The sequence below is a fragment of the Pseudomonas sp. PF05 genome, from assembly GCF_056521845.1.
This window is the reverse complement of sequence record NZ_JBWLPW010000004.1, coordinates 1-55,829: the sequence shown is the minus strand read 5'-3', so window position 1 is coordinate 55,829 and position 55,829 is coordinate 1. Positions and strand designations below refer to the sequence as shown.

General features: G+C 61.3%; 51 protein-coding genes, 4 tRNA genes, 1 pseudogene and 1 riboswitch (1 of these 57 running past the window's edge). Of the genes and pseudogenes, 39 read left to right on the top strand and 17 right to left on the bottom strand.

The window, feature by feature from the left end:
• On the bottom strand, window positions 1-1,506 hold the 5' portion of the coding sequence (locus tag AC09SL_RS09295; protein ID WP_058542572.1) for a response regulator. It extends 1,245 nt beyond the left edge of the window; the window shows 1,506 of its 2,751 coding nt (coding positions 1-1,506); its start codon is at window positions 1,504-1,506; its stop codon lies off the left edge, out of view.
• 664 nt (window positions 1,507-2,170) lie between these two features.
• On the opposite strand from AC09SL_RS09295, the gene cysM reads away from it, so the two are divergent.
• The 5 genes from cysM (at window position 2,171) to AC09SL_RS09270 (ending at window position 8,305) form a co-directional block, all read left to right on the top strand.
• Complete coding sequence (cysM, locus tag AC09SL_RS09290) at window positions 2,171-3,073, top strand: cysteine synthase CysM (protein ID WP_058542573.1); 903 nt, start codon at window positions 2,171-2,173, stop codon at window positions 3,071-3,073.
• Window positions 3,073-4,443: a 23S rRNA (uracil(1939)-C(5))-methyltransferase RlmD gene (gene rlmD, locus AC09SL_RS09285; RefSeq protein WP_058542574.1), complete on the top strand. Its 1,371-nt coding sequence runs from the start codon at window positions 3,073-3,075 to the stop codon at window positions 4,441-4,443. Before cysM ends, rlmD begins: the two co-directional genes overlap by 1 nt.
• Window positions 4,444-4,543: 100 nt before the next feature.
• A complete protein-coding gene (gene relA / locus AC09SL_RS09280; RefSeq protein WP_058542575.1) occupies window positions 4,544-6,790 on the top strand; it encodes a GTP diphosphokinase in 2,247 nt (748 codons plus the stop codon).
• A gap of 115 nt (window positions 6,791-6,905) precedes the next feature.
• Complete coding sequence (gene mazG, locus AC09SL_RS09275) at window positions 6,906-7,739, top strand: nucleoside triphosphate pyrophosphohydrolase (protein WP_058542576.1); 834 nt, start codon at window positions 6,906-6,908, stop codon at window positions 7,737-7,739.
• Window positions 7,740-7,765: 26 nt separating this feature from the next.
• Window positions 7,766-8,305, top strand: coding sequence for a DUF2058 domain-containing protein (locus tag AC09SL_RS09270; RefSeq protein ID WP_058542577.1), 540 nt, complete (start codon window positions 7,766-7,768; stop codon window positions 8,303-8,305).
• Window positions 8,306-8,426: 121 nt separating this feature from the next.
• Here AC09SL_RS09270 and AC09SL_RS09265 read toward each other — a convergent pair whose 3' ends face one another.
• The 4 genes from AC09SL_RS09265 to purM all read right to left on the bottom strand — a co-directional run bounded on the left by AC09SL_RS09265 (window position 8,427) and on the right by purM (window position 11,344).
• Window positions 8,427-8,621, bottom strand: a complete 195-nt coding sequence (locus AC09SL_RS09265) for a hypothetical protein (protein WP_058542578.1) — start codon at window positions 8,619-8,621, stop codon at window positions 8,427-8,429.
• A gap of 292 nt (window positions 8,622-8,913) precedes the next feature.
• Window positions 8,914-9,627, bottom strand: a complete 714-nt coding sequence (locus AC09SL_RS09260) for a DUF3108 domain-containing protein (protein WP_058542579.1) — start codon at window positions 9,625-9,627, stop codon at window positions 8,914-8,916.
• Between the two features lie 8 nt (window positions 9,628-9,635).
• Window positions 9,636-10,286 carry a phosphoribosylglycinamide formyltransferase gene (purN, locus tag AC09SL_RS09255; RefSeq protein ID WP_014339750.1) on the bottom strand — a complete coding sequence of 217 codons (651 nt, stop codon included), beginning with the start codon at window positions 10,284-10,286 and terminating at the stop codon, window positions 9,636-9,638.
• Window positions 10,286-11,344 carry a phosphoribosylformylglycinamidine cyclo-ligase gene (gene purM / locus AC09SL_RS09250; protein ID WP_058542580.1) on the bottom strand — a complete coding sequence of 353 codons (1,059 nt, stop codon included), beginning with the start codon at window positions 11,342-11,344 and terminating at the stop codon, window positions 10,286-10,288. Before purM ends, purN begins: the two co-directional genes overlap by 1 nt.
• A 365-nt stretch (window positions 11,345-11,709) precedes the next feature.
• On the opposite strand from purM, the gene AC09SL_RS09245 reads away from it, so the two are divergent.
• The 5 genes from AC09SL_RS09245 to AC09SL_RS09225 all read left to right on the top strand — a co-directional run bounded on the left by AC09SL_RS09245 (window position 11,710) and on the right by AC09SL_RS09225 (window position 16,286).
• Entirely contained in the window at window positions 11,710-12,768 is a 1,059-nt protein-coding gene (locus AC09SL_RS09245) for a DUF2066 domain-containing protein (protein ID WP_058542581.1), read from the top strand.
• 32 nt (window positions 12,769-12,800) lie between these two features.
• Window positions 12,801-13,874 carry an AI-2E family transporter gene (locus AC09SL_RS09240; protein ID WP_058542582.1) on the top strand — a complete coding sequence of 358 codons (1,074 nt, stop codon included), beginning with the start codon at window positions 12,801-12,803 and terminating at the stop codon, window positions 13,872-13,874.
• Between the two features lie 169 nt (window positions 13,875-14,043).
• On the top strand, window positions 14,044-14,748 hold the full coding sequence (gene hda / locus AC09SL_RS09235) for a DnaA regulatory inactivator Hda (RefSeq protein WP_003178999.1): 705 nt from the start codon (window positions 14,044-14,046) through the stop codon (window positions 14,746-14,748).
• A gap of 212 nt (window positions 14,749-14,960) precedes the next feature.
• The gene (locus AC09SL_RS09230) at window positions 14,961-15,587 is read left to right on the top strand and encodes a C40 family peptidase (RefSeq protein WP_058542583.1); all 627 of its coding nucleotides are present in this window, start codon (window positions 14,961-14,963) and stop codon (window positions 15,585-15,587) included.
• Between the two features lie 165 nt (window positions 15,588-15,752).
• Window positions 15,753-16,286, top strand: coding sequence for a C40 family peptidase (locus tag AC09SL_RS09225; RefSeq protein ID WP_058542584.1), 534 nt, complete (start codon window positions 15,753-15,755; stop codon window positions 16,284-16,286).
• Between the two features lie 145 nt (window positions 16,287-16,431).
• On the opposite strand, the gene AC09SL_RS09220 is transcribed toward AC09SL_RS09225, so the two are convergent.
• Window positions 16,432-17,742: a PQQ-dependent sugar dehydrogenase gene (locus AC09SL_RS09220; protein WP_058542585.1), complete on the bottom strand. Its 1,311-nt coding sequence runs from the start codon at window positions 17,740-17,742 to the stop codon at window positions 16,432-16,434.
• A gap of 137 nt (window positions 17,743-17,879) precedes the next feature.
• Entirely contained in the window at window positions 17,880-18,464 is a 585-nt protein-coding gene (locus tag AC09SL_RS09215) for a hypothetical protein (RefSeq protein ID WP_058542586.1), read from the bottom strand.
• A gap of 153 nt (window positions 18,465-18,617) precedes the next feature.
• Window positions 18,618-18,844, top strand: a riboswitch (cobalamin riboswitch).
• 80 nt (window positions 18,845-18,924) lie between these two features.
• On the opposite strand from AC09SL_RS09215, the gene cobO reads away from it, so the two are divergent.
• The 13 genes from cobO (at window position 18,925) to AC09SL_RS09150 (ending at window position 30,447) form a co-directional block, all read left to right on the top strand.
• Window positions 18,925-19,551, top strand: coding sequence for a cob(I)yrinic acid a,c-diamide adenosyltransferase (gene cobO / locus AC09SL_RS09210; RefSeq protein WP_189664816.1), 627 nt, complete (start codon window positions 18,925-18,927; stop codon window positions 19,549-19,551).
• Window positions 19,552-19,562: 11 nt separating this feature from the next.
• Complete coding sequence (locus AC09SL_RS09205; protein ID WP_064107105.1) at window positions 19,563-20,960, top strand: cobyrinic acid a,c-diamide synthase CobB; 1,398 nt, start codon at window positions 19,563-19,565, stop codon at window positions 20,958-20,960.
• A complete protein-coding gene (gene bluB / locus AC09SL_RS09200) occupies window positions 20,957-21,607 on the top strand; it encodes a 5,6-dimethylbenzimidazole synthase (protein WP_014339739.1) in 651 nt (216 codons plus the stop codon). Before AC09SL_RS09205 ends, bluB begins: the two co-directional genes overlap by 4 nt.
• A complete protein-coding gene (gene cbiB / locus AC09SL_RS09195; RefSeq protein WP_057448595.1) occupies window positions 21,604-22,512 on the top strand; it encodes an adenosylcobinamide-phosphate synthase CbiB in 909 nt (302 codons plus the stop codon). Before bluB ends, cbiB begins: the two co-directional genes overlap by 4 nt.
• Window positions 22,505-23,497, top strand: a complete 993-nt coding sequence (gene cobD, locus AC09SL_RS09190) for a threonine-phosphate decarboxylase CobD (protein WP_058543999.1) — start codon at window positions 22,505-22,507, stop codon at window positions 23,495-23,497. The genes cbiB and cobD overlap by 8 nt, the downstream gene beginning before the upstream one ends.
• On the top strand, window positions 23,494-24,945 hold the full coding sequence (locus tag AC09SL_RS09185) for a cobyric acid synthase (protein ID WP_058544000.1): 1,452 nt from the start codon (window positions 23,494-23,496) through the stop codon (window positions 24,943-24,945). The genes cobD and AC09SL_RS09185 overlap by 4 nt, the downstream gene beginning before the upstream one ends.
• 151 nt (window positions 24,946-25,096) lie before the next feature.
• Window positions 25,097-25,618 (top strand): bifunctional adenosylcobinamide kinase/adenosylcobinamide-phosphate guanylyltransferase, encoded by a 522-nt coding sequence (gene cobU / locus AC09SL_RS09180; protein WP_058544001.1) that lies wholly within the window; start codon window positions 25,097-25,099, stop codon window positions 25,616-25,618.
• Complete coding sequence (gene cobT / locus AC09SL_RS09175) at window positions 25,615-26,670, top strand: nicotinate-nucleotide--dimethylbenzimidazole phosphoribosyltransferase (protein WP_058544002.1); 1,056 nt, start codon at window positions 25,615-25,617, stop codon at window positions 26,668-26,670. Before cobU ends, cobT begins: the two co-directional genes overlap by 4 nt.
• Complete coding sequence (gene cobC, locus AC09SL_RS09170) at window positions 26,667-27,242, top strand: alpha-ribazole phosphatase family protein (protein ID WP_058544003.1); 576 nt, start codon at window positions 26,667-26,669, stop codon at window positions 27,240-27,242. The genes cobT and cobC overlap by 4 nt, the downstream gene beginning before the upstream one ends.
• Window positions 27,243-27,244: 2 nt before the next feature.
• Window positions 27,245-27,976 carry an adenosylcobinamide-GDP ribazoletransferase gene (locus tag AC09SL_RS09165; protein ID WP_058544004.1) on the top strand — a complete coding sequence of 244 codons (732 nt, stop codon included), beginning with the start codon at window positions 27,245-27,247 and terminating at the stop codon, window positions 27,974-27,976.
• Between the two features lie 72 nt (window positions 27,977-28,048).
• Window positions 28,049-28,453 (top strand): MarR family winged helix-turn-helix transcriptional regulator, encoded by a 405-nt coding sequence (locus tag AC09SL_RS09160; RefSeq protein ID WP_003204618.1) that lies wholly within the window; start codon window positions 28,049-28,051, stop codon window positions 28,451-28,453.
• A 52-nt stretch (window positions 28,454-28,505) separates the two neighbouring features.
• Window positions 28,506-29,714 (top strand): MFS transporter, encoded by a 1,209-nt coding sequence (locus tag AC09SL_RS09155; RefSeq protein ID WP_064107103.1) that lies wholly within the window; start codon window positions 28,506-28,508, stop codon window positions 29,712-29,714.
• Window positions 29,715-29,895: 181 nt separating this feature from the next.
• Window positions 29,896-30,447 (top strand): glutathione peroxidase, encoded by a 552-nt coding sequence (locus tag AC09SL_RS09150; protein WP_058544005.1) that lies wholly within the window; start codon window positions 29,896-29,898, stop codon window positions 30,445-30,447.
• A 93-nt stretch (window positions 30,448-30,540) separates the two neighbouring features.
• Here AC09SL_RS09150 and AC09SL_RS09145 read toward each other — a convergent pair whose 3' ends face one another.
• The 3 genes from AC09SL_RS09145 to AC09SL_RS09135 all read right to left on the bottom strand — a co-directional run bounded on the left by AC09SL_RS09145 (window position 30,541) and on the right by AC09SL_RS09135 (window position 32,946).
• Window positions 30,541-31,821 carry an OmpP1/FadL family transporter gene (locus tag AC09SL_RS09145; RefSeq protein ID WP_058544006.1) on the bottom strand — a complete coding sequence of 427 codons (1,281 nt, stop codon included), beginning with the start codon at window positions 31,819-31,821 and terminating at the stop codon, window positions 30,541-30,543.
• Window positions 31,822-31,965: 144 nt separating this feature from the next.
• Window positions 31,966-32,448: a hypothetical protein gene (locus tag AC09SL_RS09140; protein ID WP_058544007.1), complete on the bottom strand. Its 483-nt coding sequence runs from the start codon at window positions 32,446-32,448 to the stop codon at window positions 31,966-31,968.
• Window positions 32,449-32,721: 273 nt separating this feature from the next.
• Window positions 32,722-32,946 carry a hypothetical protein gene (locus tag AC09SL_RS09135; RefSeq protein ID WP_007898912.1) on the bottom strand — a complete coding sequence of 75 codons (225 nt, stop codon included), beginning with the start codon at window positions 32,944-32,946 and terminating at the stop codon, window positions 32,722-32,724.
• A gap of 955 nt (window positions 32,947-33,901) precedes the next feature.
• Between AC09SL_RS09135 and AC09SL_RS09130 the strand changes: the two genes are divergently transcribed.
• Window positions 33,902-34,225 carry an SEL1-like repeat protein gene (locus tag AC09SL_RS09130; protein WP_081264533.1) on the top strand — a complete coding sequence of 108 codons (324 nt, stop codon included), beginning with the start codon at window positions 33,902-33,904 and terminating at the stop codon, window positions 34,223-34,225.
• 188 nt (window positions 34,226-34,413) lie between these two features.
• A complete protein-coding gene (locus AC09SL_RS09125) occupies window positions 34,414-35,799 on the top strand; it encodes a DNA recombination protein RmuC (protein ID WP_175360967.1) in 1,386 nt (461 codons plus the stop codon).
• A 192-nt stretch (window positions 35,800-35,991) separates the two neighbouring features.
• Here AC09SL_RS09125 and AC09SL_RS09120 read toward each other — a convergent pair whose 3' ends face one another.
• Window positions 35,992-39,462, bottom strand: a complete 3,471-nt coding sequence (locus tag AC09SL_RS09120) for a hybrid sensor histidine kinase/response regulator (protein ID WP_058544009.1) — start codon at window positions 39,460-39,462, stop codon at window positions 35,992-35,994.
• Window positions 39,463-39,639: 177 nt separating this feature from the next.
• Window positions 39,640-40,179, bottom strand: a complete 540-nt coding sequence (locus tag AC09SL_RS09115) for a TetR/AcrR family transcriptional regulator (RefSeq protein ID WP_064107102.1) — start codon at window positions 40,177-40,179, stop codon at window positions 39,640-39,642.
• A gap of 103 nt (window positions 40,180-40,282) precedes the next feature.
• Between AC09SL_RS09115 and AC09SL_RS09110 the strand changes: the two genes are divergently transcribed.
• From AC09SL_RS09110 to AC09SL_RS09095, 4 genes are all read left to right on the top strand, one after another.
• Window positions 40,283-41,473, top strand: coding sequence for an MFS transporter (locus AC09SL_RS09110; protein ID WP_058544010.1), 1,191 nt, complete (start codon window positions 40,283-40,285; stop codon window positions 41,471-41,473).
• Window positions 41,474-41,540: 67 nt separating this feature from the next.
• On the top strand, window positions 41,541-41,852 hold the full coding sequence (locus tag AC09SL_RS09105; RefSeq protein WP_058544011.1) for a cupin domain-containing protein: 312 nt from the start codon (window positions 41,541-41,543) through the stop codon (window positions 41,850-41,852).
• 103 nt (window positions 41,853-41,955) lie between these two features.
• Window positions 41,956-43,104, top strand: a complete 1,149-nt coding sequence (locus tag AC09SL_RS09100; protein WP_058544012.1) for a TDT family transporter — start codon at window positions 41,956-41,958, stop codon at window positions 43,102-43,104.
• Between the two features lie 81 nt (window positions 43,105-43,185).
• Complete coding sequence (locus AC09SL_RS09095; RefSeq protein WP_058544013.1) at window positions 43,186-45,060, top strand: MFS transporter; 1,875 nt, start codon at window positions 43,186-43,188, stop codon at window positions 45,058-45,060.
• A 222-nt stretch (window positions 45,061-45,282) separates the two neighbouring features.
• On the opposite strand, the gene sugE is transcribed toward AC09SL_RS09095, so the two are convergent.
• The 3 genes from sugE to rdgC form a co-directional block, all read right to left on the bottom strand.
• Window positions 45,283-45,597, bottom strand: coding sequence for a quaternary ammonium compound efflux SMR transporter SugE (gene sugE, locus AC09SL_RS09090; protein WP_003204587.1), 315 nt, complete (start codon window positions 45,595-45,597; stop codon window positions 45,283-45,285).
• Between the two features lie 118 nt (window positions 45,598-45,715).
• On the bottom strand, window positions 45,716-46,681 hold the full coding sequence (locus AC09SL_RS09085; RefSeq protein ID WP_058544014.1) for a bile acid:sodium symporter family protein: 966 nt from the start codon (window positions 46,679-46,681) through the stop codon (window positions 45,716-45,718).
• 138 nt (window positions 46,682-46,819) lie between these two features.
• Complete coding sequence (gene rdgC / locus AC09SL_RS09080; protein ID WP_014339706.1) at window positions 46,820-47,740, bottom strand: recombination-associated protein RdgC; 921 nt, start codon at window positions 47,738-47,740, stop codon at window positions 46,820-46,822.
• A gap of 160 nt (window positions 47,741-47,900) precedes the next feature.
• Between rdgC and AC09SL_RS09075 the strand changes: the two genes are divergently transcribed.
• The 4 genes from AC09SL_RS09075 (at window position 47,901) to AC09SL_RS09060 (ending at window position 48,417) form a co-directional block, all read left to right on the top strand.
• Window positions 47,901-47,976: transfer RNA gene (locus AC09SL_RS09075), tRNA-Val, on the top strand.
• Window positions 47,977-47,995: 19 nt separating this feature from the next.
• Window positions 47,996-48,072, top strand: a tRNA-Asp gene (locus AC09SL_RS09070).
• A 175-nt stretch (window positions 48,073-48,247) separates the two neighbouring features.
• Window positions 48,248-48,323: transfer RNA gene (locus AC09SL_RS09065), tRNA-Val, on the top strand.
• 17 nt (window positions 48,324-48,340) lie between these two features.
• Window positions 48,341-48,417: transfer RNA gene (locus AC09SL_RS09060), tRNA-Asp, on the top strand.
• A 145-nt stretch (window positions 48,418-48,562) separates the two neighbouring features.
• Here AC09SL_RS09060 and AC09SL_RS09055 read toward each other — a convergent pair.
• On the bottom strand, window positions 48,563-49,699 hold the full coding sequence (locus tag AC09SL_RS09055; protein ID WP_058544015.1) for a catalase family protein: 1,137 nt from the start codon (window positions 49,697-49,699) through the stop codon (window positions 48,563-48,565).
• Window positions 49,700-49,730: 31 nt separating this feature from the next.
• Window positions 49,731-51,536 carry a di-heme-cytochrome C peroxidase gene (locus tag AC09SL_RS09050; RefSeq protein ID WP_058544016.1) on the bottom strand — a complete coding sequence of 602 codons (1,806 nt, stop codon included), beginning with the start codon at window positions 51,534-51,536 and terminating at the stop codon, window positions 49,731-49,733.
• A 269-nt stretch (window positions 51,537-51,805) separates the two neighbouring features.
• On the opposite strand from AC09SL_RS09050, the gene AC09SL_RS09045 reads away from it, so the two are divergent.
• From AC09SL_RS09045 to AC09SL_RS09020, 6 genes and pseudogenes are all read left to right on the top strand, one after another.
• Window positions 51,806-52,519 carry a BamJ family beta-barrel-assembly machinery protein gene (locus AC09SL_RS09045; protein ID WP_003204577.1) on the top strand — a complete coding sequence of 238 codons (714 nt, stop codon included), beginning with the start codon at window positions 51,806-51,808 and terminating at the stop codon, window positions 52,517-52,519.
• A 294-nt stretch (window positions 52,520-52,813) separates the two neighbouring features.
• The gene (locus AC09SL_RS09040; RefSeq protein WP_058544017.1) at window positions 52,814-53,269 is read left to right on the top strand and encodes a YkvA family protein; all 456 of its coding nucleotides are present in this window, start codon (window positions 52,814-52,816) and stop codon (window positions 53,267-53,269) included.
• A gap of 114 nt (window positions 53,270-53,383) precedes the next feature.
• Window positions 53,384-53,725, top strand: coding sequence for a helix-turn-helix domain-containing protein (locus AC09SL_RS09035; protein WP_003204574.1), 342 nt, complete (start codon window positions 53,384-53,386; stop codon window positions 53,723-53,725).
• Window positions 53,722-54,093 carry a hypothetical protein gene (locus AC09SL_RS09030; protein WP_058544018.1) on the top strand — a complete coding sequence of 124 codons (372 nt, stop codon included), beginning with the start codon at window positions 53,722-53,724 and terminating at the stop codon, window positions 54,091-54,093. The genes AC09SL_RS09035 and AC09SL_RS09030 overlap by 4 nt, the downstream gene beginning before the upstream one ends.
• Window positions 54,094-54,495: an SEL1-like repeat protein gene (locus tag AC09SL_RS09025; RefSeq protein ID WP_058544019.1), complete on the top strand. Its 402-nt coding sequence runs from the start codon at window positions 54,094-54,096 to the stop codon at window positions 54,493-54,495. It abuts the gene before it with no gap.
• A gap of 187 nt (window positions 54,496-54,682) precedes the next feature.
• Window positions 54,683-55,829, top strand: a pseudogene (locus AC09SL_RS09020) (type IV secretion protein Rhs); the annotation flags it as partial.

Sequence of the window (55,829 nt, the reverse complement as noted above, 5' to 3'; positions counted from 1 at the left end):
CGAGCCTTCGCCCGGTGTGCTGTCGACGCCGATCTCACCGCCCATCTGTTCCACCAGGCGCTTGGAAATCACCAGGCCCAACCCGGTACCCCCAGGTTGCCGCGACAGTGAGTTGTCGGCCTGACTGAACGCCTGGAACAGCGCTCGCACATCCTGGTTGGACAGGCCAATACCCGTGTCCTGGATGCTGATGCGCAACTGCACGCTATCTTCGTGCTCGTCTTCGAGCATGGCCCGGGCGACGATGGTGCCCTCGCGGGTGAACTTGATGGCGTTGCTCACCAGGTTGGTCAGGATCTGCTTGAGGCGCAGCGGATCGCCCACCAGCGACAACGGCGTGTCCCGGTAGACCAGGCTCACCAGTTCCAACTGTTTGGCGTGGGCGGCGGGGGCGAGGATGGTCAGGGTGTCCTGCAGCAGGTCCCGCAGATTGAACGGAATGCTGTCGAGCACCAGCTTGCCGGCCTCGATCTTCGAAAAGTCGAGGATCTCGTTGATGATCCCCAGCAGGCTGTCGGCGGATTTCTCGATAGTGCCCAGATAGTCGAGCTGGCGCGGGGTCAGTTCGCTTTTCTGCAACAGGTGGGTAAAGCCGAGGATGCCGTTGAGCGGTGTGCGGATTTCATGGCTCATGTTCGCCAGGAACTCGGATTTGATCCGGCTCGCTTCCAGGGCTTCCTTGCGGGCCAGGTCGAGCTCGATGTTCTGGATCTCGATGGTTTCCAGGTTCTGGCGTACGTCTTCGGTGGCCTGGTCGATACTGTGCTGCAGTTCTTCCTGGGCGTTCTGCAAGGTACTGGCCATGCGGTTGATGCCTGAGGCCAGTTCGTCCAGCTCCTGGCTGCCCAGCGGCGGCAGGCGGGTTTCCAGGTGACCGTCCTTGAGTTGCGCCACGGCCTGCTTGATCTGGCTCAGCGGGCGATTGATCGTGCGGCCCATGCGCAGGGCCAGCAACGCGGTCAGGCACAGGCCTGCGGCGATCAGCAGCAGGCTGGCGAACATGTTGCGATAGCCGCGCAGCAACATGCCGCTGTGGGACAACTCCAGCTCGACCCAGCCCAACAGGCGGTCGGATTCTTCGGGAATCAGTTCGCCCGCCAGGTTGCGGTGCTTGCCGAACACCGGCAGCAGGTAGCGCGTGGCGTCGTTGCCGGTGCGTTGCAGCAGATGCGTGCTGTTGCCCTCCGGCGCCCGGTTGAGCATGGTCGGGCCGGCGTGGGCCAGCGGTATGCGGTCGGGAGCGAGGAAGGTTACAGCGCGCACATCTGTCTCTTCGAGGGACTGAGTGGCGATGCGTTCCAGTATATCGGTGTCCTGGCGGCTCATGGCCGGGGCGACCAGCGGCGCAAGTTGTTCGGCGATCATTTCACCACGTTGCAACAACTGGGCGTGCAGGTCCGATTGCTGCATCCAGGTGAAATAGCCGCCAAGGACCAGCGCCATCAGGCTGGTCGGCAACAGGGTCAGCAACAGCACACGGCCTTTGATTCCCAGTTTCTTGAGCACACTTGTCTCCTGCATCCAGCGGTCTGATTGAGCATTGCGCGCATCCGGCACGCATTACCTGCGCAGTGTAGCGATTTGCGGGCGGGGGATCTTTGTAAAATAGGTCTTATAACTTGTCCCCGTTCGGATACGCTCCTGTCGTCTTGCAGTTGCTTTGGGACAGGTAACGCTCCATAGCTCATCGAACGTGGACCCTATTGCAAGGGAGCGTGCTCTCGCCGTGGCGCGAAACGGTCCCAAAAACGTAAGCGTTCCACGACCCCCCACCCAGTCAAAGCGTAGCCGGGCGCTGGGCTGCGGATCTCTTTGTTTCCACCAAGCGTTGACCATCGTTATTGCTTTGCATCCTGCTTGTACGTTTAGCGGTGCAACTGTAAAGAAACACGGTGCAAAAGCCAGATAGCCTGGGATGCTTGCCCTCCATGTAAAAGGAACGAGCCCACAAGCAGGCAGAAGGAATGCTGACAGACGGTGCTTACAGCAGGTATGTGTGCACGATCTGAGCTCTCGGCTCTGTAGGGAAAGGATTACTTCCACACAGCAGTGCCCCCGGCTTACGCCTCGCTTATTCCCATAAGCCATAACCCCCTTACTTTGCGTGATATGGCCTCGTCAGGTTTGCCGGTATGATAGGCGCCCCCGCAGCCCGGATTGCGAATACGCCATGACTTTGCAGTACCCAACCATCGCCGATTGCGTCGGCAACACTCCGCTGGTCCGCTTGCAGCGCTTGCCTGGCGTGACCACCAATACGCTTTTGCTCAAGCTCGAAGGGAATAACCCGGCGGGTTCGGTCAAGGATCGGCCGGCGCTGTCGATGATCACCCGTGGCGAATTGCGCGGGCAGATCCAGCCCGGCGATACGCTGATCGAGGCGACTTCCGGCAACACCGGTATTGCCTTGGCGATGGCGGCGGCGATCAAGGGCTACAAGATGATCCTGATCATGCCCGACAACTCCAGCGCCGAGCGCAAGGCGGCGATGACCGCCTACGGTGCCGAGTTGATCCTGGTGACCCAGGAGCAGGGCATGGAAGGCGCCCGGGACCTGGCCGAGCGCATGCAGGCCGAGGGTCGTGGCAAGGTGCTGGACCAGTTCGCCAACGGCGACAATCCCGAGGCCCACTACACCACCACCGGCCCTGAGATCTGGCGCCAGACCGATGGCACCATCACCCATTTCGTCAGCTCGATGGGCACCACCGGCACCATCATGGGCACCTCGCGCTACCTCAAAGAACAGAACCCGAACGTGCAGATCATCGGCCTGCAACCGATGGAAGGTTCGGCCATCCCGGGCATTCGTCGCTGGCCCGAGGAATATCTGCCGAAGATCTACCAGGCCGACCGCGTGGACCGCATCATCGATATGGCCCAGAGCGAAGCCGAGGACGTGACCCGTCGCCTGGCCCGCGAAGAAGGCATCTTCTGCGGCGTGTCCTCGGGCGGTGCCGTGGCGGGGATGCTGCGCCTGTCCAAGGAAGTTGAGAATGCGGTGATCGTCGCGATCATCTGCGACCGTGGCGACCGTTACCTGTCGACCGGCATTTTCGACGCGCCCAACTGATGGCCAAGCAAGAAAGAGGCTTGCGCTTCCAGCCCAGCGGCGGAAGCAGGGCCCCGCAAGTGCCCACCGGTAAAAAGCAGCGCTTGACCATCGAGCGTCTGGCCAATGATGGCCGGGGCATCGCCTTTGTTGACGGGCGCACCTGGTTTGTCATCGGTGCCCTGGCTGGCGAAGAAGTCGAGGCTCGGGTACTCGGTGCCCATGGCAAAGTGGTCGAGGCACGCACCGAGCGTGTGTTCCTGCCCAGTGACCTTCGTCGTGCGGCGCCGTGCAGCCATGCCGGTCGTTGCGGCGGTTGCAGCGTCCAGCATTTGCCCCATGACGAACAACTCGCCCTGAAACAGCGCATGCTCGCCGAACAGTTGTCGCGGGTGGCCGGAGTGGCGCCGCAGGAATGGGCCGCCCCCCTGAGCGGGCCGGAGTTCGGTTACCGGCGTCGCGCCCGGGTGGCGGTGCGTTGGGACCAGAAGGCGAAAAAACTCGAAGTGGGTTTTCGTGCCGTCGGCAGCCAGGACATCGTCGCTATCGGTGATTGCCCGGTGCTGGTACAGCCCTTGCAGCCGATCATGAGCCGCCTGCCGGACATGCTGCGTCGCTTGAGCAAACCCCAGGCGTTGGGACATGTGGAGTTGTTCGCCGGTTCGTCTCTTGCGGTATTGCTGCGGCACATGGCGCCGTTGTCCGACGCCGACCTGACGATCCTCAAGGACTTCTGCGCGTTTCATGAAGCCCAGTTGTGGTTGCATGGTGAAGGCGAGCCGCAACCGGTCGAGCCTGGGCAGGCCCTGGGGTTTCGCCTGGATGCCTGGGACCTTGAGCTGGCTTACCGGCCCGGGGATTTCATCCAGGTGAACGCCGGGGTCAACGAGGCAATGATCGCCCAAGCCTTGCAATGGCTGGCGCCGCAAGCCGAGGAGCGGGTGCTGGACCTGTTCTGCGGCCTGGGCAACTTTGCCTTGCCGCTGGCCAAAAGCGTGCGCCAGGTGGTGGCCGTCGAAGGCGTGCAGACCATGGTGGATCGTGCGGCGGCCAATGCCGTCAGCAACAATTTGAATAACACTGCCTTTTTTCAGGCCGATTTATCCCAGCCTCTGGCGGATGCCGAATGGATCGGCGAGGGCTTTTCTGCGGTACTCTTGGACCCACCCCGTGACGGTGCTTTCGAGGTGGTGCGCAAGCTGTCGTCCCTGGGTGCCAAACGATTGGTCTATGTATCGTGCAACCCGGCAACTTTGGCCCGGGATACGGTCGAACTGATCAAGCAGGGCTACCGGTTAAAACGTGCCGGGATTCTCGATATGTTTCCTCAAACGGCGCATGTCGAGGCCATGGCGTTATTTGAAGCGAGCCAGGATGGCTTGTCCGACTGACCCGTTCGTGCCAACCCGCCACAGCCCTGGGCGCAAACACGGGCATGAAGGTCAGCGAAGTTGACGCATTGAATCTGCGTCGTAGGGAAGGTAAGTAAAGATGGTACAGGTGAGAGCACACCAGCCGATCAACACCGACGGCAGTATCAATCTCGAGGCTTGGCTCGATCACGCGGTCAGTATCGATCCGGCACTGGATCGCGAAGCCTTGAAAGCCGCCTGCGAGTTCGCTCGCGAGGCGGAACAGCAACACAACGCAGCGAAGAACCTGTGGTCCGAAGGCACCTCGAGTTTCCAGACGGGCCTGGAGATCGCCGAAATTCTCGCTGACCTCAAGCTCGACCAGGATTCGCTGGTGGCGGCGGTGCTGTACCGCGGCGTGCGCGAAGGGCAGATCCAGCTACCGGTGGTCAGCCAGCGTTTCGGCACGGTGGTGGCCAAGTTGATCGACGGCGTGCTGCGCATGGCGGCCATCAGCGCCAGCCTCAGCCCGCGCCAGTCCATGGTGCTGGGCACCCAGGGCCAGGTGGAAAACCTGCGCAAGATGTTGGTGGCGATGGTCGACGACGTGCGCGTCGCGCTGATCAAGCTGGCCGAACGCACCTGCGCGATCCGCGCCGTGAAGTCTGCCGATGACGAAAAACGCAATCGCGTCGCCCGGGAGGTGTTCGACATCTACGCACCCCTGGCCCATCGTCTTGGCATCGGTCACATCAAGTGGGAGCTGGAGGACTTGTCCTTCCGCTACCTGGAGCCCGATCAATACAAGCAGATCGCCAAGTTGTTGCATGAACGGCGCCTGGATCGCGAACGTTTCATCACCGATGTGATGACCCAACTGCGGGAAGAATTGCAGGCCACCGGCGTGGTAGCCGACATCAGTGGCCGAGCCAAGCACATCTACTCGATCTGGCGAAAAATGCAGCGCAAGGGTCTGGAATTCAGCCAGATCTACGACGTTCGCGCCGTTCGCGTGCTGGTTCCGGAAATGCGCGACTGCTACACCGCGCTGGGGATCGTCCATACCTTGTGGCGGCACATTCCGAAGGAGTTCGACGACTACATCGCCAACCCCAAGGAAAACGGCTATCGCTCGCTGCACACCGCAGTGATCGGCCCCGAGGGCAAGGTACTGGAAGTGCAGATCCGCACCCATGCCATGCACGAGGAAGCCGAGCTGGGTGTGTGTGCCCACTGGAAATACAAGGGCACTGACGTCAAGTCCGGGTCCAACCACTACGAAGAGAAAATCTCCTGGCTGCGTCAGGTGCTCGAGTGGCATGAGGAACTGGGTGACATCGGCGGCCTGGCCGAACAGCTGCGGGTCGATATCGAGCCGGACCGGGTCTACATCTTCACCCCCGACGGCCACGCCATCGACCTGCCCAAGGGCGCGACGCCGCTGGACTTCGCCTACCGGGTCCACACCGAGATCGGTCACAACTGCCGTGGCGCCAAGATCAACGGGCGGATCGTGCCGCTCAACTACAGCCTGCAGACCGGTGAACAGGTTGAGATCATCACCAGCAAGCACGGCACGCCGAGCCGTGACTGGCTGAACCCGAACCTGGGCTACATCACCACTTCGCGGGCGCGGGCGAAAATCGTCCACTGGTTCAAGTTGCAGGCCCGCGACCAGAACGTCGCCGCCGGCAAGACCCTGCTCGAGCGCGAACTCGGTCGCCTGGGCCTGCCGCAGGTGGATTTCGACAAGCTGGCCGAAAAAGCCAACATGAAAACCGCCGAGGACATGTTCGCCGCCCTCGGTGCCGGCGATCTGCGCCTGGCGCAGTTGGTCAACCTCGCCCAGCAACTGGTGGAGCCGGAGCGGGGCAACGAGCAACTGGAGCTGATCCCGCGCAAGGCCACCGGCTACAAGCCGGGCAAGCGCGGCGATATCCAGATCCAGGGCGTGGGCAACCTGATGACCCAAATGGCGGGCTGCTGCCAGCCATTGCCAGGGGATGCGATCGTCGGCTACATCACCCAGGGCCGTGGCGTGAGCATTCACCGCCAGGATTGTGCCTCGGTGCTGCAACTGGCCGGTCGCGAGCCGGAGCGGATCATCCAGGTCAGCTGGGGGCCGGTGCCGGTGCTCACCTACCCGGTGGACATCGTCATCCGCGCTTACGACCGATCCGGTCTGCTGCGTGACGTGTCCCAGGTGTTGCTGAACGAGCGGATCAACGTGCTGGCGGTCAACACCCGCTCGAACAAGGAAGACAACACTGCACTGATGTCCCTGACCATCGAAATTCCGGGGCTGGATGCGCTGGGGCGGTTGCTGGGGCGGATTTCCCAGTTGCCGAACATCATCGAGACACGGCGCAACCGGACGCCGGGTTAAGCGCAGTCCGAAAATGTGAGAGCCTGTGGGAGCAAGCTTTGCTCCCACAGGCTCTCACCACCGGCTGCTCCTATTGGATTATTTCCCACAGGGTTATTTGTGATGGGATGGATTGATGTACAGCCTTGAAGACCTGCTCCATCTGATGAACCGCCTGCGGGACCCGCAGTACGGCTGCCCGTGGGACATCAAGCAAACCTACCGGACCATCGTCCCCCATACCCTGGAAGAAGCCTACGAAGTGGCCGATGCCATCGAGCGCGGCGACTTCGATCACTTGCAGGGCGAGTTGGGCGACTTGTTGTTTCAGGTGGTGTACTACAGCCAGTTGGCCCGGGAAGAAAATCGCTTCGAATTTGCCGGCGTGGTCGACAGCATCACCCGCAAGCTGATCCGTCGCCATCCCCATGTGTTCCCTACCGGTGATCTGTACGCGCCCGTGGATATCCCGCGCCTGAGCGAAGAACAGGTCAAGCAGCGCTGGGAGGAAATAAAAGCTGAGGAACGAGCTGAGAAAGCGTCGGCGCCCGAGCAATTGTCGTTGCTCGACGATGTACCGGGGGCACTGCCTGCGTTGTCCCGTTCGGCGAAGTTGCAAAAGCGTGCCGGCCAGGTCGGTTTCGACTGGCCTGGCCCGCTGCCGGTGCTCGACAAAGTCCGTGAGGAATTGGACGAAGTGCTCGAAGCCATGGCCGACAACGATCCGGAGGCCATCAGCGACGAGATCGGCGATCTGCTGTTCAGCGTGGTGAACCTGGCTCGTCACCTCAAGGTCGACCCGGAAACCGCACTGCGCGACGCCAACGGAAAATTCGAGCGGCGGTTCCGATTTATCGAACAGGCATTGCGCGACACCCATCGTCCCATGGAAGATTGCACCCTCGAAGAGTTGGACGCCTTGTGGGGCGAAGCCAAACGTCAGGAAAAGAATTTGCCCAGCTGTGGCTGAGGCCGTTGCCTAAGTGAGTAAGCACCATGAGCCTTTCCCTTCGCGACCAGTTGCTCAAAGCAGGGCTGGTCAACCAAAAGCAGGCCAAGCAGGTCGGCAAAGAGAAACAGAAGCAGCAACGCCTGGCCCATAAAGGCCAGATCGAACTGGATGACTCCCAGCAGCGTGCCGCCCAGGAGGCCATGGCCGAAAAGGTCAAGCGCGACCAGGAACTCAACCGTCAGCAGCAGGAAAAGGCCGAACAGAAGGCCCGGGCCGCGCAGATCAAGCAATTGATCGAAGTCTCGCGCCTTCCGAAGCTGACCACTGAGGACTATTACAACTTCGTCGACGACAAGAAGGTCAAGCGCATCTCGGTCAATACCCTGATGCGCAACAAGCTGAGCAGCGGCTCGCTGGCGATCGTCCACCATGCCGGCGGCTACGAAGTGATCCCGCGCGAGGCGGCCCTGAAGATCCAGGAACGCGACCCCCAACGCATAGTCCAGCTCAACACCCAGACCGAAGAAGTGGATGCTGATGATCCGTACGCGGCGTATCAGATTCCTGATGATTTGATGTGGTAAGCCGGACAGCAAGCTAAACACAAAACCTGGAGCATCTGCAGAGGTCTCCAGGGAAACTGTGGGAGTCTGTGGGAGCAAGCTTTGCTCCCACAGGGGCATAGGTCCATGGGGTTTCTGTTGTTCAGGACTCTGCGGTCTCACGCGAGCGCTGCCGTTCCTCACGCTCCAGCTCGGCCTTGTAGCTGTGGGCGTCCGTTTCGGAGTGGAACATCCCCACCAGCAAATCCTGTTGATGCACATCCCAGATCCGGATACCGGCGGCAATACCTTCGTGGGACATGTGGGCGTCGTCGCGTTCAGTTACTTTCACAGTCATCTTGCAAGCTCCAATCTCTGTTATCTGCAGCAAGGCGTGTGCAGGACTTTGTTATAGATTTTGGTAGCGTGCTAAGTAAACGCTTCGGCGCGTTAAGAAGTTTTCATGAAAGTCGCACGCTTCCTGCAGGCCAGGCAGTGCGCGGCATTCGGTCGCAGGGGGCTTTCATGAAGAAGATTTCATGTGGGACACAATGCTCATGATGAAGGCCAATACCTGTGGGAGCGGGTGGCCATGAAATCCAGGCAACAAAAAGCCCCGCATGTGCGGGGCTTTTTGTTATCGGCGTCGATCAGCTGCCTTTCACGGTCTTGCCGTTGACCGTACCGTCCAGGAGCATGATGTTGTACTCCTTGCCGTCGGTCTCGACCTGTTGCAGGCGCACCAGCAGGTAGTCCCAGTCCTTGGCGAACCAGAGCACGGTGATGCGCTTGCTTTGTGTCGGGTCGCGCACGCGCTCGACCTTGATGGCGTCGATCTGGCCGGCCTTGGTGTCGACCTTTTCAGAGCCCAGGACGCGGAAGTCATAAGTATCGACTTCGCCATCGTCCACGACCTGATAGCTCATGCTTTTCTTGCCGGCTGCCACGTCGTGCTGCAGGGCCAACTGGTAAGTGGATTTATCGACCATGCCACGGTTGAGCGGCAGCTTGACCGCGTCGCCGCGATCGGTGCCGGTAACCATCTTGGTGTTCCAGTCGAAGTCCAGGTCGGCCTTCTTGGCCTTGCCCAGGCCACCTCGTTCGAAGTGGTAGGACTGCGGCAGCAGGGTGTCCTTGTCCAGGGTCAGGGTGCTTTCTTCAGTCAGGCTGGCGATGATCATCGAAGCCTTGAAGCTCAGCTTCCAGGTGCCGTTGGCCTCCTTGGTCAGGTTGCGCTCGGCGGTGCCGCTCATGGGCAACTGTTTCCAGTCGGCTGTGTAGCTGGCGGAGAATGGTTGAAGTTCTGCAGCCTGTGCCAGGGGCAGGGCAAGCAGAGCGCAAGCGAAGAGCAGGGCGCGACGCATAAAATCTCCTAGTATCGAATCAAATGGCCGCTGGCGGCGAGCAACTGGCCGTCCAGTGAGGCACCGCGATCGTCGAGGGTCAGCCTTCCTTCGGCAAACCAACGCACGGCCATCGGGTAGATCTGGTGCTCGCGGGCATGGACCCGTTGCGCCAGACTTTGCGGCGTGTCGTGCAACTCTACCGGTATTACTGCCTGTACGACCAGTGGTCCGCCATCGAGTTCCTCGGTGACAAAGTGCACCGAGCAGCCATGCTCCGTGTCTCCGGCCTCCAGCGCCCGCTGGTGAGTGTGTAACCCTTTGTATTTGGGCAGCAGCGAGGGATGGATATTGAACAGGCGGCCCTGGTAGTGACGCACGAAGCCGGCGCTGAGGATGCGCATGAAGCCTGCGAGGACCACCAGTTGCGGATTGAAGGTGTCGATCTGTTCGATCAGCGCGGCGTCGAAGGCTTCGCGGCCTTCGAACGCCTTGTGATCCAGGACTCGGGTATCGATGCCCGCTTCCTTGGCGCGTTGCAGGCCGTAGGCATCGGCGCGGTTGGAAATCACCGCGCGGATACGGACCGGGCTGTCGCCGGTCCGTGTGCTGTCGATCAAGGCCTGCAAGTTGCTGCCGGTGCCGGACAGCAGCACCACCACGTCACAGGTTGCGGACATCAGTGCGCCTTAAGGTTTTTCAGCTCGACCTGTGCAGCGCCTTCGGCCGCGGTGGCGATCTGGCCGATGACCCAAGGCTGTTCGCCGGCTTCACGCAGTACGTTCAGGGCCGTCTCGACGTGCTCCTGGGCCACGCAGATGATCATGCCCACGCCGCAGTTCAGCACGCGATGCATTTCGGTTTCATCGACATTGCCTTTCTCTTGCAGCCAGTCGAACACCGCCGGGCGGGTCCAGCTCGCCACGTCGACCACTGCCTGGGCGCCTTTTGGCAGGACGCGCGGGATGTTGTCCAGCAGGCCACCACCGGTGATGTGGGCCATGGCCTTGACGGCGCCGGTGTCCTTGATCAGCTTGAGCAGCGGTTTGACGTAGATACGGGTCGGGGCCATCAGCAGGTCGGCCAGTGGCTTGCCGTCGAGCTGGGTGTTTTCGATGTCGGCACCCGAGACTTCGATGATCTTGCGGATCAGCGAGTAGCCGTTGGAGTGCGGGCCGGAGGACGGCAACGCGAGCAGGGCATCGCCGGCGGCGACTTTCGAGCCGTCGATGATCTCGGCCTTTTCCACGACGCCGACGCAGAAGCCGGCCAGGTCGTAGTCTTCGCCTTCGTACATGCCGGGCATTTCAGCGGTTTCGCCGCCGACCAGGGAGCAGCCGGACAGCTCACAGCCGGCGCCGATGCCGGTCACGACCTGGGCGGCAGTGTCGACGTTCAGTTTGCCGGTGGCGTAGTAGTCGAGGAAGAACAGGGGCTCGGCGCCGCAGACCACCAGGTCGTTCACGCACATGGCCACCAGGTCGATGCCGATGCTGTCGTGCTTGTTCAGGTTCAGGGCCAGGCGCAGCTTGGTGCCAACGCCGTCGGTGCCCGAGACCAGGACCGGTTGCTTGTAGCCGGCCGGGATCTCGCAGAGGGCGCCAAAACCGCCCAGGCCGCCCATGACTTCCGGACGCGCAGTGCGCTTGGCGACGCTCTTGATGCGTTCGACCAATGCTTCACCGGCGTCGATGTCTACACCGGCGTCCTTGTAGCTCAGGGAGGGTTGCTTGCTCATGATCCAGGCCTTTAGGGGGGATTTCTGGGTAACGACCGACCGCCGGGGCCATTGAATAACCGTTGTACGAATTATTCCAGGTGCCCAGCCATTGCCGGTCTGCGAAGGCGCGCGATTTTATCAGGCTTGAGGGGCAGCGGCCATCCTCGCGCCGACGGGCAGGGACATATCCACGGAAAAAAACCGATATTTCTTATATTGGTACTGCGTAGCGCGTCTGTATAAGGTGTAGCGGTAACCGGTTATGGTGATGACCGTGCGAAACTTCCACCGGGCGTGTGAATGTTTTGCCGGGTGCTGTGGTCACAGCCATGCTCAATCTTCTTCACACGGCCTGTTCCAGCCGTTATGTCCGGGAATCTTCCATGCGTTTGTTCAAATTCTTGTCCGTGAGCTGCTTGTCGCTGATCAGCCTGGCGAGCCATGCCGAAACCGTCAATGGTCTCTATCAGGTGCTCGAACCGGTCACCAGCCAAACACCGGAGGAGCGCAACCAGGCGACGCTGCGCGCCCTGGATACTCTGGTGCTGCGCCTGACCGGCGACGCCAAGGCTGCCCAGAATCCCGGGTTGGCGGCACTGCGCCAGGACCCGCAGCAGATCATTCTTCAATATGGCTACGACGCCGGCCCGCCGGAAAGCCTCAAGGTGGACTTCGACCCGACGAGCACCGACCGGGCACTGCGCTCGGCAGGGTTGTCGCTGTGGAGCGCCAATCGGCCATCGATCCTGGGCTGGTGGCTGAACGACTCGGTCGAGGGCTCCAGCCTGGTGGGCGATGGCCAGGCCAGCGCCACACCATTGCGGCGTGCCGCCCAGCATCGAGGCCTGGCATTGCACCTGCCACTGGCGGACTTGAGCGAGCAGATCGTTGCCACCGCGCCGAACCTGGAAGGCAGTGACCCGGCGCCTTTGCGCGATGCCTCGGAGCGCTACGCAACAGACGCCTTGCTGGCGGTCCATGCCAAGGAAGAAGGCGAGCAGTGGCACGGCACCTGGCGCCTGTGGCTGGGCGATCAGCGCGAGCAGGGCACTGCCCAGGGTGCCAATGCTGCGGCCCTGGCCGACGCGGTCATGCTTGCGGTGAGCCAGCGCCTGGCGCCGCGCTTCGTCACCAAGCCGGGCGTGGCCACCGAGCAACTGCTGGAAGTGCAGGGCATGAACCTGGAGCGTTACGCGGCGCTTGGACGCCTGCTCGAACCGTTCGGTGGGCAGTTGCAGCGGGTTGAAGGCGACCGGATCTTCTATCGGGTCAACGGCAGTGCCGAACAACTTAAGGCGCAGTTGGCCCTGGCGAAACTGCAGGAGATCCCGCCCGGCGAAGACGTTGCGCCATTGCCTGTGGCGCCGCCCGCCGCCGATGGCTCGGCCCCGGTTGCAGCACCTTTGCCGGCGCCGGCAGCCAATCTGCGGTTCCGCTGGTAGGTTTTCTTTCTTTATATAGCTAGGAGTGGTTCATGGGCGATACGCGGCGTTGGTTCTGGTTGGGCGGGGTGGCCCTGCTGATTGCGCTTATCTATTTGCTGCATCCGATCCTGGCGCCGTTCCTGGTTGCGCTGTTGTTGGCCTATCTGTTCGACCCGGTGGTGGATCGCCTGGAAAAACTCGGTCTGTCGCGGACCTGGGGCGTGGTGGCAGTGTTCGCGCTGGCCACGCTGATCGTAAGCGCGCTGCTGCTGGTGCTGATACCGATGCTCGCCAAGCAACTGGTGCGCCTGTACGAATTGGCGCCGCAGATGCTCGATTGGTTGCAGCACAGCGCGGTGCCGTGGGTGCAGTCGAAGCTGGGGTTGGCGGACGGTTTCTGGAGGTTCGACAAGGTCAAGGCGGCCATCAGCGAGCACATGGGCCAGACTTCTGACATCGTTGGCGTAGTCCTGAGCCAGGCCACGGCCTCGGGCCTGGCGTTGATCGGTTGGTTGGCGAACCTGGTGCTGATTCCCGTGGTGGCCTTCTATCTGCTGCGGGATTGGGACCTGATGATGGCGAAGATTCGCAGCCTGCTACCGCGTCATCGCGAAGAACGCATCATGACCCTGACCGGCGAATGCCACGAAGTGCTGGGTGCATTCGTGCGCGGGCAACTGCTGGTGATGGTGGCCCTGGGCTTCATCTATGCGGCAGGGCTGATGCTGGTGGGGCTGGAGTTGGGGCTGTTGATCGGCTTGATCGCCGGCCTGGCCGCCATCGTGCCGTACATGGGCTTTGTGATTGGGATTGGCGCGGCGTTGATCGCCGGGTTGTTCCAGTTCGGTGGCGACCTGTACCCGATGGTGGGCATCGTCGCGGTGTTCATGATCGGGCAGGCCCTGGAAGGCATGGTGCTGACGCCGCTGCTGGTGGGCGATCGCATTGGCCTGCATCCGGTGGCGGTGATCTTCGCGATCCTGGCGGGGGGCGAGTTGTTCGGCTTCACCGGGATCCTGCTGGCGCTACCGGTGGCGGCGGTGATCATGGTGCTGGTGCGCCATATGCACGATTTGTACAAGGATTCAGATATCTATAGCGGCGTTGAAGACCCTGATCTTTAGAGCGAATGGCGGGCGGAGTGTCAGGGAAACTGACGCTGCGTGCCCTTGCCGCTGCAAACCTTTGATTTTGCTCGTGGTCCGGCGCATTGTGCGGTCCGCGCCACGGGTATAAACTTTGCTCACTTTACACAGAGGCCACTAACGGTTCCCGAGGAACTGTTCAGTCAGCATGAAACCGATTCAGCTGCCCCTAGGTGTGCGTCTGCGTGATGACGCCACCTTTATCAACTACTACCCAGGCGCCAATGCCGCAGCACTCGGCTATGTCGAGCGGCTTTGCGAAGCCGACGCCGGCTGGACCGAAAGCCTGATCTATCTGTGGGGCAAGGACGGGGTAGGGCGCACGCATCTATTGCAGGCCGCGTGCCTGCGGTTCGAGCAATTGGGCGAACCGGCGGTGTACCTGCCGTTGGCCGAGTTGCTCGACCGCGGCGTCGAGATCCTCGACAACCTCGAACAGTACGAACTGGTCTGCCTGGACGATCTCCAGGCCGTGGCCGGCAAGGCTGACTGGGAAGAAGCGCTGTTCCATCTGTTCAATCGGTTGCGCGACAGCGGTCGGCGTCTGCTGATCGCCGCGTCGACGTCGCCGCGGGAGCTGCCGGTGAAGCTGGCGGACCTCAAGTCCCGTCTCACCCTGGCGCTGATTTTCCAGATGCGCCCGCTGTCCGATGAAGACAAACTCCGCGCCTTGCAGTTGCGCGCGTCCCGGCGTGGCCTGCACCTGACCGACGAAGTCGGGCATTTCATCCTCACCCGGGGTACCCGCAGCATGAGCGCATTGTTCGAGCTGCTTGAACGCCTCGACCAGGCCTCACTCCAGGCCCAGCGCAAGTTGACTATTCCTTTTTTGAAAGAAACCCTGGGCTGGTAGAACCGTTGCAGGTAGTGGCTCATGGCCTTCTTTTGGCGCAACGGAACCCACGGTCCTGCCGGGCTGCAGGCCATGTGACGTTCAAAATGGGCTTAAGCGCTTAGATGTAAACGTAAAACCGAGAAGTCACATTTGCATCGATTGAATTTGCAAATGAGGTTGATAGAAGGCATAGTCTCGCCATCTTTACTACTTCAGCCACGGTCGTGCCCATGCTAAGTCGCTTCGCACCCCTCGTGCCTCTCGCACTCGTTACCCTGTTGTTTGGTTGCGCTGCCCACTCCCCAGTGTCCCAGCAAGAGCAACAACCACAGGTCAAGAACTCCGTTACCGCCCAGTCTTCCTCCGTTGCGCTCCAGGAAGAAATGGCCTCCGACAAAGAGCTCGAAGCCTTCACCGACAGCAAGCCTTACCAGCTTCCAGTACTGGCCGACAGCATCCTGGAGCGCGGCATGTCGTTGATCGGTACCCGCTACCGTTTCGGCGGTACCTCTGAAGCCGGCTTCGATTGCAGCGGTTTCATCGGTTATCTGTTCCGCGAAGAGGCCGGTATGAACCTGCCGCGTTCCACTCGCGAAATGATCAACGTGAACGCCCCACTGGTGGCTCGCAACCAACTTGAACCCGGTGACCTGCTGTTCTTCAGCACCAACGGTCGTCGCGGTCGCGTCAGCCACGCCGGTATCTACCTGGGCGACAACCAGTTCATCCATTCCAGCAGCCGCCGCAGCGGTGGCGTGCGGATCGACAACCTGGGCGACAGCTACTGGAGCAAGACCTTCATCGAAGCCAAGCGCGCCCTCGCCATGGCACCGACTGTGGTCACTGCTCGCAAGTAAGCGCACAGTTTGTAAGGCAAACTTAAAGTCTTACTTGAAGTTTGCCTCATAGCCGCTAGAATCCATGATCATTGATTGATGGCAATCCGCCTGCGTACTCCGCGGGCGGATTTGTTTTCATGTCCACGGCAGAAAAGCCGCATCCAGATCAGGATTGTTCTGCATATGTCGACGTCGGCCCGCCTCGCTCTAATGTTTCTTGCCGCGCTGCTCAGCGCATGCGCCAGCCGCACTCCGCCGCCTGCTCCAGTGCGGGCCCCGGTGGTCTTTGCACCCTCGCAATCCTTTTCCCCGGTCGCCGAAGACGTGCTCTTCCGGGCGCTGGGTTTGGTGGGTACGCCTTATCGCTGGGGCGGCAACACGCCGGATTCGGGTTTCGATTGCAGTGGCCTGATTGGCTATGTGTACCGCGACGTTGCCGGCATTTCCCTGCCGCGTTCCACCCGCGAGATGATCGGCATGCGTGCCCCGGATGTCGGCAAGGAAGCCTTGCAGACTGGCGATTTGATTTTCTTCGCCACCAACGGCGGCTCCCAGGTCAGCCATGCCGGGATCTATGTCGGTGAGGGCCGTTTTGTCCATGCGCCGGCCACAGGCGGCACGGTCAAGCTCGATAGCCTGTCCAAGGCCTATTGGCAGAAGGCCTATCTGGGCGCCAAGCGTGTGTTGCAGCCGGAGCATCTGGCGCGTAATCCCTGAGTTGTTGTTGCCCTGATCTGTGGGAGCAAAGCTTGCTCGCGAAACAGGCGGCTCGATCTCTGAGAGACCGCATCGCCTTCATCGCGGGCAAGCCTTGCTCCCACAGGTCAGGAGTAAATCCCCTCGCCACAAGGGGGGTGTCGCTTTATTTACCTGACACCCGCCAGATCTTGTTCCCCACATCATCGGCCACCAGCAACGCGCCTTGCTTGTCGATCACCACGCCCACTGGCCGGCCCTGGGCTTTTTCGTCGGCGTTCAGGAAGCCGGTCAGCACATCCACGGGTTGCCCCACCGGCTTGCCGCCGTTGAATGGTACGAAAATCACTTTATAACCACTGTGGGGCTTACGGTTCCAGGAACCGTGCTGGCCGACGAAGGCCCCTTCGGTAAACGGTGCAGGTAAGGTGCTGCCCTCGGCAAAGGTCAGGCCCAATGAGGCGGTGTGAGGGCCGACGGCGTAGTCCGGGGCGATGGCCTTGGCCACCAGGGCCGGGTTCTGTGGTTCGACCCGGACATCGACGTTTTGCCCGTAGTAACTGTAAGGCCAGCCATAAAAGGCACCTTCCTTGACCGATGTGATGTAGTCCGGCACCAGGTCGCTGCCGATCTCATCGCGCTCGTTCACCGCTGTCCAGAGCGCGCCGCTGCGGGGCTCCCAAGCCAGGCCGTTGGGGTTGCGCAAGCCCGAGGCGAAGATGCGGTGATTGCCGCTGGCACGATCCACTTCCCAGATGGCGGCGCGACCTTCTTCGGCCTCCATGCCGTTTTCCGCGACGTTGCTGTTCGAGCCAGTGGTGACGTACAGCTTGCTGCCGTCGCGGCTGGCAATCACATTCTTGGTCCAGTGATGGTTGATGGAGCCCCCCGGCAAGTCGACGACCTTGGTCGGCTGTGCCTTGATCTGCGTGTCACCGTCCCGATAAGGGAAGCGGATCAGCCGGTCGGTGTCGGCCACGTACAGGTCATTGCCGACCAGGGCCATGCCGAACGGTGAGTTGAGGTTTTCCAGGAACACCGTGCGGGTTTCGGCGATGCCGTCGTGATTGGCATCGCGCAGCAGTGTGATGCGATTGGGGCTGGGCACGCCGGCACCGGCTCGGCCCATGACTTTTTTCATCACCCAGCCCCGGATGCCCTTGGCATCGTCCGGCTTGGGCGGGGCGTTGGTTTCGGCCACCAGCACATCGCCATTGGGCAACACATAGAGCCAGCGTGGATGATCAAGCCCTTCAGCGAACGCGCCCACCTGCAGGCCCTGGGCCGGGGTCGGCTTGGCGCCTTGCGGCCAGCCGATGGCTTCGGCGATGTTGACGGTGGGGATGAGGGTCTTGTTCGGCTCGGGCAGTTTCGGCGCTGGACCGGTGCCGTCGGACACTTGCAAGGTGGACGACTCGCCACAGGCGACAAGTCCGGCGGCAAGGGCGACGATCAGAAGATGAGGTGGCTTGAGCATGCTGGCTTCCCTATGAATGCATGTAGTTATTCATAGAGGAGCGTAGACGCGTGATGGTTCAACCGCGGGTAGGCCCGGTCAGCCAGGCAAGCAAGCTCCCTGTGAGAGCTTGCTTGCACAGTTCCTTGTCGAATGAATCAACCGTGGGCCTGTTTGAACAGCACCGCAATGCCAGGATGGTAATGACCGGCTTCGTTGCGCAACTTGCGGTAGGCGTAAGGGAAGTACCAGGCCACGGCGCAGGTGTTTTCCTTCTGCAGGTCGTCGATCATGTCCTGCAATTCTTCGGGCGTGGCGCTTTGCTGGGCTTTTTGCGGCGAGACGAACAGGCAGCCTAGCTTCAGGTCGCTGGCATAACTGATGCGCTTGGCATCGCTGGTGGCTTCCAGCAGCGGCTGCGTCAGGTTCAGGTTATTGACCTTGGGCCAGCGCTGAGTGGCCTGGATGAAGGCGCGCTCCTCGGTGTTGGCGATGAACAGATCGGCGCTGACGTTGCGTTCGCCTTCTTCATTCTGCTTGCGGGTCGGCGCGTTCTGCAGCGTGACCATCTCAGCCATCCAGGCGGCGGCCGACAGCAATCCGAGGTTGGCTTTTTCATCGAACCAGTAAGGCGTGTCGTTATCGCCACGTACGGCGTTGTAGCGGTCGATACAGTCAAACCAGCGTTCCAGCATCGGGCGCAGGAATTCCAATTTCGGATTGCTGATGAGCATGCCTTGCATGTTTTGCCCTCTTGTTGTTGTGATATCGGGTCGTAATGTCGCTTTGATATCACTTGCTGCAGAATCACACAAGATTGGCGTCATTTTATTGATCGGCGCCAATGATTGCCCCGACAGGCGGCTTTAATTGACGCTCCACCCCCAACCCTCTAACCTTCGCGGCTTGTTTCAGGTGCTCTGTGGCTGCGGTCGACAGAGTGAAACAGGGAAGCCGGTGAGTGCACACGAACCCGGCGCTGCCCCCGCAACGGTAAATGAGTCAACGCTGCGCTTTGTGGCCACGCAGGCCACTAACCACTGTGTCGCAGACATGGGAAGGCGCGCAGCCAGGCACCACGCCGCTCATGAGCCCGGAGACCGGCCTGATTCATCCAACGGCATCACGGTGGGCGATGCCAGGCTTGTTGCCGTCTTTTTTTGTGCCCGCCCGCCGTTATCCAATCCAAAACGGAGGCTTCCCATGACCGACTCCCTCATCACCGATACGTCTGATCGCGACGAACGCCACCTGGCGCGCATGCTGCGCAAGAAAGCCGTGATCGACGAGCGCATCGCCAACTCGCCAAATGAATGCGGCTTGTTGCTGGTGCTGACGGGCAACGGCAAGGGAAAGAGCAGCTCGGCGTTCGGCATGCTTGCGCGGTCCATGGGCCACGGCATGCAATGCGGCGTGGTGCAGTTCATCAAGGGGCGCAACAGCACTGGTGAAGAACTGTTCTTCCGTCGTTTCCCGGAGCAGGTGCGCTTTCACGTCATGGGTGAAGGGTTCACCTGGGAAACCCAGGACCGCCAGCGCGACATCGCTGCCGCCGAAGCCGCCTGGGCAGTATCGCGCCAGTTGCTCAGTGATCCGTCCATCGGCCTGGTGGTGCTCGACGAGTTGAACATTGCCCTCAAGCACGGTTACCTCGACCTCGATCAAGTGCTGAGCGATCTGCAGGCTCGCCCACCGATGCAGCACGTGGTGGTGACCGGTCGCGGCGCCAAGCCCGAGATGATCGAGCTGGCCGATACCGTGACTGAAATGGGCATGATCAAGCATGCGTTCCAGGCGGGTATCAAGGCGCAGAAAGGCGTCGAACTGTGAGCGATCCCGCCATGACCCGCCGCCACTGTCCGGCGGTGCTGATCGCAGCGCCAGCCTCGGGCCAAGGCAAGACCACCGTGACTGCTGCGCTGGCCCGCTTGCATCGTAACCAGGGGCGCAAGGTGCGCGTATTCAAATGCGGCCCGGACTTCCTCGACCCGATGATCCTGGAGCGGGCCAGCGGCGCGCCGGTCTATCAGTTGGACATGTGGATGGTTGGCGAGCAGGAAAGTCGCCGACTATTGTGGGAAGCCGCTGCCGAAGCGGACCTGATCCTGATCGAAGGGGTGATGGGGCTGTTCGACGGCACCCCGTCAAGCGCCGACCTGGCGCGACATTTCGGCGTGCCGGTGCTGGCGGTGATCGATGGCACGGCCATGGCCCAGACCTTCGGCGCGCTGGCCCTGGGCCTGGCCCGTTATCAACCCGACCTGCCGTTCGCCGGGGTTCTGGCCAACCGGGTCGGCACCTTGCGCCACGCGCAATTGCTCGAAGGCAGCCTGACCGAAGGCCTGCGCTGGTACGGCGCGCTGTCCCGGGAAACCGGCATCGAATTGCCCAGCCGTCATCTGGGGTTGGTCCAGGCCAGCGAGTTGAACGACTTGGACGTGCGCCTCGACGCGGCCGCCGAGGCCCTGGCCGGCAGTTGCGAAGTGGCGCTGCCGCCAGCGGTGGAGTTCGCCGCGCCCGAGGTGATCGCCGTTGAGCCGTGGCTCGCCGGTGTGCGCATCGCCGTGGCCCGTGACGAAGCGTTTGCCTTCACTTATGGCGCGAGCCTTGATCTGCTTCGAGCCGTGGGCGCGCAGTTGAGCTTCTTTTCGCCGATGCATGACAGCGAACTGCCCGAGGCGGACAGCCTTTATCTGCCTGGCGGTTATCCAGAGCTGCACCACGTTGCGTTGGCGGGGAACGCGCCGATGCTCGCGGCGATCCGTGCCCATCACGCAGCCGATAAACCGTTGCTCGCCGAATGCGGCGGCATGTTGTATCTGCTGGATTCATTGACCGATGTCGAAGGCGTGCGCGCCGAACTGCTGGGTTTGCTGGCTGGCGATGCGCAGATGCAAAAGCGCTTGGCGGCCCTGGCGCTGCAATCGGTGGACTTGCCGGAAGGCACCTTGCGTGGGCATACCTATCATCATTCGCTGACCAGTACCGAACTCGAACCGATTGCCCGTGGCCATAGCCCCAACGGCGGGCGTGGGGCGGAAGCGGTGTTCCGGCAGGGGCGGATGACGGCTTCCTATGTGCATTTTTATTTTCCGTCCAATCCCAAGGCGATTGCTGCGTTGTTTGCGCCTGATCCTGAGACCGCTATCGCGAGCAAGCTCGCTCCCACAGGGGACCCAGTGATCTCAAGTGCAACGCTAGCCAATGTGGGAGCGGGCTTGCTCGCGAAGAGGCCATGACAGACACCGCTTTCTCTCAAGCCGAACGCGACGCCATCTACCGCGCCATCGCCGAACGCCGTGACATGCGCCATTTCATCGGTGGCACGGTTGAGCCGGCCTTGCTTCGCCGTCTGCTGGAAGCCGCGCACCAGGCCCCTAGCGTCGGCCTGATGCAACCGTGGCGATTCATCCGCATCAGTGACCGCGCCTTGCGTGGGCAGATCCGCGAGCTGGTGGAGCAGGAACGCATTCGCACCGCCGAGGCCCTGGGCGAGCGCAGCGATGAATTCATGAAGCTCAAGGTCGAAGGTATCGACGACTGCGCCGAAGTGTTGGTGGCGGCGTTGATGGAGGATCGCGAGCGGCACATCTTCGGTCGTCGGACCTTGCCGGAAATGGACCTGGCCTCGCTGTCCTGCGCGATCCAGAACCTGTGGCTGGCCTCCCGCGCCGAAGGGTTGGGGATGGGCTGGGTGTCGCTGTTCGAGCCCCAGGCCCTGGCCGACCTGCTGGGCCTGCCCGCCGGGGCCAAGCCGCTGGCGATCCTCTGCCTGGGGCCGGTCGAGGGTTTTTACCCGGCGCCGATGCTCGCCCTGGAGGGCTGGGCGCAACCGCGTCCGCTCAATGAACTGCTGTATGAAAACCATTGGGGAGTGAGCCCATGAGCGTGGCGTTGCTCAGTGCTGCCGCAGTGGCGCTGGATGCGCTGCTGGGCGAGCCCCGGCGCTGGCATCCGCTGGTGGCGTTCGGCGGCTTTGCCGATCGCATCGAACAACGTTTCAATTCCGGAGGTCGCGGTTGGCGCAGCCATGGGGTGACGGCGTGGATCATCGCCGTGGTGCCGTTGACCTTGCTCGCCACGGCCCTTTCGTGGGCGCCGATGGTGGGCTGGCTGGTGGAGATCCTCGCCTTGTACTGTGCCCTCGGCCTGCGCAGCCTCGGTGAACATGTCGAGCCGGTGGCGCGGGCGTTGCGCAGCGGTGATCTGGACGAGGCGCGCAAGCGTGTCGGCTATCTGGTCAGCCGCGAAACGGCTGAACTGGATGAAACTGCCGTGGCCCGCGCCGCCACCGAGTCGGTGCTGGAAAATGGCAGTGACGCGGTGTTCGCCGCGCTGTTCTGGTTCGCCGTGGCCGGCGCGCCCGGGGTGGTACTGTACCGCCTGAGCAATACCCTTGACGCCATGTGGGGCTATCGCAACGAACGCTTCGAGCGCTTCGGTTGGGCGGCGGCAAAAATCGATGATGGGCTCAACTACATTCCGGCGCGCCTGGTGGCGCTGACCTACGCGCTGCTCGGCAAAACCCGTCTGGCGCTCAAGTGCTGGCGCACCCAGGGGCCGACCTGGGACAGTCCCAACGCCGGGCCGGTGATGGCCGCCGGTGCCGGGGCGCTGGGTGTCGAGTTGGGCGGGGCGGCGGTTTATCACGGCGAACTGCACCAACGTCCAGCGCTGGGCGAGGGCGTGCCGGCGAGTGCGGACGCTATTGATCGCGGCTGGCAATTGGTCCAGCGCGGCGTATGGTTATGGCTGCTGATTCTCTGCCTGGGAGCTGAGTTTTATGCTTGAGCACGGTGGCCGTTTGCGCAACGCAGCCCGGCAATACGGCATTGCCGAGGCTGACTGGCTCGACTTGTCGAGCGGCCTGGCGCCGTGGCCGTTCGACGTCCCGGCGATTCCCCTGCGGGCCTGGGCGCGCCTGCCGGAAACCGATGACGGCTTGGAACAGGCTGCCTGCGATTACTACGGTGCGTTGGATGTGCTGCCGGTGGCCGGTTCGCAGATGGCCATCCAGCTGCTGCCACGTCTGCGCCGGGCCGGCAAGGTCGGTGTCTTGTCGCCCTGTTACGCCGAGCACGCCGAAGCCTGGCGCCGCAGCGGCTACATCGTGCGCGAAGTGCTGGAGTCGGAGGTGGATTTCTTTCTCGACAGCCTCGACGTGCTGGTGGTGGTCAATCCGAACAACCCAACCGGCCTGAGCCTTGCGCCCGAGCGCTTGCTGGACTGGCATGCCCGCCTGGCCCAGCGCGGTGGCTGGCTGGTGGTGGATGAAGCTTTCATGGACGTCACCCCGGCACTGAGCCTGGCGGCGCACACCCATCTGGTCGGGTTGATCGTGCTGCGTTCTTTCGGCAAGTTCTTTGGCCTGGCCGGGGTTCGCCTGGGGTTTGTATTGGCCGAACGCCGCTTGCTCAAGTTGCTCGCCGAACAGGTCGGGCCGTGGGTCGTCAGCGGGCCGACCCGGGTGCTGGGCCAGGCGTGCTTGCGCGACACCGACGCCCACGCGCGCCAGCGCCAACGCTGCGAAGCCACCAGCGATCGCCTGGCGCTGATGCTCGAACGCCACGGCTTCAAGCCGCAGGGCGGCTGCGGATTGTTCCAATGGTTGGTCACCGAACACGCCCTGGGGCTTCACGATTTCATGGCCCATCGCGGCATTCTCCTGCGCTTGTTTACAAACACCAGCAGCCTGCGCTTCGGGCTGCCCGCCGACGACAGCGAATTTTTGCGCCTCGAACAGGCCTTCGAGGCCTATGCCAAGGACACTCAATGACCACAGTGATGGTGCAGGGCACCACGTCCGATGCCGGCAAAAGTACCTTGGTCACGGCTTTATGCCGCTGGGTCCGGCGCCAGGGTGTGAGCGTGGTGCCGTTCAAACCGCAGAACATGGCCCTCAACAGCGCCGTGACGGCCGACGGCGGCGAAATCGGCCGCGCTCAGGCGGTGCAGGCCCAGGCGGCGGGGCTCGAACCGCACACCGACATGAACCCGGTGCTGCTCAAGCCCAACAGCGACACCGGCGCCCAGGTCATCATTCATGGCCGCGCCGTGACCACCATGAATGCGGTGGCTTATCACGATTACAAATCCATCGCGATGCAAGCTGTGCTGACCTCCCACGCGCGCTTGAGCGCGACCTATCCCGTGGTGATGGTGGAGGGCGCCGGCTCGCCGGCCGAGATCAACCTGCGTGCCGGCGACATTGCCAACATGGGCTTTGCCGAGGCGGTGGATTGCCCGGTGCTGCTGATCGCCGATATCAATCGTGGCGGAGTGTTCGCCCATCTGGTCGGCACCCTGGAGCTGCTTTCGCCCAGCGAGCAGGCGCGGGTCAAGGGTTTCATCATCAACCGTTTTCGCGGCGACATCGCCTTGCTGCAACCGGGCCTGGATTGGCTGGAGGCGCGCACCGGCAAACCGGTGATCGGCGTGTTGCCGTATGTGATGGACCTGCACCTGGAAGCCGAGGACGGCCTCGACCAGCGCCAAACCGACAAGGCTGAACAGGTGCTCAAGGTGGTGGTGCCGGTGTTGCCGCGCATCAGCAACCACACCGATTTCGATCCACTGCGCCTGCACCCGCAGGTCGACTTGCAATTCATCGGCCCCGGCCAGCCTATCCCGTCGGCCGACCTGATCATCCTGCCCGGTTCGAAAAGCGTGCGCAGCGACCTGGTCTACCTGCGCGCCAACGGTTGGGAGACAGCGATCAATCGTCACCTGCGCTACGGCGGCAAGCTGCTGGGCATCTGCGGCGGTTTGCAGATGCTCGGCCAGCAGGTCCACGATCCGTTGGGGCTGGAAGGCGCGGCCGGTTCCAGTGCCGGACTGGGCCTGCTGGATGTCGAAACGACGCTGGAACACGAGAAGCAATTGCGCAATGTGCGTGGGCGACTGGCCTTGGAAGAGGCTGAGGTCAGCGGTTACGAGATCCACGCTGGCGTGACCACCGGCCCGGCCCTGGAAAACCCGGCGGTGCATCTGGAGGACGGTCGTTGCGACGGTGCCCAGAATCTCGACGGGCAGGTGTTAGGCACCTACTTGCATGGGCTGTTCGAATCGCCCCAGGCCAGCAGCGCGTTGTTGCGCTGGGCCGGGTTGCAGGATGTGCAGGCGGTGGACTACCACGGGTTGCGCGAGCGGGACATCGAGCGGCTGGCGGATCTGGTGGAGCGGCATCTGGATACTGGGGTGTTGCGTGAACTTTGTGGGATTTGAGGTGGCTGTACCGGCCCCTTCGCGAGCAAGCCCGCTCCCACATTGGATCTCTGATGACCACAGAATTCATGTACACCCTAGATCAACTGTGGGAGCGAGCTTGCTCGCGATGGGGCCGGCAGCAACACCGCCATTTGAAAGGTAAAACACCATGCTGCAACTGATCCTCGGCGGCGCCCGTTCCGGCAAGAGTCGCCTGGCGGAAAAGCTCGCCACAGACACCCATATGCCAGTGACCTACATCGCCACCAGCCAACCCCTGGATGGCGAGATGAACGCGCGAGTCGCTCAACACCGCGCACGGCGCCCAGCCGAATGGGCGCTGGTGGAGGAGCCCCTGGCCCTGGCGCGGGTGCTGCAGGAAAACGCCGCCCCCGGGCAATGCCTGCTGGTGGATTGCCTGACCCTTTGGCTGACCAACCTGCTGATGCTCGACGACCCCGAGCAACTGAACGCCGAACGCGAAGCACTGCTGGACTGCCTGGCCGTGTTGCCCGGGGAGATCATTTTTGTCAGCAACGAGACCGGCATGGGTGTCGTGCCGCTGGGCGAGCTGACTCGCCGTTACGTCGATGAAGCCGGTTGGCTGCATCAAGCCTTGGCCGAACGTTGTCAGCGCGTCGTGTTGACCGTCGCCGGCCTGCCCCTGACTCTCAAAGGTACTGCGTTATGAATCACAGCTGGTGGCTGGACCCGTGCAAGCCCGTCGATACCCAGGTCCTGGAGCAGGCTACGGCCCGTCAGCAACAACTGACCAAACCGACGGGCTCCCTGGGCCGGCTGGAATCGGTGGCGGTGCAGCTGGCGGGCCTGCAAGGGCAGGTCAAGCCGAATCTGGAGCGGCTGTGGATCGCGATTTTTGCCGGTGACCATGGCGTGGTGGCCGAAGGCGTATCGGCCTATCCCCAGGAGGTCACCGGGCAGATGCTGCTCAACTTCGTCAGCGGCGGCGCGGCCATCAGCGTCCTGGCGCGGCAGCTGGGGGCGTCGCTGGAAGTGGTGGACCTGGGCACCGTCACGCCTTCGCTGGATCTGCCCGGCGTACGGCACCTGAACGTCGGGCCGGGCACGGCGAATTTTGCCCATGGTCCGGCAATGACCTCGAGCCAGGGCGAGCAGGCCTTGCACGCTGGACGCGACAGCGTGGCCCGTGCCGTCGCCGCCGGAACGCAGTTGTTCATCGGTGGCGAGATGGGCATCGGCAACACCACCGCTGCCAGTGCCCTGGCTTGCGCGTTGCTCGAATGCCCGCTGGCCCATCTGGTCGGGCCGGGCACGGGTTTGGACGCGGCGGGTGTCAGCCGCAAGGCCCAAGTCATTGAGCGCGCCCTGGCGCGGCACGGTGCTCAGGGCGACGACCCATTGCAGGCCCTGTTCAACCTCGGCGGTTTTGAAATCGCAGCCTTGGTTGGCGCTTATCTGGCCTGTGCCCAGCAGGGCGTCGCGGTGCTGGTGGATGGTTTCATCTGCAGCGTCGCGGCCCTGGTGGCGGTGCGGCTCAATCCCGCGTGCCGGCCGTGGTTGCTGTTCGGCCATCGCGGTGCCGAACCGGGCCATCGCCACGTGCTGGAAACCCTCGGTGCCGAACCGCTGCTGGAGCTAGGCCTGCGCCTGGGCGAGGGCAGTGGTGCGGCGTTGGCGGTACCGCTGTTGCGCCTGGCCTGTGATCTGCACGGGCAGATGGCGACGTTTGCCGAAGCGGCCGTGGCGGATCGTCCGGCATGACCTTGCGCCTGGACCTGCTGCGTCACGGCGAAACCGAGCTGGGCGGCGGCTTGCGCGGCAGCCTCGACGATGCCTTGACGGCCAGGGGCTGGGAGCAGATGCACGCGGCTGTCGCCCAAGGCGGGCCCTGGGATCGCCTGGTCAGCTCGCCGTTGCAGCGTTGCGCCCATTTCGCCGAGCAACTGGGTGGCCGACTCGGTGTGCCGGTGCAGCTGGACAAAGACCTGCAAGAGTTGCATTTCGGCGCCTGGGAAGGCCGCAGCGCAGCGGCGTTGATGGACACCGACGCCGAAGCGCTAGGGCAGTTCTGGGCCGATCCCTATGCCTTTACACCGCCCGAGGGCGAGCCGGTGCTGGCGTTTTCCAGCCGCGTGCTGGCGGCAGTCGAACGCCTGCACACGGCCTATGCCGGACAGCGAGTCTTGCTGGTCAGCCATGGTGGCGTGATGCGCCTGCTGCTGGCCCAGGCCCGAGGCCTGCCTCGGGAGCAATTGCTCAATGTCGAGGTTTGCCATGGCGCACTGTTTTCCCTGGCGGTGTCGGCAGGGCCTGTGCTCAAAGAGGCGGATTGACGATGTTGCCTTTCTGGATCGCCTTGCAATTTCTCAGCAGCCTGCCGGTGCGCCTGCCCGGCATGCCCGAGCCTGAACAGCTGGGCCGTTCGCTGTTGTTCTATCCGGTGGTGGGGCTGTTGTTCGGCGGGCTGTTATGGGCGTTGGATGCGTTATTGTTCGGCGCGCCGTTGCTGCTTCATGCTGCACTGTTGCTGATGGCCTGGGTGCTGCTTAGCGGTGGGTTGCATCTGGATGGTTTGGCCGACAGCGCCGATGCGTGGCTCGGCGGTTTCGGCGATCGCGAACGGACGTTGCTGATCATGAAGGATCCGCGCAGCGGGCCGATTGCCGTCGTGACGCTGGTGGTGGTGTTGCTGCTCAAATGGGCTGCGCTGGTGGCGTTGATCGAGCAGGGGCAGGCTTTGGCGTTGCTCATCGTGCCGATGTTGGGGCGTGGCGCATTGCTGGGATTATTCCTGACGACATCGTATGTGCGTGCCGGTGGGTTAGGCCAGGCGCTCGCCGATTACCTGCCGCGACGCTCGGGTTGGCAGGTGTTGTCGGCCTGTGCGCTGGGGTGCTTGCTGCTGTTGGGCTGGGCGGGGCTGTGGATGTTGGTGGTTGCCGCGCTGGTGTTCATCGGGTTGCGGTGGATGATGCTGCGCAGGCTGCAAGGATGCACCGGGGATACGGCGGGCGCCTTGCTGGAGCTGCTGGAAGTGGCCGTTCTGGTAGCGTCGGTGTTGAGTTGAATCTGGATCTAGCTGGCAGGGCTGTGTTCATTTAAATTTGCATTCATTCAGTCGCGGGTATATACACGCATCATGCTTCCTTCCCAATGTCTGTGCATCAACCTGCGTCGTGCCGCTCGTGGCGTCAGCAGGTATTACGACGGCGCCCTCGACGGCTTCGGGATCAACGTTGCCCAGTATTCTTTACTGAGCAACCTGGCGCGCCTGGACCAGCCGAGCATTTCTTCCCTGGCCGAGGCCATGGGCCTGGACCGCAGCACCCTGGGACGAAACCTGCGGGTGCTGGAAGGCGAAGGGCTGGTGGCGCTGGCCGAGGGTGACGACCTGCGTAACCGCATCGTCGTGCTCACTGAAACGGGGCAGGCCCGGCTCGCGGCGGCGTTGCCGGCCTGGGAAGCGGCGCAGCAGAAACTGATTGATAAGCTGGGCGCCGAAAAGCGTGCGACCTTGCTGGCCTTGCTGGATGAACTGGCGTGAAGCCGGTTTGTTCGATAATAAGTGGGTATATACCCGCGATCGGAGAACAAGAATGACATCGATGTGGCGTACCTGTGGTTGGGTCCTGGTGGGCAGCGCGCTGATCCTGGCGTTGTCCCTGGGCATACGGCATGGCTTCGGCCTGTTCCTGGCGCCCATGAGTGCCGAGTTCGGCTGGGGCCGTGAGGTATTCGCCTTCGCCATTGCCTTGCAGAACCTGATCTGGGGCCTGGCGCAGCCTTTCACCGGCGCGCTGGCCGATCGCTTCGGTGCGGCGAAAGTGGTGTTGATCGGTGGCGTTCTCTATGCCGTCGGCCTGGTGTTCATGGGTATGGCTGACTCGCCATGGTCGTTGTCATTGAGTGCGGGTCTGTTGATTGGTATTGGCCTGTCTGGCACGTCGTTTTCGGTGATCCTCGGCGTGGTCGGCCGGGCTGTGCCGCCGGAAAAACGCAGCATGGGCATGGGTATCGCCAGCGCCGCCGGTTCCTTCGGCCAGTTCGCCATGTTGCCCGGCACGTTGGGGCTGATCGGTTGGCTCGGTTGGTCGGCGGCGTTGTTGGCGCTGGGGCTGCTGGTGGCGTTGATCGTGCCGCTGGTGAGCATGCTCAAGGACGCGCCGTTGCCGGTCGCCGGCCATGAGCAAACCCTGGTCGAAGCCTTGCGTGAGGCGTGCAGTCATTCCGGGTTCTGGCTGCTGGCGGTTGGCTTTTTCGTTTGCGGGTTCCAGGTGGTGTTCATCGGCGTGCATTTGCCGGCATACCTGGTGGACCAGCACCTGCCAGCCAGCGTCGGCACCACCGTGCTAGCCCTGGTCGGGTTGTTCAATATCTTCGGCACCTACACGGCGGGCTGGCTGGGCGGACGCATGTCCAAGCCACGCCTGTTGACCGGGTTGTACCTAGTGCGTGCGGTGGTGATCGGCTTGTTCCTGTGGTTGCCCGTGACCACCACGACGGCGTACCTGTTTGGCATGGCGATGGGCTTGCTGTGGCTGTCGACCGTGCCGTTGACCAACGGCACGGTGGCGACCTTGTTCGGTGTGCGAAATCTCTCGATGTTGGGTGGGATCGTGTTCCTGTTCCACCAGTTGGGCTCGTTCCTAGGTGGATGGTTGGGCGGGGTGGTATACGACCGTACCGGCAGCTACGACTTGATCTGGCAGGTGTCGATCCTGCTCAGCCTGTTGGCGGCGGCGTTGAATTGGCCAGTACGTGAACGTCCGGTGGCGCGCCTGCAAGTCCAGGCCGGCGCAGCATGAGTCGCATTGGCCCGTGGTTGATCGCTATCGGTGCCGGCCTGCTGCTGGCATTTGCCTGGTGGGGGTGGCATCAGGGCGGGTTGGCCTTGATGCAATTGGGCATGGGCACCTGCTGAACAATGGACGGCATCGGACGCTGCGAGTAACGTCGTGGTCTGACGTGCTTTTAAGGAAAATCGACATGTTGACGCGCTGGTTTGCTGTTCCCGCCCTGTTGCTGGCTGTGACCGGGCAAGTCTGGGCCGCCGGTTGCCCACCGTTGCTGGAGGGTTCGTTGCCCAAGCTGCGGGCCAAGGAAACCATTGATTTGTGTCAGCGCTTCGCCGGCAAGCCGCTGGTGGTGGTCAACACCGCTAGCTTCTGTGGGTTCGCTCCGCAATTCAAAGGCCTCGAGGCGCTCAACCAGCGCTACAAGGACCAAGGGTTGCAAGTGCTGGGTGTGCCGTCCAATGACTTCAAGCAGGAGTCCAAGGACGGTGCTGAAACTGCCAAGGTCTGCTACGTCAATTACGGCGTGACCTTCGCCATGACCGAACCTCAGCCGGTACGCGGTGCGGATGCGATACCGCTGTTCAAGCACCTGGCTGAACAATCCGGCGCGCCGAAATGGAATTTCTACAAGTATGTGGTGGACCGTCAGGGCAAGGTCGTTGCCAGTTTTTCCAGCCGGATCAAGCCTGACGATCCCGATTTCATCAAGGCGGTAGAAGCGGCCATTGCCTCCAAACCCTGACGCCTGCCCTGCCACGAAAAAGCCCCGCCTCTTTACAGAGTGCGGGGCTTTTTTTGCTTCAGGTGGCGAGTGGTTCAGGTTCGCCGTGAAACATCAGAAGCGGTAGGTTGCACCGACACCGAAACCGTTGGCGCTGTTTTCATATTTGGCGTTGTAGGACTGGCCGAGGGCATTGCTGCCGCTGACGTTGACTTTTTCTTCCTTGAGGTAGGAATAAGCCACGTCAATGGTCAGGTCGTCGGTCGGGCTCCAGCCGGCACCGAGGCTGAAGATGGTCCGGTCGCCAGTAGGAATGCGTGGCGAGCGGTCGGTATTGTTGGTCGGTGCCTGGTCGAAAGACAGGCCGGTACGCAGTACCCACTGTTTGTTCAACTGGTAGGAAGTACCAATGGCGTAGGCCCAAGTGTCATGCCAGTTTTGCTCTTCGGTGATGGTGCCGAGGAAGGCAGGAGCGAACACACCACCCGATGTTGTCACCCCTTCGTTATTCACGGTGATTTCTTTCAGGCGACTCCAGCGTGTCCAGGTGCTGCCCGCATAAACGGTCCAGGCATCATTGAGCTTTTGGGTGACCGAAAAGTCCACCGATTCAGGTGTGGTGATGTCCAGCGAGGCATCGTAGCGCCCGTTATTCAAAAGTGCCGCAGGAGTACCGGCGCCTGGGCTCACTTCAGTGTGGCCTTCAAGCTTGTACTTGACCTTGGAGTGGTAGGTCAGGCCGACACGAGTGGTGTCGGTCGCCTGGACCAGCACGCCGATGTTGTAGCCGTAGCCAATGTCGTCGCCCTTGATCTTCACGTCGCCGTCATTAGCTGAAAACGGAGTGTTCAGCGTCGACTCCAGAGAGCCGGAAATACGGTTGATGGTCGGGCCGAAACCGATCGATACCTTGTCGTTGAAGGCATAGCTGACGGTTGGCTGGAACGTGACGACCTTCACTTCGCTCTTGCTACCGAAGTTGCCGCCCTGGAAGCCGTTTTCATAATCGGTGATCAAGCCGAACGGTGCGTAGACACCCAGGCCGAAAGCCCATTGATCATCGATAGGCTTGACGTAATAGCCCATCGGAACGCCCGTGAGTGGGACCATGTCGCCCTTGTTGGTGCCGGACTGGGTGCCGCTGGCATCGTCGATATCAGTGGAGGCGTCAATAGCGGCGAAGCCACCGGTCACTTGCTGGCGCTTGAGGCGCGACATGCCGGCAGGGTTGCCAAATACGGTGCTGGCATCATCGGCAACCGAAGAACGACCCGCGAAACCAGTGCCCATGCCACTGATGCTTTGTTCGTTCAAGGCAAAGCCACTGGCGAAAAGTTGAGTGGATGCCAAGGTCACGGCAAGGCCAAGGGTGGTTTTGAGCATCATTTTTTTCATTGTTAGAACTCCTGGTGATCACCGGGGCGAAAATTACCAACATTTTCGGCCAAGCGCTATAGCCTGTATTGCTTGATTTAGAGGGGTTTTGTAGGACAATCCGACCAGATTCGCGACCGTTGTAGGAACTTTCAAAATTTCATGTCAGCAAGCGACCTGGTTCAGTGGTGAAACACAGCTTTGCCAGGCGCAAGTGAAATCTCGCAGACGCCCTTGGGGGTGAAAGGTTTGTCGCCAGATGCGGGCCATGCCCAACAGGTCATCGGCTTCGGGAAGCGGGGTGTTCTGTTCCTCTACCAACAGCCAGGCAATGGCGGTGGCATAGCGCAGGTTGACGGTCAGTTCCAGATGCGGGCCGCTGAGAAAGGCGTGCTGGCTGGCCAGGCCGCGCACCAGGCTGGCACGTTCTGGGTCCAGCGCCAGGTAACGATCCCAGAGTGCCTGGTGTCGAGACTCGGTAATGCGATACAGGCCGTGCCCGCGGCGATCATGCAGGGCTGAACCCAGGGCTGACTGGCTCGCAGCAATACCAAGCAACAAGGATTCCGCAGTTGCGCTATGACGCTCAAGGTAGAGGAGTGTCGGGCGGATCACATATCGACACAGTTCGCTGGCAGCGATACCCATAAAACCCTCGAAGTGTGAATGGGCGGGACCTGAAGAGTGTGGGCTTGGCAGCGGTGGATCGGTCCAGGCCCCGCCGGAAGCGGATCATGCCGCTTGACTTGAAGTGTAGTGTCATATTTACGTTGTAAAGGACTGTTTTTAAAACATCTTCAACGAGCGGTTATAACTGTTATATCCCTTGGTACTTACGCCGTTTCGCTTAATCGAGAAATTCCAGGCAATAAAAAGCCCCGCTTTTGACGGGGCCTTTGGGGTTTCAGCTTTTCTGGCGCCTCAGGCAACCAGTGCCTGGCGGGTACGCTCAATCACGGCCTGCAGCGGTTCGGCGCTGGAGTATTGATCGGGGTACAGGCGTTCGCTATGACGGGCGATGCCGTGTTCGTTGACCAGGGTGAAGCTGAAGCAGCCTTTGCGAGCGGCCATGATCAGGCAGTTCATTGGAGCAAAAGCGTTGGTCAGGGTGCGGATAGCGTCCTGGGTATGGATTTGAGTAGACATGTTATGGGTGTTCCTACAAATGACACGGTTAAGAACCGTGCAACGTTAAAACGTTCCAGTAACGTCGACCACCATTGGTCGAACGAAGAACCCGACTGGAACAAAGCAGCCAGTTTGAGCGCTATAAAAAGTGCGCGCTTGGGCTGGCAGGTAGGTACTTAGGAGGGCAGGCAACACATCGAGGGCAAAGGTTCTGGGCCCGGGGTGAAGATCCTGATCAATTTTGCAGGTTGGTTCGGTCAGAGTAATGAGCCTGGCAACACCCTTTGCATTCGATCAAAGGCTGTGTTGGCGCAAGGTTTACCTGGAAACCATCGAGGAGGCCGGTCTCTTTTTTCGGTGAGGCGTCCTTTGCAGGATGGCTGACCGTGGAGATGTGTTCGACCCGGAATTGACTTTCAGCTTGGTACTAACGCCGCAGATACTAACGGATCGAAACCATGAAGGAAAGGGTGTTGGTTAAAAAATATTCAAAAGAGCGATAACTCACTGTGGGTAGGCGAGCGTATAGCACAGGATTCAAGCGTGCGCAGGTGTGCCCATGCCACGCGCATCGCGGGCAAGGCCTGAGGGTTATCCCCAGGTTTTACCGCCCGATGCGCCAAAAAAGCGCAGCGTTATAACCCGTTCGGCTGTTACTTGTGCACACTCGCTACACCACTTGTCACCGTACTGTCATGTCGAAACAATCCGGGGTGGGTGCCTGTATCCAAAATTTAAGTCAATGAAAAACATCGCTTTTTTTTACTGGTGAAAAAATCGTCAGTTTGAGCGCAGGCCCCGTTCCACAGGGGTTTGCGCGAGTTCAGGGTGGGTTGTCCACTGAGTTATCCACAGCTTCTGTGGATTGTCCCAAGCGCTTGCTCTAGCACGGGCGTGCTGGTTTTTTTTCGACTTTACCCGTGCGAAAAAAGGAGTAGAGTGGCGCGCCTTCCGATCTATCCCACAGTGTTTTATGAAGTTTCGCTCAGTATCAAATCCTGTTACCTCCACACCCCCTGGTGTTACCGCACCCAAGCGTATTTCGATGCGGGTGGCCGAGTGGCTGCTCGACAGCCCGCGACTGGGGGACAGCCCCAGCGTCAAGCACCTGGCCGGCCGTTTACTCAAGCAACCTGCCCGTGAAGGCGTGGTAGCCGCGCAAAGTCGCCTCGGACAGTTGATGTGCCGCGAATGCGGCAACGCCCGGGATCGCCGCATCGGCCAGGACCTGCTGCGCCAGGCCGCGCGGGCCGGCGATGATCGAGCCCGCCGGGCCCTCGGTGAAATCGAAGGCTGAAAACGAAGACCGAGCTGGGCAACCCCTGGCCGCTTGGTTACCCTTCGGGCTTTATTTGATCGGCAGGAATTGTCATGGCTATGGATTTGACCAGCCTGTTGTTTGGCTTGGCGGGCGCTGCGGTGCCATTGCTGGCACTGGCCTGGCACCTGCAACGCCAGGCCGGTGCCGCGCAGACCGAACAGGCCTTGCTGGAAGAACGCCTGGCCACCGCGCATATGGCCCACGACGGCCTCAATGCCCAACTCGATGCCTGCCGTGACGAGATCAGCGACCTGAGCCAAGCCAACGCCGCCAAGCAAGCCGAGCTTGCCGCGGCCTGTCGCGAAGTCGAGTTGTTGCAGATCGAGCGTGACAATGCCCGGGATGCGGCCCACGCCTGGAGCCTCGAACGCGCCAACAAGGAAGCCGAACTGCGGCGGCTCGATGCCCAGGCAGCGTCGTTGCATGCCGAACTGCGCGAGCAGCAGGAAAGCCATCAACAACGCCTGGATGATCTGCAAGGTTCGCGAGACGAGTTGCGGGCACAGTTCGCCGAGCTCGCCGGAAAAATCTTCGATGAGCGCGAGCAGCGCTTCGCCGAAACCAGCCAGCAGCGCCTGGGTCAGTTGCTCGATCCGCTCAAGGAGCGCATTCAGTCGTTCGAAAAACGCGTCGAAGAAAGTTACCAGGCCGAGGCCCGGGAACGTTTCTCCCTGGGCAAGGAACTGGAGCGCTTGCAACAGCTGAACCTGCGCTTGAGCGACGAGGCCACCAACCTCACCCGGGCGCTCAAAGGCCAAAAGACCCAGGGCAACTGGGGCGAGCTGATTCTGGAACGGGTGCTCGAACATGCCGGCCTGGAGAAGGGCCGCGAGTATCAGACCCAGGTCAGCCTCAAGGGCCCCGACGGCGAGCGTTTCCAGCCGGACGTGTTGATTTATCTGCCAGGCGACAAGCAAGTGGTGGTCGACTCCAAGGTCAGCCTCACGGCTTATCAGCAGTACGTGGCCGCCGAAGATGACGCCATCGGCCAACACGCCCTCAAGCAACACGTGGCGTCGTTGCGAGCTCACGTCAAGGGCCTTGCCGGCAAGGACTATAAACGCCTGGACGGTTTGCACAGCCTGGATTTCGTGTTGTTGTTCGTGCCGATCGAAGCGGCGTTTTCCGCCGCCCTGCAAGCCGAGCCGAACCTGTTCCAGGAAGCCTTCGACCGCAACATCGTGATCGTCAGCCCGACCACATTGCTGGCGACGCTACGGGTGATCGACAGCTTGTGGAAGCAGGAGCGCCAGAGCCAGAACGCCCGGGAAATCGCCGAGCGGGCCGGGTGGCTGTATGACAAGTTCGTCTTGTTCATCCAGGATCTGGACGAGATCGGCAGTCGTTTGCAGCAGCTGGACAAAGCCTACAGCGCAGCGCGCAACAAACTGACGGAAGGGCGCGGCAACCTGATCAGCCGCAGCGAACAGCTCAAGCTGCTCGGCGCCCGGGCCAGCAAGAGCCTGCCCAGCGAATTGCTTGAACGGGCGATGACCGATGCGGATGGGCTGCCTGAGTTGCCGGAAGAAGCCGGGTCCTCTCAAGGTTGATGCAAGCCCTAAGTTGAAACAAAAACCTGTGGCGAGGGGATTTATCCCCGCTCGGCTGCGCAGCAGTCGCAAATCGGCTAGCACGGTCCATCTGCTGAACCGAAGTGTCTGATCTTGGGGTTGTTGCACAACCCAGCGGGGATAAATCCCCTCGCCACAAGTTTGATGCCTGGCGGTAGGAACTCGATTTTCCTACAATGGTAAATGCCGACTCAACAACGCCCGCAACGCCGCCGGTTTCACCGGCTTGGCCAGGTAATCCAGACCCGCCGCGTGCACCTGGGCCACCGTTTCGGGGCGGCCGTCGGCGCTGATCACCACCCCTGGCACGGGTTCCCCCATGCGCGTGCGCAACCAGGCCATCAGCTCAGTGCCGGTCTCGCCGCCGTCCAGATGAAAATCCACCAACGCCAGTTGCGGTCGACCGCCCTGGGCCAGCCAACGCTCGCATTCTTCTCGGTTGCGCGCCGTCCATACCTGGCAACCCCAGCGTGTCAGCAGGCTGTTCATGCCGATCAGGATGCTGTCTTCGTTATCGACGCACAGCACCTGGGCGCCGCTTGGCAAATGACCGTTGGGTTCGGCCGCGGGGCTCGGTACGACGGCTTGTGTATGAGCCAATGGGACGCTGACACTGAACACGCTGCCGCGCCCCGGCCAAGAGCGCACGCGCAAGGTGTGGCCTAGCACACGGCATAGCCCGTCGGCGATGGCCAGGCCCAGGCCCAGGCCTTTTTCGGCGCGGGTCTGGTGGCTGTCCAGACGCTTGAACTCTTCGAAAATGACCTGCAACTTATCTTGGGCGATGCCCGGCCCGCGATCCCAGACTTCCAGGCACAACTCGCCGTCGCGCCGGCGTACGCCCAGTAGCACCGGCCCTTTGGCGTAGCGAAAGGCATTGGTCAGGAAATTCTGCAAAATGCGCCGCAACAGCTTGATATCGCTGTCCACCCGCAGTTGCGAGCCGCGGACCCGGAACTTCAAGCCTTGCTCCTGGGCCAGCGCCGTGAATTCTGCGCCGAGGGTATCGAACAACTCATTGAGGGCGAAGGGCTTGCGGTCGGGGTTGATCTTGCCGTTTTCCAGGCGGGAGATATCCAGCAGGTCGGTGATCAGGTCTTCAGCCGAGCGCAGCGAGCTGTCCAGGTGTTGGACCAGTTGCCGGGCCTCGCTCGGCAAGCTGTCGTGTTGGTGGGACAGTGCGGCAGAGAACAGCCGCGCAGCGTTGAGCGGTTGCATCAGGTCATGGCTGACCGCCGCCAGGAACCGGGTCTTGGATTGATAGGCCGCTTCGGCGGTGCTCTTGGCTTCGGTCAGGGCCAGGTTCAGCTGTGACAACTCCCGGGTGCGTTCGGCCACCCGTTGCTCCAACCCCTCGTTGGCTTCGGTCAGCGCTTGTGCGGCCTCACGGAAGGCTGTGATGTCGGTGAAACTCATGACGAAACCGCCACCGGGCATCGGGTTGCCGATCAGCTCGATCACCCGTCCGTTGGGGAACAGCCGTTCAGAGGTATGGGCGCGGCCCTGGCGCATCCAGTGCAGGCGTCGGGCGACGTGGACTTCGGCTTCGCCTGGGCCGCAGAGGCCACGTTCGGCGTTGTAACGGATGATATCGGCAATGGGCCGGCCGACACTGATCAAGCCGTCCGGATACTTGAACAGTTCCAGGTAGCGACGATTCCAGGCCACCAGCCTGAGGGACTGGTCGACCACGCTGATGCCCTGGCTGATGTTCTCGATGGCGCCTTGCAGCAGCGCGCGGTTGAACTGCAGCACCTCCGAGGCTTCGTCTGCGATCCGGACGACGTCTTCGAGCTGCATCTCCCGGCCTTCAATGGCGGCTTTTACCACAGCCCTTGTCGAAGAGGCTCCGAGTACACCGGCCAGCAGGCGTTCGGTGTGGGCGATCCATTCACTGTCGGCGTTCTGGGTCGGGTTGAAGCCTTTGCCCTGGCGGTAGGCAAAGCGAATGAAACTCTGTCGCGCCCGCTCTTCACCGACGAAACGGGCGGCCAGTTGCAACAGGTCTTCGATGTGCACCGCCAGCATTGATCGGGGGTTGGGGCGGGCGCTGATTTCCTGGCCGATGAAGCGTCCCGCCTGCCAGTGTTCCGAGACGCGTGTGCGCGACAGCACGGACACCCAGGCAAACAGCGTGAAGTTACCGGCCAGGGACAGGACCACCCCTTGGGTCAATGGGGTAATCGGCAGGTTCAAGGGGTTGCCGTGCAGCCAAGCCAGGCCGGGGAAACTGCCGAGCGACCAGCCCAGGCTATGGGCGGCAATCGGTAATACCAAGGTGTAGAACCACAGGAAAATACCCATGGCGAGGCCGGCGAACACACCGCGGCGGTTGGCCTGTTTCCAGTACAACGCGCCGAGCATGGCGGGGGCCAGTTGGGTCACGGCGGCAAAGGCGATCTGGCCGATGGTCGCCAGGCTCGCTGTCGAACCCAGCAGACGGTAGCTGACGTAGGCCAGCAACAGGATCACGACGATGCTCACTCGACGCACCGACAGCATCCACTGGCGGAACACTTCGAAGGGCCGTTCGGCGTTGTTGCGGCGCAGCAGCCACGGCAACAACATGTCGTTGGAGACCATGGTGGACAGCGCCACGCTGGCCACGATCACCATGCCGGTCGCCGCCGAGGCGCCGCCAATGAACGCCAGCACTGCCAGGGCCGGGTGGGCCTGGTCGAGGGGCAGGCTGATGACGAATGAGTCCGGCAGTACCGAGTCGGGCAACATCATTTGCCCGGCGAGGGCGATGGGCACCACGAACAGCGCGGCCAGGGCCAGGTAGGCGGGGAATACCCACTTGGCCAGGCGCAGGTCCTGGGGCTCGATGTTTTCCACCACGGTCACGTGGAACTGCCTTGGCAGGCAGATGATCGCCATCATCGCCACCCCGGTCTGCACCACCATGGACGGCCAGTTGATGGTTTCTTTCCAGTACTGCTCCAGGCGTGGGGCGAGCATCGCCTGGTTGAACAGATCGTCGAAGCCGTCGTATAGGCCGTATGTCACGAACGCACCGACCGCCAGGAAGGCGAACAACTTGACCAGGGATTCGAAGGCAATCGCCAGCACCATGCCGCGGTGGTGTTCGGTGGCGTCCAGGTTGCGGGTACCGAACACGATAGTGAACAGCGCCAGGATCAGCGAGACGATCAGCGCGGTGTCCTGGGCGCGGGTGCCCATGGCATCGGCGCCGGCACCGATCAACAGGTTCACCCCGAGCACAATGCCCTTGAGTTGCAAGGCGATGTACGGCAGCACGCCGACCAGGCAGATCAGTGCAACCACCACCGCCAGGGATTGGGACTTGCCATAGCGGGCGGCGATGAAGTCGGCGATGGAGGTGATGTTCTCCTGCTTGCTTATCATCACCATTTTCTGCAGGACCCACGGCGCCAGCACCAGCAGCAGGATCGGCCCGAGGTAGATCGGCAGGAATGACCAGAGCTGTTCGGCGGCCTGGCCCACGGCGCCAAAGAACGTCCAGCTGGTGCAATACACCGCCAGCGACAGGCTGTAGACCCAGGCCCGCACCCGTGGCGGCAGCGGTGTGCTGCGCCGGTCGCCGTAGAAGGCGATGGCGAACATGGTGGCCATATAGACCAGGGCGACGAAGGCGATCAGCCCGCTGGACAGCGACATGGAAACTCCCGGACAAAGACACCGGGACTTGAGCCCGGCAGGACAGTCTCGCATGCCCGCTCGGGTTCGTCAGTGTCGACCAAGGTCGAGGCGTGGTGGGGTGTCGCAGAGGGGGGGATTCTTGGGTTATGCAGGGGGGGGGCTGGCCTCATCGCGAGCAAGCTCGCGATGGCGGCCTTACTGAGCCAGCGCGATATCCACCAACCGATACAACTCCTCAACCGCCAACGGCGCGGTAGCAAAGAGAATGCGAAACACCGTCGGTGCCACCACCACATTGATCAGCCGTTCGACGCCTGGATTGGGCTCATCGGGGTAGCGATCCAGGATGATCTGCAACTGACGGCTGATGATCCCCACGCAATACCCCGGGGTGGCGCAGGCTTGGATGTCGCGCATCATGTTGCGACCAGGTTCGGAGCTCATTTCGTCCAGGTACTGCTCGGCCCAGGCGCGCAGGTCGCCGCGCAAGCTGCCCGTGTCGGCCGGTTCACCGTCAGGGCGCATGCGGGCGATGGCGACGTCGGCCAGCAGCGCCGCCAGATCGCCCCAGCGCCGGTAGATGGTAGACGGCGTCACCCCGGCGCGCGCAGCGATTTGCGGCACGGTCAGGGTCGCACGGTCCTGCTCTTGCAGCAGGGCGCGAACTGCCGAATGAATCGACTCTTGGACCCGGGCGCTTCTACCGCCGGGGCGTAAACCTTCTTTAATTGCCATGCGTCAGACCTTAACACAAAGAATTTGCTTTAAGCGCACGCCGGTAGCACACTCCGCAAAAGCAAAAAATTAGCTTTTGTGAATGTTCTTGTGGAGCGTGCCCATGTCCCGTCCAGCTTCGACCCGCGCCAGCCTGATATTCCTGGCGCTCACCTTGCTCGGTTTTCTCGCCGCGTCCAGCGCGCCGACGCCGTTGTACCACCTCTATCAGGAACACTTGCAGTTTTCCCCGGCCATCCTGACGCTGATTTTCGGTGTGTACGCGTTCAGTCTGTTGGCGGCCTTGCTGACCGTGGGTTCGCTGTCGGATTACCTGGGCCGTAAACCGGTGATCTTCGTGGCGCTGTTGCTCAATATGCTGGCGATGCTGCTGTTTATCAGTGCCGACAGCGTTGCCTGGTTGATCAGTGCCCGATTGATCCAGGGATTTGCCACCGGCATGGCCACCAGCGTGCTGGGGGCTGCCTTGCTGGATTTCGACCGTCGCCAAGGTCCGCTGATTACCAGTGTCGCGCCGCTGTTGGGCATGGCATGCGGGGCGCTGGGCTGTGGCCTGCTGGCCGAGTTCGCGCCGTTGCCCTTGCAGCTGACGTACTGGCTTCTGTTGGGCTTGTTCCTGGTCCAGGCCATTTACCTCTGGCGCCTGGCAGAAAGCGTCAGCCCGCAACCCGGTGCCTGGCAGTCCCTGCGGCCAACCCTGCACGTGCCGCGCCAGGCACGGCAAGCCTTGTGGCGGGTCCTGCCACTGGATCTGGCGGCCTGGGCCGTGGGCGGTTTCTACTTGTCGCTGGCACCGTCCCTGGTACGGACGGCAACCGGATCGACCTCCAATCTGATCGGCGGCGCGCTGGTGGCGGTGCTGACCCTCAGTGGTGCGTCGTCCATCTACCTGCTGCGCAACCAAGAAGCAGACAAAATGTTGCGCCTGTCCGCGAGCCTGCTGGTGATTGGTCTGGCGCTGGTACTGGCAGCGGTGCACGACGCCAGCTTGCCTTTGTTCTTCGCCGGCACACTGGTCACCGGCGGCGGCTTTGGCGCCGGGTTCCTGGGCGCGCTGCGCAGCATCATGCCGCTGGCGTTGCCCCACGAACGGGCGGGCTTGATGTCGGCGTTCTATGTCCTCAGTTACCTGGCCTTCAGCGTGCCGTCGTTGCTGGCGGGGAACCTGACGCGGGTGTTCGGATTGATCCCAACCACCGATGGCTATGGCGCGGTGTTGATTGTGCTGTGTGCCGCTGCGTTGTGGGGGGTGCGTCAGTCCATAAAACCACTGAGCGATGGCGTTGGGCCTTGAAGCCAAGCATGCAGCGCCATCGGCTGTGGGTTAGTCTTGGCGCCTGAGCCTTTTTCCGGACGAACTCTTGAAAATCATTCGCAGCAAATCCTTCACCGGGGACCGTGCCTGGGCGGCGCTGGATATCGCCAACATGAACGGCATCACCACGCGCCTGCACTGGACCGACCAGCCGTACAAATGGCACATCAATGACGGCCAGGAAGTCTTCGTGGTGCTCGATGGACAAGTGCGGATGTGCTATCGGGAAGAGGGTGTCGAAAAGGAGACTTTGCTGCAGGTTGGGGATATTTTCTACGCCTCGGTGGGCACCGAGCATGTGGCCAAGCCCTTGGGCGAAGCGAGGATCCTGGTGATCGAGACCGAAGGCAGTGTCTGATGGTTATCTGCAAAATCGATAACATATAGAGAAATTACCCGTTATATAGATATTCGATTCGGCTCTAGCATGGCTCCACCTCATCCGGGGACAGGAGTTCGCCATGACATGCTGCGCTGCAAAAAACCGTTTGCGTCCATTGAGCCATTTGCCCAGGCCGCTGGAGGCCATTCGCCAATTCACGCCTAACTGGTTTGCCGTGGTCATGGGCACCGGTGTGCTGGCGCTGGCCTTGGCGCAATGGCCTGGGAATGTGCCGGACCTGCGCCCTTTGGGTGAAGGCTTGTGGATGTTCAACATGTTGTTGTTCGTGGTGTTCGCCCTCATGTACACGGCCCGTTGGGTGCTGTTCTTCGATGAAGCGCGTCGGATTTTCGGCCATTCAACGGTCTCGATGTTTTTCGGCACTATTCCCATGGGGCTGGCGACCATCATCAACGGCTTTTTGGTATTTGGGCTGCCGCGCTGGGGGAGCGGTGTGGTGGCAGTGGCCGAGGCGTTATGGTGGATCGACGTAGCCCTGTCGCTGGCCTGTGGTGTGCTGATCCCATTCTTGATGTTCACCCGCCAGGAACACCGCATCGATCAAATGACCGCCGTGTGGCTCTTGCCGGTGGTGGCCGCCGAAGTCGCGGCGGCCAGTGGCGGACTGTTGGCGCCGCATCTGACCGACGCTCATGGGCAACTGGTCATGCTGGTGACCAGCTACGTGCTCTGGGCCTTTTCCCTGCCGGTGGCGTTCAGCATCCTGACGATTTTGCTGTTGCGCATGGCGCTGCACAAACTGCCTCACGAAAACATGGCCGCCTCGAGTTGGCTGGCTCTCGGCCCGATCGGCACCGGGGCCCTGGGCATGTTGCTGCTGGGCAACGATGCCCCGCTGATTTTTGCCGCCAATGGCCTGCCCGGCGTGGGCGAAATCGCCGCCGGGTTGGGCCTGGTCGCCGGTATCACGCTGTGGGGCTTGGGGCTGTGGTGGATGTTGATGGCACTGCTGATCACCGCGCGCTACCTGCGCGCAGGCATCCCCTTCAACCTTGGCTGGTGGGGCTTTACCTTTCCCCTGGGCGTGTACGCGTTGACCACGTTGAAGCTTGCGGATCTGCTGGGCTTGGCTTTTTTCAGCGCGTTCGGGGCTGTGCTGGTGGCGATGCTGGTGGTGATGTGGCTGATCGTCGGGCGGCGTACGGTACTGGGCGCCTGGCACGGTGAGTTGTTTGTGTCGCCATGTATTGCAGGGCTGGCGAAATAATCGCTAAAGACAGGTAATGTGTGGCCTGGATCGAAAAACGTTCATTCCAATAAGCGTCCACGCCACTCAGGAACATGGAAGATGAGTCACCCTTCGCAGTTCAGTTTGCTTCGCACGCGGCGTTTCCTGCCGTTCTTCATCACGCAGTCCTTGGGCGCGTTCAACGACAACATTTTCAAGCAGTCGCTGATCCTCGCCATCCTCTACAAATTGACCATCGAGGGCGATCGCTCGATCTGGGTCAACCTCTGCGCGCTGCTGTTTATCCTGCCGTTCTTTCTGTTCTCGGCGCTGGCAGGGCAGTTCGGGGAAAAATTCGCCAAGGACGCGTTGATTCGTCTGATCAAGCTCGGCGAAATCGCCATCATGGCGGTCGGCGCAGTAGGGTTTCTGTTTGATCACTTATCACTGATGCTGGTAGCGCTGTTCGCCATGGGCACGCATTCGGCGTTGTTCGGCCCGGTGAAGTATTCGATCCTGCCGCAGGCCTTGCGCGAGGAGGAGTTGGTCGGCGGCAATGGGCTGGTGGAGATGGGCACCTTCCTGGCGATCCTGGCCGGAACCATTGGTGCCGGGATCATGATGTCCTCGGCGCAGTACGCACCCGTGGTGTCCACCGCGATCATCGGCGTTGCCGTGCTCGGTTACCTGGCCAGCCGCAGCATTCCGCGCGCGGCCGCAGCTTCGCCGCAAATGCGCTTGAACTGGAACATCTTCAGCCAATCCTGGGCCACCCTGAAACTGGGGTTGGGGCAAACCCCGGCAGTGTCCCGTTCGATTGTCGGCAACTCCTGGTTCTGGTTCGTCGGTGCGATCTACCTGACGCAGATCCCCGCCTATGCCAAGGAGTGGATGCACGGTGACGAAACCGTGGTGACCTTGATCCTGACGGTATTCTCGGTGGGGATCGCCTTGGGTTCGATGCTCTGCGAAAAGCTTTCCGGGCGTAAAGTCGAGATTGGCCTGGTGCCGTTCGGTTCGTTCGGGCTGACGGTGTTCGGCCTGCTGTTGTGGTGGCATTCCGGCGGGATCCCCGACAGCATCGATGGCCACGGTTGGCTTGAAGTGCTCGGCTTCGGCCACGCCTGGCTGGTGCTGATCGACATCCTGGGCCTGGGCGTCTTCGGTGGTTTCTATATCGTGCCGCTGTACGCGCTGATCCAGTCGCGCACTGTAGAGAACGAACGGGCGCGGGTGATTGCCGCCAACAATATTCTCAACGCGTTGTTCATGGTGGTCTCGGCCATCGTCTCCATTGTCTTGCTGAGCCTGGTCAAGCTGTCGATCCCGCAGTTGTTCCTGGTGGTGTCGTTGCTCAACATCGGCGTCAACGCCTACATCTTCAAGATCGTCCCCGAGTTCAGCATGCGTTTCATGATCTGGCTGCTGAGCCATTCCATGTACCGCGTAGAGCACCGCAACCTGGAGGCGATCCCGGACGAAGGCGCTGCGTTGTTGGTCTGCAACCACGTCTCCTTCGTCGATGCCTTGCTGATTGGCGGCGCGGTGCGTCGGCCGATTCGCTTCGTGATGTACTACAAGATCTACAACCTGCCGGTGCTGAATTTCATCTTCCGCACCGCCGGGACGATCCCGATCGCCGGGCGCCAGGAAGACATTCACATCTACGAAAATGCCTTCAAGCGAATCGCCCAATACCTGAAGGACGGTGAGTTGGTGTGCATCTTCCCTGAAGGAAAACTGACCGGTGACGGTGAGATCAATGAGTTCAAGAGCGGACTGACACGCATCCTCCAGGAGACATCGGTGCCGGTGATTCCCCTGGCGTTGCAGGGCTTGTGGGGCAGTTTTTTCAGCCGCGACCCGGCCAAAGGGCTGTTTCGCCGGTTCTGGTCGCGGGTGACGCTGGTGGCGGGTTCGGCGGTCGCGGTGGAAGTGGCTGAGCCGGCGAAGTTGCAGGTGTTGGTGGGGCAATTGCGTGGGACTGTCCGCTAGGACAAAAACTGTGGAAGCAAAAAGCTTTTGGGAGCAAGCCCAATGGGTTTAAAGCCTGTGGGGAGCAAGGTCTGTGGGAGCAAGGCTTGCCCGCGATAGCGATCGCAAGGACGCCATCGCGAGCAAGCTTTGCTCCCACAGGTTTAATCCCACAGACCTTGCTCCCCACAGGCTTAAATCCCACAGACCTTGCCCCCATAGGTTTGGCTCTTGCAGGAGAATTCAGGCGCTGACCTTGAGCCCGATCAACCCAGCAACGATCAATGCCACGCTGGCCAGGCGAACCAGTGCCATCGACTCACCAAACAAAATGATCCCGGCGATCACCGTGCCCACGGCACCGACCCCGGTCCAGATCGCATAGGCTGTACCCAGCGGCAGTTCCTTCATTGCAAGGCCGAGCAGGCCGAGGCTGATTGCCATGGCGGCGATCGTCAGTGCAGTGGGGAGAGGGCGGCTGAAGCCGTCGGTGTATTTCAGGCCGACAGCCCAGCCGACTTCGAACAGGCCGGCAAAAAAAAGAATGATCCAGGACATCACACACCTCATCGATGGATGGGGTCGTCCCCGGATAACGATCGCTCTAGCGTTGCGGGGTCGTCCCCACATTGGGCGCAAGAGTGCCCAATGCTGACGACTCGGTCAAGATCACCCTTCAGTCCGCCGCTTGACGGGCCTGTAGCTCACGGTCCAGTTTCTCGCTCATGCGCCGCAAGTAAGTCGAGAGCAGGGCCCCGGAAATGTTGTGCCAGACGCTGAACAGCGCGCTGGGTACTGCCGCCAGTGGCGAAAAGTGTGCACTCGCCAACGCTGCACCCAGGCCGGAGTTCTGCATGCCCACTTCCAGCGACAGGGTTTTGCGCTGGGCCAGCGGCAAGCCGAACAAGCGCCCGGTGTAGTACCCCAGCAGATAACCGAAGCTGTTGTGCAGCATCACGATGGCCATGATCAGCAGGCCGGATTCGGCGATCTTCGCCTGACTGGCTGCCACTACCGCCGCGACGATGATCACGATGCTCACTACCGATATCAGCGGCAGCACTTCTACGGCATGACGCACCCTGGCACCCAACAGGCGTTGGGCAACGATACCCAGTGCGATCGGCAACAGGACAATTTGCAGGATCGACCAGAACAGCGCCGAGAACGACACCGGCAACCAGGCCGAGGCCAGCAGCCAGATCAGCGCCGGGGTCAGCAGAGGGGCGAGCAGGGTGGTGATGGCGGAAATCGCCACGGCCAGGGCCAGGTCACCGCGAGCCAGCCAGGTCATGACATTGGACGACGTGCCGCTCGGGCAGCAACCCACCAGGATCACCCCGACGGCGATCTCCGGCGGCAGGCTGAACGCTTGGCAAAGCAGCCACGCCGTGGCGGGCATGATCACGAATTGGGCAATCACCCCCAAGGCTACACGTCCTGGATGACGGGCAACTTCGGCGAAGTCTTCCAGCTTGAGTGCCAGGCCCATGCCGAACATCACCAGGCCCAGCAGCGGCACGATGGCGACTTTCAGGTCGACGAACCACTGCGGTTGCAGGAAGGCCAGGACCGCGAAAATCAGTACCCAGTAAGCGAAGGTGTTGCCGACAAAGCGACTTAATGCAGCCAATGCGCGCATGACCTGATCCTTATTATTAAGAACACCGAATACTAATGTGGGAGCGAGCTCGCTCGCGATAGCGGAGTGTCATTCAACATCATCGTTGAATGTCAGTCAGTCTTCGCGAGCAAGCCCGCTCCCACAGCGGGGCGGGGTTTAGATCCCCTGCGGAATCTCTTCCCCACCCAACGCTTCAACCAGCGCCGGCAGGAACTCGCCGAACGTCAACATCATCAGCGTGAAGCTGGCGTCCAGTTGGCCGAGGGCTTCGTCGCCACCGTCCTGTTCTGCCTGGTCCTGCAGCAGGTCTTCGAACTTCAGGCGCTTGACCACCATCTTGTCGTCGAGCACGAAGGACAGCTTGTCCTGCCAGGCCAGCGACAGTTGCGTTACCACCTTGCCGGTGTTCAGGTGCAGCTGGATTTCGTCGCTGGTCAGGTCCTGGCGCTTGCAGCGCACGATGCCGCCGTCTTCGTGAGTGTCGCGCAGTTCGCATTCATCGAGCACGAAGAAATCGTCCGCGGCTTTCTGGGTCTTGACCCAGTCGGTCATGGTGGCGGTCGGAGCCATCTTGACCGTCAGCGGGCGTACCGGCAGGGAGCCGATGACTTCGCGCAGGGTAGACAGCAGGTCTTCGGCGCGTTTCGGGCTGGCCGAGTTCACCAGGATCAGGCCCTGTTTCGGCGCGATGGCGGCGAAGGTGGACGAGCGACGAATGAACGCACGGGGCAGGAACGCCTGGATGATTTCATCCTTGAGTTGGTCCCGTTCCTTTTTATAGACCTTGCGCATTTGCTCGGCTTCGATCTCTTCGACCTTTTCCTTCAGGGCATCGCGCACGACGCTGCCCGGCAAGATGCGTTCTTCCTTGCGCGCGGCGATCAGCAGGAAGTCCTGGCTGACGTGCACCAGTGGTGCATCCTCGCCTTTGCCAAACGGCGCGACGAAACCGTAAGTGGTCAACTCCTGGCTTGCACATGGACGCGCCAGTTTGCTGGCCAGTGCAGTTTCCAACGCCTCGGCATCAAAAGGCAGATCTTGGGTCAGGCGATAGATAAGCAGGTTTTTGAACCACATGGGGTGAGTCTCTCCTTTATACAAAGGGGGGCATTATTCTCTTCGCGGCGCCATAGGCCAACCCTTCGCTAAGCCTTTGGAAGGCCTGAAAAAATTAATTTAAAAAGTGCTTGCCAGCTTAAAGAGTGCTCCGTAGAATGCGCGCCACACCGAAAGCGAAGGGTGATTAGCTCAGCTGGGAGAGCGTCTGCCTTACAAGCAGAATGTCGGCGGTTCGATCCCGTCATCACCCACCATTCGTTCAACGTGTTACGCGCAGCGGTAGTTCAGTCGGTTAGAATACCGGCCTGTCACGCCGGGGGTCGCGGGTTCGAGTCCCGTCCGCTGCGCCATATTCGGTAACCTGGAACACTGAACGCCAGGTCACCACATGAAGCCCGCTAACGCGGGCTTTTTGCTGTTTGAAGTTCCCGTGGTGTGCGTTGCTCATGTTTTTTGATGAATTTGCTAATTAAATCAGCACGTTACAAAAAATTGTGAGAGAATGCGCCCCGCATCGGAAGTGAAGGGTGATTAGCTCAGCTGGGAGAGCGTCTGCCTTACAAGCAGAATGTCGGCGGTTCGATCCCGTCATCACCCACCAAACTTTCAGTGTTACGCGCAGCGGTAGTTCAGTCGGTTAGAATACCGGCCTGTCACGCCGGGGGTCGCGGGTTCGAGTCCCGTCCGCTGCGCCATATTCGGTTATCTGGAATGCTGAACGCCAGGTGGCTACTAGAAACGACGCTTTTCCTTTACCAGGGAAGAGCGTCGTTTTTTTTTGGTTCTTTTTTTGTGTATATCCGTTACCGAAGAAACGGATATACCCCCAAAACCCATCGTCTACTGCTCAGCATTCCGACTATGACGATAATCGCTGACCGCCTCATACACCGCCTTACGCAATCGATTGATCCCACCAATAGGCCGATGCGCCTCAATACCAAACCAGGGATTGAACGACTGATTATCACAAGCCAGATTCAACTTGGGCGTATCAAAATCCTGAGCCGGAACCTTGATCCGCGCCACGGTCTCGAACGGCGCATCACTTTCCTGCCATTCAATACTGGTGTCTTCAATGGGCATGTACTTGCTCGGATCCTGACGCTGAATCTGCAAGACAAAACATGCCGGCACCCGGTCGGTGGATAACTGCTGATTCAACGCGCTACGCAAGAAATTCGGCAGGTCCTGGTTCTGGGGAGGCAGGGTGTAGCTCGGGCAACTGTCCGGGTCCGGCGCGACGCGAAACTTGGCGTTGGCGTCACCGAACTTGTAGGGCGATACCGAAAAATACGTGGTCTGGGTCGGACTGGCCGGTGGCGGTGAGAGGGTCGCCAGGGCGATGAACAGATGACGGATCTGCCAGGTGCGCGGATCCACGCTCGGAAAGAACGCCATCGCCTTCTTCCCATCGGCCTGGGCGGCCACATTCTGACGGTACTCGGCGACATCACTGACAAAGAAGTTCGGATGGTTGAACATCACGAAATCCTGCTCACCCTGTGATTGCCGGTCAGCGAGCAATTGCTTGCCCGGTACGTTCATCAGCTTGATCGCCATTCCCCGTGCATCGCGCAGGCTGTCGAACTGCGGATAGGCGTTGCCGTTGGACAGGCGGATCGTCGCCTGCCAGACCTTCCCCGGCTCGGCGAATACCCCTTGGCGCAACGGTGTCGGCAGGTCGTTCGGCACCTGGACTTCGGCCATGACACAGCCGTGGGCCTTGGCGTGGGCGTCGCGCAGATAGCGCGTGCCCTCGCGGTGCTGGTCGACGATGCGAATAGCAGTCTGGATGATGTCCTGGGTCATGGCGGCTTCACCGGGCGCGACCTGCTCCTTGTCCGGCACCGGTCCCTTGTGTTGCCAGGCAAACCAGGCCGTGGACAGTGCCCAGCCGAGCAGCCCGATGCCCAGCAGCCACAGGAGCGTCTTGCCCAAAAAGGCGCCGAGGCGCAGCCAGAGCGTGATCAACATTGAAACTTCCTTTTACCTGTGGGGTTCATCATTACAGTTGCGACTCCAGTGGCCCGCCCAGCACCTTTAAATATTCCAGCAAGGCCCAGCGTTCCTGCGGTTGCAGCAAGCGGCCAATGACGCCGTTACCTCGCTCGCCCGCGCGGAATTCGTGACCGCTGTTGTGGTTGCCGGTAATGCGGGTATCGAAGAGAAAACCGTTGGTAAAGGCTTCGGTGCGATAGCCCAGGTGGCGCGGGTCGTATTCGAAGTTGCCTTTATAGAACGTGGTCGCGCGCTCGTCCTGGGGTGACAGCAGTTGATAGATCGTCGGCACCGAGCCGTTGTGCAGGAACGGTGGCGTGGCCCAGACGCCGGCCAGCGGCCGGGCCTTGTAGGCGCGCAATTCACGTACGCCGATGGGCAGGCCGAAACCATCCAGGGCCGGGCGCTCGGCGGGGGTGACGCCGGCGTCGCGGTAAGCGCGGTTCTCGACGAATGCCGTGACGTAGGCCAGGCCTTTGGCGACCGAGAGTTGGCTCAGGTCCAGCGGTTCCGTCGGGGTTGGGTGCAGTTGCACTTCCAGCTTCGCCAGCTCGGCCGGATCCCACTGCAGGCTGGTCAGGTCAAAGCGGTGGTCGGCGATGTTATTGGCGGTGCCCGGGTCGGTGCCGATCACCTGCACGGGGAGCATGTGCAATTGCTGGACCGGCCTGTCGGGTCCTTGGACCACCTTGGGTACATGGCAGCCGGCACAGTTTTCGGTGAACAGGGCCCGACCCTTGGCCGCCAGCGGCTTGTCGATTGAGCCCAGCAGCGCTTCAGGCCACTCAGGCGGCTTGAGCAGTTGCAGTGTTTCTTCGATCTTGTTCAAGTCGCGCACACGCACGCTGGAGGGGTATCGCGCATCGCCCTGCAGCGGTTTGCCCTGGGCGTCGAAGAAATTCAGCGTGGCGCCGACCCCCAGCGCCTCACCGACGTTGCGGGCCATCGGTTGCTGGGCCGATCCGTTCCATTGCACCCAGTCGAACGTCCATATGTCCCACAGTTGCGGGTAATCCACCGGTGCGTTGGCCACCCGGTAGTTCTTGGTTGAAATGGCGTCGCCAAAGCTGGCATTGGCGATGCGCCCGAAGGCGTCGGTACGGCCAGGGCCTTCTTCGGTGGGGTAGAGGCCGCGATGGGTGTCGTTCCAGGCCACCCGCAGGAACGTGTCCAGGGAGACTTTGAAGGCTTTGCGCAATTCCTCGTGGCGGGCGTCGTAGTCCTTGCCCAGCACTTGGCGGGCGAAGCGCTCGAATTTCCATGGGTTGTAGTAGGTAGATGCCAGGCTGGCGACCAATGCTTGTCCGAAACTGCCACCGCGTAATGTAGGAACACTGGAGGGCAGCACGTGCTGAGCCGAGCCGCCATCGATCCGTATCGCCTGGCCCTTGAAGCGCAATTCGCCGGTATGGCACGCCGCGCAGGTGATATCCAGGAATTGGTCGGTGCTGCCCGGGCTCTGGTGCCGCGCAAACCCTACCGGCAAGTTGCCGGGGTTGTCTGGCGAGGCTTTCTGTGCCGGATCGACCAGGAAACCAAAGCGCGCCAGATATTCAGGCGAAGCGAAGCGTTGTTGCGAAAACGGCAATTCGAGGGCGGTGAACCAGTCATAGCGCAGGCCTTTGACCTGGGTGCCCTGTGGCGTGAAGTAATACGTCTTGCGCTCGGCAGCGCTCCATTGATCAAGGTAATGCACCTGTTCGACGGGCGTGTAGAACGGCAAGCGAGGATTGGCAACGTAATAAAGCACTACGGCCACGACGACGATCAGCAGCGCGAGGAGCAGCAAGAGAATGCGAGAGAGAAGGCGCACGGTAACGTCCTTGTTTTTTTGATAAGCCCTTATGCCTCAGTGTTGCGCGACGGGCAAGTGGCCATTACCCCTGGCCTGTGGAGGAGCGGCAATTTGTCCCTATGCGTAACAGATGACAGATGCTTCATTGGTACAGGCTTAAAAAGCGTTTGCGGACCTGAACTTATCGCCACTTTGTGGCTCACATGCCGGTAGCCATTGGTCGTGGCCGCCTGATAAGCTCGCGGCTTTATTCGATTGCCCTTTAGGCGCATGAACAAGGAAATAGCATGAAACAGCATCGGTTGGCGGCGGCGGTGGCCCTGGTTGGCCTGGTACTCGCGGGTTGCGACTCGCAGACCAGCGTAGAGCTGAAGACCCCGGCGCAGAAAGCTTCCTACGGTATTGGCCTGAACATGGGCAAGAGCCTGGCTCAGGAAGGCATGGATGACCTGGACTCCAAAGCGGTCGCCCAGGGCATCGAAGATGCCGTCGGCAAGAAAGAACAGAAGCTGAAAGACGAAGAACTGGTCGAAGCCTTTGCCGCGCTGCAAAAGCGTGCCGAAGAGCGCATGGCCAAGATGAGCGAAGAGTCGGCAGCCGCCGGCAAGAAATTCCTCGAAGAAAACGGCAAGAAAGCCGGTGTCACCACCACCGCTTCGGGCCTGCAGTACGAAGTGGTCAAGAAAGCCGATGGTCCACAACCTAAGCCAACCGACGTAGTGACTGTTCACTACACCGGCAAACTGACCAACGGCACCGTGTTCGACAGTTCCGTTGAACGTGGCAGCCCGATCGACCTGCCGGTCAGCGGCGTGATCCCGGGTTGGGTCGAAGGCCTGCAACTGATGCACGTTGGCGAGAAGTACAAGTTGTACATCCCGAGCGACCTGGCCTACGGCGCCCAGAGCCCGAGCCCGGCCATCCCGGCTAATTCGGTCCTGGTGTTCGACCTGGAACTGCTGGCGATCAAGGATCCGGCAAAAGAAGACGCAGCCAAGTAATCGCGTCTGCTAGAACGACAACGCCTCGCTTATGCGGGGCGTTGTTGCATCTGGGCTGCGGCAATATGGCAAAAAAACCGAACGCGGGATGCAGGGTATAGTCATAGGCAATACAGTCGCTGTGCTAGACGCAGTCAGCCGGTCAAGTCAATGAAATATTGGGTTTTTTTATGTGAGTAAAAAACGCCCGATCTAAGCCGAGCCCTTATGAAACGGGGGCTTCAGCGGTGAAATGCAGCTCTGTTCACAAGGTTATCCACAATTTGTGTGGATAACATTTCAGTGGGAGAAAAAATGAAGGCCCCGTGGAATTTTGCGCGATTTCTGCCCTTGGCAGGCCGCTTGCTGGCCCGCGGTCGATTGCCGACGTTGCTGTTCGCCGTCGCGAGCAAAAGTGCCCGTGAGGGTGGACGGCTGGGCAAGCTCAAGGAGGACCTGCGTCTGTTGCAGGCCTTGTGCCTGGCCTACTGGCGAGGCGAATACCGCGCTGTCAGTGCCAAGTCGATGCTGTCGGTGGTGGCAGGACTCATGTATTTCCTCAGCCCCCTGGATGCGATCCCGGACATCTTGCCAATGTTTGGCATGTTCGATGATATCGCCGTGCTGGCCTGGGTCATGAAAACCCTCGACGTGGAACTCGAGGCTTTCCGCGCCTGGCGTTATCGGCAATCGCCCGAGAAGTTGGCCCGGGTCGAAAGGCTTCCCGATACCCCGGAACAACTCCAACTTCAAGGCCAGAAAGAAACCTGATTCGGTAGCACTTACCCCTGAGAATTCATCGCCCCGCGACCTTAGCCGGTATTAGGATTACACTTCCAAGAAAAAAGGCTGACTCGCTAAGTGTTGTTGTCCTACGGGGTAGACATGGATATTCAAATAATCACACGTGACGGAGAGCCCGAATATGCGGTTTTGCCGTGGGATCAGTACCAGTCGTTGTTGAAGGCAGCAGGCATCGATCAAGCACCGCCGCGCGAAGCGACAGTCCGTCACGCGGCGGCACCGGGCCAGGTTCTCCCTGGCCTGGATCAATTACGCAGTTTGCGCGAAGGGAAGGGCATCGCCATCGAGGCGCTGGCCCGCACGGTAGGTATCAGCCCGTCTTATCTGGCCTTGATCGAGAGCGGCGAGCGTCAGCCCGATGCCGCGATTCGGCGCAGTCTGGCCTGGGAGTTGACGGTGCCGGGTTGGAGGGAAGAATCGTGAGCGTACGCATCAGTCGGCAGCATTGGGATGGGTTGTTGGGTGAGTTGGACCAGGCGCGTCGCCAGCGCCACTTATTGACCTACCGCGCCTTGCTGGAGCGTCTGCAACTGCCCAGCCCGGCCATGCTGACCTTGACCGCGGCCCTTGAACACCTGGCGGCGCTGGACGCCCGGGCGGAACAGCCGTTGCGCAGTTCATTGGTGATCAGCCAGGGCGCCAGTCGGTTGCCGCGCACGGGGTTCTTCGAGTGCGTTGAACGCCTGGGTCGTTTTTCCGGGCCTTCCGATGGCGTGGCCGCCGCTTCCTGGCACGCTTCAGAAGTGGTTCGGGTATTCGAATACGAGTACCCCGAATCGGCGGAGGCCTGAATGCTCTGGCGACTCAAGGCGCGGGCCAGTTACTGGCTGGCGCGTCGGTTGTTTCATTGGTCCTGGTTCGTTCGCCAGCCGCGTGGCTGGGCCTGGCTCGAGGGCCAATTCTCCCGCATGGCGAACCTGGGTGACGTCGGTGCGCAAAGCTTCTATGGGCACATTCTCACGTTTCGCGGCCAAGGGCTGGGTGCCCGTGAAGAAGGGATTCGCCTGCTACGGCTGGCGGCATTGGCCGGTGATGGCAAGTCTGCCTACCAGGTTGGTGTGATCAGCCTGGCAGGCACGGCCAGCAAGGCGCCGGACCCGGTTGACGCGGCACGTTGGTGGGCCTTGGCGGCGAAAGCCGGGCACCCGCTGGCCGAAATCAAGCTCAAATCACTTGAAGTTCGCGATCTCTAGGATTATCCGCAGGCGATTCGTTATGCAGACCAGACGATTTAGCGAATCGCCCTACGCGCTCTATCTCTTTCCCCTGACTTAATTCCCCAGTCCCCCCTGGCAAAGTCTCGCGCTCCCTGAGCGCTGCGAGACGTCTGCCCATGTTCGACCGTTTTTTCCTGCCGGCCCTTGAGCGAGCCCTGTCCTGATGGATCAGGTGAGCCATATCGAGCAGGAACTCGACAGCTTCAAAGACACCCTGTCGATCTACCGCGAGCAGCTCGAGCGCTGGTACGGCAGAGCGGCGGACCGTGCCAGTCATGCGGCGGACCTGCCGTCGCTGATGGGCATGGAGCGGGTGATCCGCTTTGGTGACAGCACCACCGCTGTCAGCACCGGTGACGATGACTTCCTCTCCACGGTCGTCCAGTGCCCCAAGGGCGGGCCGATGACGATCGAGAGCAAGTTCGAGTCGGTGTACGACATCCCGCTGGGCGACATCGTGGTGGATGTGGTGGATGTGGACAGCGGCGAGGTCACGCCGGTCACCCTGGATGCCCAGGGCCTGGGGACCTTCACGGGGGAGGCGGGCAAATCCTATCGGGTTCACGTTCAGGGCGAGGTTTCTCCCCGGCAGATTGAGCATCTGTTTTCTTCATACGACGGCTTGACCCGTGATCTGACGGACTGGTTGCGCGGTGAGTGGCAGGGTTTCAAGCCGCTATGGGCGCAGCAGTCCTTGGCAACGTCGGCGGCGGCGGTGGGCAACGGGTTGCTCGCCGGCAGTTGGGCGGCGATTGAAAGTGTGTGGGACAGCATCAGCTTGATCTCGGACATTCTCAAGGATCCCGGTCAGTTTGCTGATCGGTTGGGCGAAAGCGCCAAGCAGCTGGAGGACCTGGCGAAAAAAACGCCGCTGGTGATGGCCAAGCTGCAACTGCTGGCCAGCGACGAAGCGGCGCTGTGCCTGTTGGTACGCACCGCCAGTCTCTGGCTGGACATGCTGCCGCCCAGTGAGGTTGCCGGCGAAACGGCCGAAGCCTTGTCGAGAATGGCGGTGCAGCTGTTGATCGATCTGTTGATCGGTGTCGTCCTGACCTTCATCGGGGCGGGTGCCGGTATCGCTTATCTGGCGATGCGCCTGGGGAATGTTGGCCTACGCCTGCTCGGTGTCCTGCAGCGTTTCATCCGTGCGATCTTCGCGGTGGTCAACGGCTTCATGAACTACGTGGACCGCTACAAGAGCGTGGCGGCACGCGGCATTGCGGCGGGGATCAAGAAAGGTCGGATGCAACTGCGCTGGGATGCGCAGCGCAACACCACGCTGAAAAAACACGAACATCACGACGACGCCT

Excerpts from the sequence above, each read along its gene's own strand:
- cysM (WP_058542573.1), top strand. The coding sequence starts at position 2,171 with ATGACTTTGCAGTACCCAACCATCGCCGATTGCGTCGGCAACACTCCG.
- rlmD (WP_058542574.1), top strand. The coding sequence starts at position 3,073 with ATGGCCAAGCAAGAAAGAGGCTTGCGCTTCCAGCCCAGCGGCGGAAGC.
- relA (WP_058542575.1), top strand. The coding sequence starts at position 4,544 with ATGGTACAGGTGAGAGCACACCAGCCGATCAACACCGACGGCAGTATC.
- mazG (WP_058542576.1), top strand. The coding sequence starts at position 6,906 with ATGTACAGCCTTGAAGACCTGCTCCATCTGATGAACCGCCTGCGGGAC.
- AC09SL_RS09270 (WP_058542577.1), top strand. The coding sequence starts at position 7,766 with ATGAGCCTTTCCCTTCGCGACCAGTTGCTCAAAGCAGGGCTGGTCAAC.
- AC09SL_RS09265 (WP_058542578.1), bottom strand. The coding sequence starts at position 8,621 with ATGACTGTGAAAGTAACTGAACGCGACGACGCCCACATGTCCCACGAA.
- AC09SL_RS09260 (WP_058542579.1), bottom strand. The coding sequence starts at position 9,627 with ATGCGTCGCGCCCTGCTCTTCGCTTGCGCTCTGCTTGCCCTGCCCCTG.
- purN (WP_014339750.1), bottom strand. The coding sequence starts at position 10,286 with ATGTCCGCAACCTGTGACGTGGTGGTGCTGCTGTCCGGCACCGGCAGC.
- purM (WP_058542580.1), bottom strand. The coding sequence starts at position 11,344 with ATGAGCAAGCAACCCTCCCTGAGCTACAAGGACGCCGGTGTAGACATC.
- AC09SL_RS09245 (WP_058542581.1), top strand. The coding sequence starts at position 11,710 with ATGCGTTTGTTCAAATTCTTGTCCGTGAGCTGCTTGTCGCTGATCAGC.
- AC09SL_RS09240 (WP_058542582.1), top strand. The coding sequence starts at position 12,801 with ATGGGCGATACGCGGCGTTGGTTCTGGTTGGGCGGGGTGGCCCTGCTG.
- hda (WP_003178999.1), top strand. The coding sequence starts at position 14,044 with ATGAAACCGATTCAGCTGCCCCTAGGTGTGCGTCTGCGTGATGACGCC.
- AC09SL_RS09230 (WP_058542583.1), top strand. The coding sequence starts at position 14,961 with ATGCTAAGTCGCTTCGCACCCCTCGTGCCTCTCGCACTCGTTACCCTG.
- AC09SL_RS09225 (WP_058542584.1), top strand. The coding sequence starts at position 15,753 with ATGTCGACGTCGGCCCGCCTCGCTCTAATGTTTCTTGCCGCGCTGCTC.
- AC09SL_RS09220 (WP_058542585.1), bottom strand. The coding sequence starts at position 17,742 with ATGCTCAAGCCACCTCATCTTCTGATCGTCGCCCTTGCCGCCGGACTT.
- AC09SL_RS09215 (WP_058542586.1), bottom strand. The coding sequence starts at position 18,464 with ATGCAAGGCATGCTCATCAGCAATCCGAAATTGGAATTCCTGCGCCCG.
- cobO (WP_189664816.1), top strand. The coding sequence starts at position 18,925 with ATGACCGACTCCCTCATCACCGATACGTCTGATCGCGACGAACGCCAC.
- AC09SL_RS09205 (WP_064107105.1), top strand. The coding sequence starts at position 19,563 with ATGACCCGCCGCCACTGTCCGGCGGTGCTGATCGCAGCGCCAGCCTCG.
- bluB (WP_014339739.1), top strand. The coding sequence starts at position 20,957 with ATGACAGACACCGCTTTCTCTCAAGCCGAACGCGACGCCATCTACCGC.
- cbiB (WP_057448595.1), top strand. The coding sequence starts at position 21,604 with ATGAGCGTGGCGTTGCTCAGTGCTGCCGCAGTGGCGCTGGATGCGCTG.
- cobD (WP_058543999.1), top strand. The coding sequence starts at position 22,505 with ATGCTTGAGCACGGTGGCCGTTTGCGCAACGCAGCCCGGCAATACGGC.
- AC09SL_RS09185 (WP_058544000.1), top strand. The coding sequence starts at position 23,494 with ATGACCACAGTGATGGTGCAGGGCACCACGTCCGATGCCGGCAAAAGT.
- cobU (WP_058544001.1), top strand. The coding sequence starts at position 25,097 with ATGCTGCAACTGATCCTCGGCGGCGCCCGTTCCGGCAAGAGTCGCCTG.
- cobT (WP_058544002.1), top strand. The coding sequence starts at position 25,615 with ATGAATCACAGCTGGTGGCTGGACCCGTGCAAGCCCGTCGATACCCAG.
- cobC (WP_058544003.1), top strand. The coding sequence starts at position 26,667 with ATGACCTTGCGCCTGGACCTGCTGCGTCACGGCGAAACCGAGCTGGGC.
- AC09SL_RS09165 (WP_058544004.1), top strand. The coding sequence starts at position 27,245 with ATGTTGCCTTTCTGGATCGCCTTGCAATTTCTCAGCAGCCTGCCGGTG.
- AC09SL_RS09160 (WP_003204618.1), top strand. The coding sequence starts at position 28,049 with ATGCTTCCTTCCCAATGTCTGTGCATCAACCTGCGTCGTGCCGCTCGT.
- AC09SL_RS09155 (WP_064107103.1), top strand. The coding sequence starts at position 28,506 with ATGACATCGATGTGGCGTACCTGTGGTTGGGTCCTGGTGGGCAGCGCG.
- AC09SL_RS09150 (WP_058544005.1), top strand. The coding sequence starts at position 29,896 with ATGTTGACGCGCTGGTTTGCTGTTCCCGCCCTGTTGCTGGCTGTGACC.
- AC09SL_RS09145 (WP_058544006.1), bottom strand. The coding sequence starts at position 31,821 with ATGAAAAAAATGATGCTCAAAACCACCCTTGGCCTTGCCGTGACCTTG.
- AC09SL_RS09140 (WP_058544007.1), bottom strand. The coding sequence starts at position 32,448 with ATGGGTATCGCTGCCAGCGAACTGTGTCGATATGTGATCCGCCCGACA.
- AC09SL_RS09135 (WP_007898912.1), bottom strand. The coding sequence starts at position 32,946 with ATGTCTACTCAAATCCATACCCAGGACGCTATCCGCACCCTGACCAAC.
- AC09SL_RS09130 (WP_081264533.1), top strand. The coding sequence starts at position 33,902 with ATGAAGTTTCGCTCAGTATCAAATCCTGTTACCTCCACACCCCCTGGT.
- AC09SL_RS09120 (WP_058544009.1), bottom strand. The coding sequence starts at position 39,462 with ATGTCGCTGTCCAGCGGGCTGATCGCCTTCGTCGCCCTGGTCTATATG.
- AC09SL_RS09115 (WP_064107102.1), bottom strand. The coding sequence starts at position 40,179 with ATGGCAATTAAAGAAGGTTTACGCCCCGGCGGTAGAAGCGCCCGGGTC.
- AC09SL_RS09110 (WP_058544010.1), top strand. The coding sequence starts at position 40,283 with ATGTCCCGTCCAGCTTCGACCCGCGCCAGCCTGATATTCCTGGCGCTC.
- AC09SL_RS09100 (WP_058544012.1), top strand. The coding sequence starts at position 41,956 with ATGACATGCTGCGCTGCAAAAAACCGTTTGCGTCCATTGAGCCATTTG.
- AC09SL_RS09095 (WP_058544013.1), top strand. The coding sequence starts at position 43,186 with ATGAGTCACCCTTCGCAGTTCAGTTTGCTTCGCACGCGGCGTTTCCTG.
- sugE (WP_003204587.1), bottom strand. The coding sequence starts at position 45,597 with ATGTCCTGGATCATTCTTTTTTTTGCCGGCCTGTTCGAAGTCGGCTGG.
- AC09SL_RS09085 (WP_058544014.1), bottom strand. The coding sequence starts at position 46,681 with ATGCGCGCATTGGCTGCATTAAGTCGCTTTGTCGGCAACACCTTCGCT.
- rdgC (WP_014339706.1), bottom strand. The coding sequence starts at position 47,740 with ATGTGGTTCAAAAACCTGCTTATCTATCGCCTGACCCAAGATCTGCCT.
- AC09SL_RS09055 (WP_058544015.1), bottom strand. The coding sequence starts at position 49,699 with ATGTTGATCACGCTCTGGCTGCGCCTCGGCGCCTTTTTGGGCAAGACG.
- AC09SL_RS09045 (WP_003204577.1), top strand. The coding sequence starts at position 51,806 with ATGAAACAGCATCGGTTGGCGGCGGCGGTGGCCCTGGTTGGCCTGGTA.
- AC09SL_RS09040 (WP_058544017.1), top strand. The coding sequence starts at position 52,814 with ATGAAGGCCCCGTGGAATTTTGCGCGATTTCTGCCCTTGGCAGGCCGC.
- AC09SL_RS09035 (WP_003204574.1), top strand. The coding sequence starts at position 53,384 with ATGGATATTCAAATAATCACACGTGACGGAGAGCCCGAATATGCGGTT.
- AC09SL_RS09025 (WP_058544019.1), top strand. The coding sequence starts at position 54,094 with ATGCTCTGGCGACTCAAGGCGCGGGCCAGTTACTGGCTGGCGCGTCGG.